This window comes from Tsukamurella sputi (assembly GCF_007858445.1).
GTDB lineage: Bacteria > Actinomycetota > Actinomycetes > Mycobacteriales > Mycobacteriaceae > Tsukamurella > Tsukamurella sputi.
Map to the genome: position 1 here is coordinate 1 of NZ_VIGV01000008.1, position 54,441 is coordinate 54,441.

Here is a 54,441-nt window from a genome sequence, read left to right on the forward strand (position 1 = left end):
CGGCGTGCTCGCCGTGGCTGAAATTCAGGCGCGCAACATCCATGCCCTCCTCCACGAGAGCAAGGACCTTCTCATCGGTTCCGACAGCAGGGCCCAGGGTGCAGACGATCTTGGTTCGACGAGTCACAGGACGCAACGTATGCACCCCGCCACGGCGTGACAACCATCACGCCCATATGGGCATCAGGCCCGATCGGCGGATTCCTCCGGCGCGACGCGCAGCAGCGAGATCGCGGTCTCCCGATCGGTGACGAGCGACGTCACCACCCCGCTGATCAGGCTCGCGCGAATGGCCTCGACCTTCTGGTGACCTCCGGCGATGGCGATCACCTCATCGACGGCGGCCAGCTCGCGGTAGGAGATCGCCAACGTGCGGCCGCTGTAGTTGGTGCGCACCGGCCGCCCTTCGGCATCGAACTGGATGGCGCACAGCTCGGCAGCCACGTTCAGCGAATCCAGTTCCGCCCGGCCCTGATCCGAGAGCATCGCGTACACCTGCGAGCCCGTCAGATCCAGGCTCCCCACGGCGACCACCGCCACCGTGATCCGCTTCCACAGGTCCATCGCGGCCGCGACGCCGGGCTGCCGCGCGAGCGCCGCCTTCATGCGCTGGTCCGACATGATCAGCGGCGCGTAGATCGGATACTGCGGCCCCCGCGAGACCGAGGTCAGCTGGCGCACGAGATCCACCGAGCTGGCCTGGACGTCGCCGACCACGCCCGACATCTGAACGATGGTGCAGGGCGGCAGGTCCCGGACGTGCTGCGCCATCGCATCGAGGGTGCGTCCCCATCCGACGCCGAGCACGTCCGTCTCGGTCAGGACTTCGCTGAGGAGGTCCGCGGCCACGCGCCCGAGCCCGTGCCGCAGTCCGTCGAAGTCGGTGAAGGAGCCGGTCGCGACCAGCGCCCGGCGCAGTCCGTAAGCGCGTCGCAGCCGCTCGGAGAGGTCCGCCTCGATCGCGGCGTCCGTGTTGATCTCGATGCGGACCAGCCCGGACTCGAGGCAGGCATCCAGGATCCGGGCCACCTTGTACCGGGAGAGCCCGTACTCGGCGCCGATCTCCATCTTCGACTTCCCGTCGAAGTAGAACCGCCGCGCGATCGCTGCGGCACGGACCACCTCGGCCGGCCCCATGGACCCCATCACTGCCTCCTCAGGGCGCCCAGGACGGCCGCCCGCCGCGTTCCAGCGTAGATCCTTCATGCCCGATTCGGCGCCCATATGGGCGCGGCCGTTGTCGAAACGTTCCGATCCCCGTGTGATGGGCGGGTACGACGGGGCCGAACGCCCTGTTCCTACCGCGAAGGGGATGAGGAATGCGTATCGGAGTGCTGACCGGTGGTGGTGATTGTCCGGGGTTGAACGCGGTGATTCGGGCGGTGGTGCGGACGAGTGATTCGCGGTACGGGTCGGCGGTGGTGGGTTTTCAGGATGGTTGGCGTGGGTTGTTGGAGGACCGGCGGGTGCAGTTGTCCAACGATGATCGCAATGATCGTTTGTTGACCAAGGGCGGGACGATGTTGGGGACGGCGCGGACGCATCCTGATGTGTTGCGGGCGGGTTTGGATCGGATCAGGCGGACTCTTGATGACAATGGGATCGATGTGCTCATTCCGATCGGTGGGGAGGGCACGTTGACGGCGGCGTCGTGGTTGGCGGAGGAGGGGGTGCCCGTCGTGGGGGTGCCGAAGACGATCGACAACGACATCGACTGCACGGATGTGACGTTCGGTTTCGATACGGCGTTGACGATCGCGACGGATGCGATCGACCGGTTGCATTCGACGGCGGAGTCGCACCAGCGGGTGATGATCGTGGAGGTGATGGGTCGGCACGCGGGGTGGATCGCGTTGAACTCGGGGTTGGCGTCGGGGGCGCACATGGTGCTGATTCCGGAGGTGCCCTTCGATGTGGAGGAGGTGTGCCGGTTGATCAAGCGGCGGTTCCAGCGGGGGCATTCGAGTTTCATCGTGGTCGTCGCGGAGGGCGCGAAGCCTGCGGAGGGGTCGATGGAGCTGCGTGTGGGTGGTACCGATGAGTTCGGGCATGAGCGGTTCACGGGTGTGGCGCATCAGTTGGGGGTGGAGATCGAGAAGCGGATCAACAAGGAGGTCCGTACGACGGTGCTCGGGCATGTGCAGCGTGGTGGTACTCCGACGCCGGCGGATCGGGTGCTCGCCACGCGCTACGGTGTCAACGCCGCTGATGCGGCGCATGCCGGCAAGGTCGGGCAGATGGTCTCGCTGCGTGGCACGCAGATCGGGTTGGTCCCGCTCGCGGATGCGGTCAAGCAGCTCAAACGGGTGCCCCGAGACCGCTACGACGACGCCGCCGAGTTCTTCAAGACGCCTGCGTCCTCACGCGACCGCTGACTCCCTCCACTGCATCGGGGGTTTCTCGGCTTCGGGCCATCGCGTGGCCGCGATCGCCGAGCGCTCGTCGTCGGCTCCTTGACTTAGAGCGCACTCGAAGGCTTAGCGTTGCTCACGTGGCCGCACTCACCGACGAAATCAACGCACTGCTGGCAGGACACGACCCGCTGCCCACACTGGACGAATTGCTCGCCGGCCCCGCACACGAGGGGCCGCTGACGGTGGCGGAGATGTCGGAACTCGTCGGCGTCTCGGGCCACACACTGCGGTACTACGAGCGGATCGGCCTGGTCACCGTCGACCGGGACGGCGCGGGGCACCGGCGTTACGGCCCGCGGGCCATCTCGCGGGTGATGTTCCTGACCAGGCTCCGCCTGTCCGGCATGCCGATCGCCGACATCACCGAGTACATCGCGATGGTCGAAGCGGGTCCCGGCACCGAGCCGGCCCGGCTCGCCCTACTGCAGGCGCATCGCTCGCGCGTCGCCGCACAGATCGAGGAGCTCAAGTACTCGCTCGCCGTCATCGACTACAAGATCACGACCTACGGCGGCGCGCTCGGCGACTGCGCCGGAGCCACGGCCACCGTCGAAAACCATGAACCCCAGGAGGACTGACATGCTTCCCATCCGCTCGCTCGGCGACCTGCAGGTCTCGGCCCTCGGCCTCGGCTGCATGGGCATGAGCCACGCCTATGGAACTCCCGACCTCGACGAGTCCCGCGCCACCCTCGAGGCGGCGCTCGACGCCGGTGTGACCCTCTTCGACACCGCCGACATGTACGGCAACGGCGCCAACGAGGAGTTCCTCGCGCCCTTCGTGCAGGCCCACCGCGACCGCATCGTGCTCGCCACCAAGTTCGGCTTCGTCAACGATGAGAATCAGCGGCCGATCGGCATCGACGGGCGGCCGGAGCGCGTGGCCGCGTGCGTCGACGCCTCGCTGCGCCGCCTCGGCGTCGACGTGATCGACCTCTACTACCTGCACCGTATCGACCCGCAGGTGCCCGTCGAGGAGACGGTGGGCGCGATGGCCGAGCAGGTCGCCGCGGGCAAGGTCCGCGCACTCGGCCTCTCGGAGGCGAGCGCCGAGGACATCCGCAAGGCCGCCTCCGTCCACCCCATCGCCGCGCTCCAATCGGAGTTCTCAATCTTCACCCGGGACGTCGAGGACGGTCCGCTGCAGGCCGCGCGCGAGGTCGGCGCGGGCCTGGTGCCGTTCAGCCCACTCGGACGCGGCCTCCTCACCGCGGACCGCGCTGCGATCGTCGCGGCCCTGCAGGGCGACGACTTCCGCACCACCATCCCCCGCTGGCAGGGCGAGAACCTCGAGGCGAACCTGCGGCTCGTGGACCGGATCGACGACCTCGCGGCGGAGCTCTCGTCCGATGGGGCGACGGTGACCGCCGCCCAGGTCGCGCTCGCGTGGGTGCTGGCGCAGGGTGACGACGTGGTGCCGATCCCCGGCACCACGCGCCGCAACCACCTCGCGGACAACCTCGGCGCCGCGGACGTCGTGCTCAGCGCGGCGCAGCTCGCCGGGCTGACCGAGCTCTCCGCCGTCGGCAGCCGCCTGCCGCAGCGCACGCTGCAGCAGCGCTGATCGGCGCTCGGACCAACCGCTCGGCAAGGGGATACCAAGGGGTCCGGTCGATCGTGGACGTCAGCGGGGAGGCGCCCCGCTGGAATCCGGGAGAGATCGATGCATCCACACCTGATGCAGGGGCAGACGCAGCGCGCGACGGGGCAGATCCGGCTCCACTGCCAGCGGGGTCGACGCGGGTTCTGGCAACGATTCAACCGCATGGATCGGATCGGCGAATTCCTCTGGAGCCGCAACCCGCTCGATCTCTTCGGGTGGCTGGAATTCGATGGCCCAGAGGTTTGGGCCACTGTGGACGGCTTGGTCAAGCAGTGGCCGCTGGCGACGATGTGGAGAACGAACACGCTGACGGTGGAGGCGGGCGATCGACTGCTGCGCGTCGCCTGCAACACGGACAATGCCACCTTCACTTGGCTGTACCTGCCCGTTCGTGTGCTCCCCGAGCAGACGGTGGACGTCTACTACACCGCGCCGCGCGCGAAAGGCGTGCCCGCCACGCTCGGCTTCACGCCGTCCTGACGGGCATCAGGCGGGAACGCGCGGACTCGCCCACCGCGCGACCGCGGCTAGCGCGGCGGCCGCCACGAGCACGCCGCCGGCGGTGAGGAAGGCCGCGTCGTAGCCGTCGCCGAGCATCGGCGCGACGACGAGCGGGCCCACGATCTGACCGACGCCGTACCCGGCGGTGAGCACCGCGGCCGAGCGCGGGATGCCGATCCGCGCGCCCGCCTCCATCGACAGCATCACCGCGCCGATGAAGGTGCCGCCGAAGAGCACCGCCGAGACCGCGGCCGCCGCCGGCCCCCGGACCAGGGCGGGCAGCACCGCCGAGATCACCTGCAGGAGCAGCGCGATCACCAGCAGGGTCTCCGCGGAACGGTACCGGCGCAGCCGCGCCCAGATCAGCGGCGAGACCGCGGCGGCCAGGCCGACGATCACCCACGCGGCCGGCCCCTCCCAGGGCCGGCCGCCCACGGCGACGGCGGCGACGAGGAAGGTGCCGAGCACGATGTACCCGAGCCCCTCCAAGAAGTAGCTGACCCCGAGCGCCCACCCGGCGACGCCGGGCCGGGGCGGGGCGGCACCGTCGGGCCGGGGGACGGCGGCGGTCGCACCGGGCGGGAGCCGCCACGCGAACGCCCCGAAGGCCGCGGTGGCGAGGGCCGCGACCCACCACAGGGCGCGCCAGCCGACGACCTCGCCGAGCCCGACGATGAGAAGTCCCGATGCGGCGATCCCCACGCCCACACCGCAGAAGGCGACGCCGGCGGCCGCGGTGCCGGCGACGGCTCCGGCGCAGTAGACGAAGACGACCGCGCTGGCGAGGCCCGCGATCAGCCGCACCCCGGACCACAGCGGCACGTTCACTGCGAGAACCATCGCGATCTCGCTGGCCACCAGCGCCAACAGCGAGGCCCGCAGCAACGCCGTGCTGCGGGCCAGGCGCGGCCAGATCGCCAGCGCAAGCGCGCCGAGGAAGTAGCCGAGGTAGTTGAACGTGGCGACGATCGCCGTGGAGCTCGGCGAGATACCCGCCTGCTCCTGCATGAGCGGGAGGATCGGCGTGTAGACGAACCGCCCCAGACCCATCGCGGCCGCGAGCCCGGCCAGGGCACCGAATCCGAGCTGCCGCGTATTCACTACGGCAGTCTAACGAGCGGACCGCTCCCCCTTCGCGGGGAGGAGCAGCGCGATCGCGAAAGCGGCCGCCACGAGCCCGGCGCTCACCATCAACGCCGCGCGGTACCCCGGCAGGACGGTGCCGCCGCCGTTCATCGCGGCCGCCACCGTCACCAGGATCGCGAGGCCGAGGGCGCCGCCGACCTGCCGGAAAGTGTTCAGCACTCCCGAGACCATCCCCGCGGCCGACGGAGCCACCGCCGAGGTCGCGATGTTCGGCAGGGGGAGGAAGACCATGCCGATGCCCACCGAGGTCACCAGCGACGGGATCAGGACCGCGGTGAGGAAGTCGCCGTCCGCGGGCAGCGGGGAGAAGAGCAGGAAGCCGACGGTCGCGAGCGCGGTGCCGATCGCCACCACGCGGCGCTCGCCGATCCTCGGCACCAGCCGGGTCGCGATCTGCACCGCCGCGACGATGCCGAACGAGAAGGGTAGGAACATCAGTCCGGTCTTGGTGGCCGAATACCCCAGGCCCATCTGGAGATAGAGGGAGACGAAGTAGAAGGCGCCGAACTGGCCGGCGACCACGAACGCGAAGACCAGGCACGGCACCAGCACCTCGCGCCGGCCGAGCACGCGGAAGTCGACCAGCGGCACCGTCGTGCGCCGCTCGACGATCACGAACGCCGCGAGCAGTACCGCCGCGACGACGAACCACCCCAGCGTGCTGGCGCTCCCCCACCCGTTGTCGGTGGCCGCGACGATGCCGTACGCCAGCGCCGTCAGCCCGATGGTCGCGAGGACACCTCCGGCCCAATCGGTTCGACGGTCCGCGCCCTCCACCGGCCCGGGCGCGGCGTGGGTCAGCGCCAGGCCGAGCACCGAGACGACGGCGCCACAGGCGATGACGGTGCGCCAACCGAAGGCGTCGGTGAGCACACCCGAGAGCACCACGCCGACCGCGCCACCGACCGAGGCGCCGATCGCGATGGCGGCGAAGCCTTTCGCGCGCTGCGCGGGCTCGCGGAAGGTGAGCGCGATCGAGGTGATCGCGGCCGGCGCGATCGCCGCGGCCCCGATGCCTTGCAGCGCCCGCACGACGATCACCTGCCACGGCTCCTGACACGGGTAGGCACCGAGCGAGGCGACCGTGAACAGCGCGAAACCGAACCTGAGCAGGGAGCGCGGGCCGAACCGGTCGGACAGTCGGCCGGCCAGGAGCAGCAGTCCGCCGAAGACGATGGCGTAGGCGTTGACGACCCACGACAGGCCCTGCGGACTGAAGTGGACGTCGTCGCGGATCGCCCGGAGCGCGACGTTGGTGACGGAGGCGTCGAAGGCGACGAGGAACTGCGACAGTGCCGCCAGGAGTAGCGCGGCTCCCGTCCGACTTTTTTGTGTATCGAGTAACATAAATAGCAAGGGTAGCCTCAGTCACGGGCGTCCACAAGACCGTTCGGCCAGAATGTGGGGATGCACCAGATCACGCCGCGCCGCGGGCGCCCGCCCAGCATCACGCGGGAGCAGATCGTCGAGCGGGCACTGCTCGTGCTCGACGAGGCCGGCGTCGACGGGCTGACGATGAAGTCGCTCGCCGGCGACCTGGGCGTGACGACCATGTCCCTCTACCGGCACGTGGACGACAAAGAGCATCTGCTCGCGCTCGCCCTCGACGCCATCGCGGAGCCCTTCGCGGCGATCGACTTCCCCACCGAACCGCGCGAATGCATCCGGCTGGCGATGACCACGCTCTACGAGGCGCTCACGGCGCATCCGTGGGTTCCCGAGGCGCTCATCCGGCCGCAGCGGATCGGCCGCGGGGCACTCCTGCTGACCGACGCCGTGATGGGCGCGGCGTACCGGCTCACCGGCGACCGCGCCGCCGCGCTCGCGGCCTACCGCGCGCTCTGGAGCCTCACGCTGGGGAGCGTGCTCTCCCACCTGCGGCAGCGCGCGGAGGGCACGCCGCTCACCCACGAGCGCATGGACGAGATCGTCGGGACGATGCCCGGCGATGCGGTGCCGAACCTGCGCGCGAGCGCCGAGCTCGACGCGGCACCGGCCACCGTCGACGATTTCGCCGCGAGCCTCGCGGCACTGATGACGGGCCTGTTCGGGCCCGAGCCCCCGAGCCCGAGCGCCTAGCCCGAGACGTCTAGAAGGGCTGGTTCGCAGGCTTGTTGGCGAGCACGTGCACGTAGTAGTCCTTCAGCCGGAGCTGCGACGCGGCGGCCTCGTCGATGACGACGGTGACATGCGGGTGGAACTGGAGCACCGAGGCGGGGTTGATCGCGGCGACGGGTCCCTCGACGGTGGCGGCGATCGCCTCGGCCTTGCCCTCGCCCGTGGCGAGCAGCAGCAGGTGCTCCGCCTCGGAGATGGTGCCCAGGCCCTGCGTGAGGACGTGGATGGGCACTTCGTCGATGGAGGAGAAGAACCGTGCGTTGTCCTCGCGGGTCTGCGTGGTGAGCGTCTTGATCCGGGTCCGCGAGGCGAGCGAGGAGACGGGCTCGTTGAATCCGATGTGGCCGTCGGTGCCGATGCCGAGCAGCTGCACGTCGACGCCGCCCGCGGCCTTGATCGCGTCCTCGTACCGCTGCGCCTCGGCCGCGATGTCCGTGGCGGTGCCGTCGGGACCCTCGACCTTGGCATCGGGGATGTCGACGTGCGAGGTGAACTCCTTGCGGATCACTTCGCGGTAACTCTCGGGGTGCCCCTTCGGCAGGCCGACGTACTCATCGAGGTTGAAGGAGACGCAGTCGGCGAAGCTCAGACCCTCGTCCCGGTGGCGACGGATGAGCTCCTGATAGGTGGCGAGCGGCGTGGATCCGGTGGCCAGCCCGAGGACCGCGGGACCCCGGCGCACGTGCTCGGCCACGATGTCGGCAGCGGTCACGGCGACGTCGGCGGGAGTCGGGCGGATCACGATTTCCATGCGGCCATCCTAGAGCGTGTTCGCCCCGAATACCCGCAGATCAGCGAAACTGGTCATAACCAGAATCACGCGGTGCGCGTGCGGCCGCGAAGACCACCGATGAGCAGCACCAGGCCCGGGCCGCCGATCAGCAGCGCGAAGCCGAACGCCCCGAAGATGCCGCCGAGCAGCCGCGTCATATCGGGCCGCTTGCCGAGAACGACCTCGGTGTAGCCCGGGGTCGGCACACAGGTCGCGGTGACGGCGCCCGCGCCCGTGTCGAACACCCGCAGTACCATCCGGTTCTCCACCGTGACACTCCCGGGCACCTCCCGCTGAGCGATCGGCGCACCGTCCGCCCCGGTCAGCACGCACGACGGCGCCCCCTCCGTCGTGCGCGTGGCGGCGAGGACGGCGTACTCCGCGCCGGCCGGCAGCTCGACGGCGTGCGGCGCACCGTCGAGCGGGATCGCCTGCGCATCGAGCCGGAACTGCGGCAGCGTGAACGCGAGGACCAGCAGGATCGGCACGACGATCGCCGCGAGGATCATCGCAGCGCCGGCGCGGAGCTTCGTCGTGGGGTTCACACCCCGAGACTAGGGGCGGAACGCCCGATTCACGACGATTCGCGGCCCCACATTGATGCACGTCACAGCGGGCGAGGTCGGCGTGATGCGCACCGCATCCGGTTGCTTGAGTTGTATTCTGCAACTACCGTCGGACGGCATGACAGACATGCTCCGCAGGACCCGCACCGGGGCCCCGTCGGACGGCCTCCTCATCGCCGTCCTCTGCCTCGGCGGACTCCTCGCCTCCCTGATGCAATCGCTGGTGGTGCCGCTCGTCGGCCAGCTGCCGCACCTCCTCGACACCACGGCCGACAACGCCTCGTGGGTCATCACCTCGACGTTGCTCGCCTCGTCGGTGGCCATGCCGATCGCCGGTCGCCTCGGCGACATGTACGGCAAGCGCTTGATCCTGCTCACGAGCCTGCTCTCGCTGATCGCGGGCTCGCTGATCTGCGCGCTCTCGCACACGCTGCTGCTCACCGTCGTGGGCCGCTCGTTCCAGGGCTTCGCGATGGGACTCGTCCCCGTGGGCATCTCGCTCATGCGCGACGAGTTGCACGCGCGCAAGATCCCCGGCGCCGTCGCACTCATGTCGGCCATGCTCGGCGTGGGCGGCGCGATCGGTATCCCGTTCGGCGCCTACATCTCCGAGCACTTCGACTACCACACGCTGTTCTGGTTCTCGCTGGCGCTCGGCGTGATCACGCTCGGCCTGGTGTACGTGGTGGTCCCCGAATCCCCGAACCTCAACCCCGGGAAGTTCGACGTGGTCGGCACCGTCGGCCTCAGCGCGGGCCTGGTCTCCGTCCTGCTTTCGATCACCAAGGGGCAGAGCTGGGGCTGGACGTCCGCGGCCACGATCGGCTGCGCCGTCGGTGGCGTCCTCGTCCTGCTGGCGTGGGGATGGTGGGAGCTGCGCACCCGGGAATCCCTGGTGGACCTGCGGATCTCGGCGCGCCGCCCGATCCTGCTGACCAACCTCGCCTCGATCATGGTCGGCTTCGCGATGTTCTCGCTCATGCTGACGATGCCGCAGTTGCTGCAGATCCCGGAGGCCACCGGTTACGGACTCGGCCTGACGATGCTGAACGCGGGCCTGTGGATGGTGCCGGGCGGCCTGGTGATGATGGCACTGTCCCCCGTCTCCGCGCTGCTGACCAAGCGGATCGGTGCACGCCTGACGCTCGCGATCGGCGCCACGATGTCGGCGGTCGGCTACTTCGCCCTACTCGGCCTGACCGACGCCACCTGGAAGATGTCGCTCGGCTCGATGATCGTCTTCGGCGGTGTGGGCGTGGCCTATTCGGCGATGCCCGCCCTCATCATGGGCAACGTTCCGGAGACGGAGTCCGCGGCCGCCAACGGCCTCAACTCGCTGATGCGCTCCATGGGCACCGCGGTCGCCTCCGCCGTGATGGCGACCGTGCTCACCCGCACGACGATCACCCTGGGCGCCGGCACCCCGCGCGCCGTCGAACTGCCCGCCGAATCGGCGTTCACCAGCTCGTTCGTGATCGCCGGAATCGTGGCAGCGGTGGCCGCCCTCGTGGCACTGGCGATTCCGCGCACGCGCCGCGCCGCGGACGAGGAGACCGGAACCGCTACTGCGGAAGGTCTTCCGGAAACTCCGGCAACAGGTGCTCGAAGGGCTTGAGGTTCCACAGCGGTTCGCCGCGAGAGACGCGCCAGTCGAACTCGCGGCGGATCGCCGTGGAGAAGCCCAGCTCCAGGAGGATGTTGAAGTCACCGTCGGCGGCCTCGAGCACCTGACCCAGGATCCGGTCCAACTCCTCCTCGGTCAGCTCGGCAAACCGGCCGGTGAGGTAGATGTCGCCCGCCTTGTCGATCGTGTACGCCACCCCGTACAGGCGCCGATTGCGCTGCAGCAGATAGCGGTACACGCCCTCGAAGTTCTCGTCGACGTGACGGCAGACGAAGGCCTCGACCCGCGCGCCGTGCGTCCCGAGGGTGAGCAGGGTCGTCGTCTTGAGCTTCTTCTCCCCCGGCAGCTCGATCACGAAGTGGGCGACGTCCTTGCCCGACTCCTCCTTGCGCGTGAACTCGAGCTCCCGCGCGGTGAGCGCCGCTTCGATCTGCTCGGGCGTCATGCTCACGGTCATATCCGCACTCCCGTTCTCCGCCGCCGGCGGCGGACCGTCTGCGCCGCGTGCCGGCGCGCCTCGATCGCCTGTCCGTAACTCTGCAGCAGGCCGTCGGCCGTACGCGCCCACGAGAACTGGCGGGCGTGGGCGGCGGCACCGTCGGAAAGCCTGTGCCGCAGTTCCGCGTCCGAGGTGAGCTCGTCGAGCACAGCGGTCCAGACCTGCGGCTCGTGGCCGTCGATGAGACGTCCGGAGACACCGTCGGCCACGGCGACCGGCAGGCCACCGACCTTCGCCGCCACGACGGGCGTGCCGCAGGCCTGCGCCTCGACCGCGACGAGCCCGAAGGATTCGGAATAGCTGGGGACGACGACCACGTCGGAGGCCCGGTAGACCTCGGCCAGCCCGGCGGGCGGCCGCGGCGGGCCGAAGGTCACGGAGCCCTCGATGCCGAGCTCGCGGGCCAGCGCGATCAGCGCGTCGGGCCGCTCCAGTCCCGTGCCCGACGGTCCGCCGACCACGAGCACCCGGATGCGGCGCTCGGGATGCGCGTGGATCAGCGGGGCCGCGGCGCGCAATAGCAGGTCGGGCGCCTTGTGCGGCTGGATCCGGCCGACGAAGGTGAGGACGATCTCGTCGTCGGCGATGCCGAGCTCACGACGGGCCGCGCTGCCGTCGCCGGGCGTGTAGGTGCTCAGATCGGCGCCCGGATAGACCACGTCGATGCGCTCCGGCGGAACACGGTGGATCGCCGCGAGCTGCCCCGCCTCGACCTCGGTGTTGACGATGAGACGATCGGCCTCGTCGGAGACCTGCTGCTCGCCGATGATGCGGGCCTGCGGCTCCGCGGTGTCTCCGACTGCGAGCGCGTTGTTCTTCACGGCGGCCAGGGTGTGCGCGGTGTGCACCAGCGGCACGCCCCAGCGATCGCGGGCCAGCCAGCCGACCTGACCGGACAACCAGTAGTGCGAATGGATGAGGTCGAAGTAGCCCGGTTCCTCGCGGGCCTCGGCACGCTGCACGCCGGCGGCGAAGGCGCACAGCTGGGCGGGGAGGTCCGTCTTGTCCAGGCCCTCGAACGGGCCGGCCACGATGTTGCGCACCCGGATGCCCGGTGCGGCCTCGACGATCGACCGATCCGCCGAGGCCGTCGCCCGCGTGAAGATCTCCACCTCGATGCCGCGTTTCGCCAGCTCGAGGGAGGTCTGCCAGATGTAGACGTTCATCCCGCCGGCATCGCCCGTGCCGGGCTGGGCCAGCGGTGACGTGTGCACCGACAGCACCGCGATCCGGCGCGGCGTGGCGACGGCCGCGGACTTCCCAGTAGGCACGCCGTCCAGCTTAACCCCGCAGCGCCAGGAGCTCCCCCGCGCTGCGGGCGGGGTCCACGACGAAGGGCGCGTGGCCGCCGCCGTCCCACCACGACAGCGTCGCGTTCGGGAGGATCCGCGCGTGATGTTCCGCGGTCGACGGTGCCACCACCTCGTCGTCCTTCCCGTGCTGGACCAGGACGGGGAAGGTCCAGGCCGCGAGGTCCGCGTCGTGGTCGACGGTGCGCCGGAACAGCCCGCCGCGCACGGCCGGGGGCGTGGAGAGCGCGATCCCGAACTGCTGCTGGGCGACGGGGCCGAGCGCCTCCTGATCGAAGCCGTGCGGCAGCATGCGCAGCTTCGCCAGCGCGGTGATCGCCTTCCCGGGGTGCGCGGACAGCGCGGCGGGAAGGGCGGCGTTCATGGATTCGCCGGTGACGCCCCCGGGGAACGGGCCGTTCTCCTTGGAGCCGCCGATGGAGGTGATGGCGCCGATGAGGCCGACGGCGCGCACACCGTCGGTGCCGTGCGTGGCGAGATGGTCCGCGATGACGAGGCCGCCGTAGGACCAGCCGACCAGGATCACCTCGTCGAGCCCCAGGAGCTCCCGCACGGCCTTGACGTCATCGGCGAAGTCCTGGGTGGTGAACGAGGCGGGGACCGAGCTGCGACCGTGCCCGCGGTTGTCGACGGCGACCACGCGGTGCCCCGCGGCGGTGAGCTCGCCGATGAACGGCGCGCCCCACGAGTCCGAGCTGGCCGACCAGCCGTGGATCAGCAAGAACGCCGGCTTCGCCGGGTCGGCTCCCTCCGCATGGTCGACGTAGAAGATCTCCGTACCGTCGGCCGAGACGGCCAATCCCACTGATCGAGTCACGACTTCGACAGTATCCGCCGGGCGGGCCGGCGCGCGCCCGGCCCGGCGACGCCCTGTGAGCGCGCTGTGGAGTCGCGGTGAGCACGATCCGCTCGACCGGCCGGAAACCCCACCGGGGTCCCGCTGGGCGAACAATTGAAACGTCAAACCATTTGCGGTAGCGGTGCGGATTCTCACCATTGCGCCGGACTTGTTCTCCGCAATCAGAACCGCGACGAAGACGCCCTTCACCCAGGCTCGGACAACGAGGTTGAGAACCGTTGCCGCACAACCTTGTTCGACATACGGATCCATTCCGGCAAACACCTTCTTGCAATCACATATTCCGCGGCTGAGCAGACCTTCTAACGGCATTCATTCGTGTGATGCACGTCACAGATACTTGGGTTGTTTACACAGCTGACATTCAGTTAGCGTGGCGATCAACTTCGCAAACCGTTAACAACATGAACCCTGGAGGCTGACCACCGCAGAACAATCACCCTCGTCATTCCGGCGTCCAATGAGTACAAATATGGACCGGGATTCGAGGTACATATTTGGACCACGCCAGCGATTCGATCAACGAATCCGCGACGTCGATTCGAGGCCCATTCATGCCTGAGGACCTCCTGCCATCGATCGACCGCGAGGCGATCTCCACATTGGCGATCCTCGCGCGACGATTCCTCGGATCCACCCCACCGGGATCGATCATGTCGATCGGCGACTACCTCCTCCTCGAGGAGACCAGGACCGCGAAATCCGCTGTCGTGCTCTCCGATCTGGCCACAGCTCTTGCGAAGTCACAGGCCACTGTTTCCCGCTCCATCCGCCCACTCGAAGTACGAGGATGGCTCGCACGCACCGAACGCCGGATCGGCTCGAAGAAATTCGTACTGGTCCACCCCACCCGGGAAGGCGTGCAAGCGGCGAACCATGAATACCTGGTCCGCGCGACCGCACTGGTCAATGCGACCTCCGTATTGAGCGAGTCACAACTGCTCGCGCTCCTCAGTTCTCTCGAGAAACTCCGCTAGCACTTTCCTTCCGCCCTTCGCGCGACGGCATTCAGCCGCCGCGCTGCCCCTCCATTCCCACGAAAGGGTTCATTCTCATGAACTTCACGAAGCCCGCGGCGACCGCCGCTCTGGTGAGCGCCCTCGTGCTCGCGGCCGTCTCCGTCGGCGGCCCGGCCGCAGCGCAGGTCACGCCGCAGAACCCGTCCGGCCCCGTCAAGGGCGCCACCCAGACACTGACCAGCCCCGAGGGGCTGCGCGTCCAGGTCTCGCTCGCCGACCTCAAGGCACGGATCTTCCCGCCGCTCGCTGGCGACAACAAGTCCCGCCTGGCCTACGTCGACGGGAACGCCACCGGGCGGATCCTCGCGACCGGCGGCAACGCCCTCGAGAGCGCGTCGATCGAGGTCGGTTACCTGGTGGCCTGCGGCGTTCACGACGGCGGCTTCGAGTCCTGGATCGGAACCAACCAGTCTGTGGGCGCCACCGTCGGCGGCGGTGCGGCCGGCGCGCTCGGCGGCCCGATCCCCGCCGGCGCCATCGGCGGCCTCGGGCTCGTCAACGGTCAGCTCGGTACCAGCCAGAACCAGGTCATCAAGACCGCGCCGGGCACCGTCACCCTCGTTTCCCAGGACGTCAAGGCCATCAAGGACCCGAAGGCGGAGTCCTTCGGCATCCGGTTCAAGGAGAAGCGGATCAGCGTCTCCGGCTGCATCGGCAGCGTCGACGCCGTCGCCTACGCCACCGTGAAGGTGTCGAGCCGGTCGTACGACGACGCCAAGACCGCCTACAGCGAGATCATCCGTCTCGCGTAGGACCGGGCGCCGTTCGGAGGCGGCCCCTCGAATCTCCCGCCTCCGAACGGTTCACCCGCCTGATGACCATGGATGAAGACAGACCCTTCGGCATCGGCGAACGGGTGTGGATCGACCACGGCACGGGACACGTCTTCGGAGCGGTCCTGCAGGACGACGGCTTCGACCACCTCCCCGTCCTGTTCGACGACGGATCGGCGGAGTTCGTCGCGCGCCACCGGGTCCGACGGCTGCGGCTCTCCTGACACCTGCGCGACCGAGACCGCTCTTCCCGAGAGGACACCGTGCACGACGAGGCCTTGTGGGACGTCTGGTTCCCCCAGGCGGTGGAAATCACCGCCGCCGGCGTCCGCGACTTCGCCCGCGCGGTCCGGTGCTGGCACGTGCCGCACGAATCTCCGCTGGTGCTGCCCGCTCAGGCGGGCACGGCGCCCGCTACGCTCGGCGCCTCCGCGTTGCTCAGCGCCGCGACCGTCGTCGTCGCCCGTGCCATCCCGGGACGGAACCTGGCGCGCGTCCTGCACGTCGAGCAGAGCTTCGCCTACGATCGGCACCCCCGCGTCGGCGACGTCCTCGACGTCGGCGCGAGACTGACGCGCCGAACCTCCCGGGGCGCCGTCGCGCTCCTCACCATCGATGCCGTCCTCGCCGCCGACGGACGGACCCGGGTGCGAAGCTCCTCCACGATCGCCTACGACGGCTCTGAACTCGGCACCGCGGACCTCGCTTTCGAGGACGTCGCCGAGAGCGTGATGCGCACCGGCAGCGGGCCCGGCGCAGCGACCGCCGCGAACTTCGGGAATTAATCGGACCACGGTCCGGTTAATGGTAGTGTCAACTCACCAGCCACTCCCCGAGGAGGACGACATGCCCGCCGTCACCGCAGACACCCTCACCCTGCCCCGCCTCACGGCGGCGGCACCGTCGGACACCGAACGCCCGGTCCGGAGGATCACGACAGGACCACGGGGCCACGAGGGCGAAGGATTCCCCGTCGTCCGTGCGTTCGCCGGGGTCCACCCGCGCGACCTGGACCCGTTCATCCACATGGACCAGATGGGCGAGGTCGAGTACGAGCCCGGCGAACCCAAGGGCACGAACTGGCACCCGCACCGCGGCTTCGAGACCGTGACCTACATGATCGACGGCCTGTTCCAGCACCAGGACAGCCACGGCGGCGGTGGCCTCATCACCGACGGCGCCACGCAGTGGATGACAGCCGGCTCCGGCATCCTGCACATCGAGACCCCGCCCGCCGAGCTGGTCGAATCCGGCGGCACCTTCCACGGCATCCAGCTGTGGGTGAATCTGCCCGCCGCGGAGAAGTTCACGACGCCCGCCTACCAGAACCTCGAGGGCGGCCAGACCACCCTCGTGACGACGCCGGACGGCGGCGCGCTGATCCGCATCGTCGCGGGCGAGGTCGACGGTCACGCCGGACCCGGCTCCACCCGGACGCCGATCAACTTCGTGCACGCGACCATCGCGCCCGGCGCCGAGGCCTCGGTGCCATGGAACCGCGACTTCAACGCACTGGTCTACGTGCTCAGCGGGCGCGGCACCGTCGGACCCGCGGGGCATCCGATCCACCAGGGACAGCTCGCACAGCTCGGACCGGGCGACCGGATCACCGTGACCGCCGACGAGTCGCAGGACTCGCACCGGCCCGCGATGGAGGTGCTGATCCTCGGCGGCAAGCCGATCCGCGAGACCGTCGCACAGTACGGCCCGTTCGTGATGAACACCAAGGCCGAGCTGATCCAGGCGTTGGAGGACTACAACGCAGGCAAGTTCGGCGTGATCCCGCCCGACGCGCTGATGCCGCACGTTGCGCACTGAAGACGAGGCCGGGTTGGTCGTCCTAGCGTCGCAGGATCGCGCCGACGACGATTGCGCAGGCTAGGAAGGCAACCACGGCGACGAGATAAGCGATGACTGCACCTATTCCGCCGACCATCGACGAGACGAGGGAGGCTGCGCCGAAGGCGACGAGTCCCACAGCCGCCAAACCGATCCAAGCGACTCGCTTCACACGGCTCCGTCGAACGGCCTCCGGGGTCTCGGTCCCGTTGAGGATGTCAAATAGGTCCCAGCGAAGGCGACTGTTTCGGCGTGCACGATCAACATTCATGATTCACTTTCGCACAGTCGATCAGATGCCTCCAGTAACGCCGCGAACGGACGCACTCAGGGATAGGGCAACGCCGTCGCGTTCCGCGCGGCGAGCTGCGCGAGCATCGTGGTGACCTCGTCGGACTGCTCCTTGACCATCGCCGTCGCGCGCTGGCGTACCGCCGGCGCGTCGCCGCGCTGCTGAGCGACGGCGGCCATGTCGACTCCGCCCTGGTGATGCCGGACCATCAACTGCAGGAACAGGATCTCCTGCTGCACGCCCGACGACGTGGCGAGCGTCGTGAGTTCCTCGCTCGTCGCCATTCCCGGCATGGGGTGCTGCATCGCAGCCGAGCTCGGCGAAGCGGTCGTCGACGGGGTGGAGGCCGACGGAGACGCGGCCGACGGCATCGGCATCGCGTGGCCGCCGTGACCGCCCGCGCCCACCGACGTGCCGGCACTTGCGGGGGCCGCGGAGGCTGTCATCCATGCCATCGGGTTCGCGTTCTGCAGTGGCTGCCCGAGTACCTCGAGCCAGCCCATGAGCACGCCGATCTCCCGGCTCTGCGACATCTGGATCTGCGTGGCGGCGCCGCGCACGTCCGCGCTGAGGTCCGGCCGCAGCAGCTCGACCATCTGGATCGCCTGCTGGTGATGAGCCATCATGTCCTGCCCGAAGCCGATGTCGGCGGCGCTGAACCGCTGCGGTTCGCCGAGGTCCTCCGCCGACGAATCGGTCCGTGTCCCCTTGCCGATCAGGACACCGATGATCACCGCGAGCGCCAGCGCCAGCACCGCGGCGGCCACGCGCACGGATCGACGCCCCGTGAACTCCGTCATCGCTGCGGGTACACCTTCGGATCGATGCGCAGGCGCATGAAGCCGTTGTCCATGCAGCTGACCATGAGCTCGTTGCCGCGGAACTCGGGAGGCGACATGCACCAGTCGGCGGACAGATCCGTTCCGAGCAGCCGGCTCTGGTCGTTGAGGAGGCCGTTGACGGGCGCCTGGCCCTGGAGGATCGACCACGCGATCGACAGCGTGCCCGTGATCGGAGGCGAGATGATGGAGCCGATCATCGCGTGCGTCGAGTTCGGCAGTTGCAGGTTCTTGCCCGTCTGCGCCGGTGGGTTGAAGTAGGCGATCTCCCGGATCCGGTCGGGGTCACGGATGTCGAAGACGCGGATGCCGGACTGGATCCAGCCGCACGCCATGGCCGTCGGCTGCTCCTGCCGGTCGACGGAGCAGTAGTGCGCGTCGTACCCGAAGACGCCGTTCGAGGTGGCGCTCGACGCCCACTTGGTGGCGTTCTTCGGCAAGTTGATCTCGAGCTTGATCTGGTTGCGCAGCTTGAGGTTCGAGACATCGCTGAGACTGAGCAGCTTCACCCCGCCGGACCCCGCCTCGTCGACGACGTAGACGTAGGGCTTACCGTCGTAGGTGACGTAGATGCTGTGCTGCGTGAAGAGCCCGTCGAGCCACAGCTTGCGGCCGATGTGCGGCACCGGCGCGGTGACGACGGTGCGGGGCTTGCGGTCCTGGATCGCGGAGACGTCGATGACGGTGATGCCCGCGAGCGTGGAGGCGTAGAGCCGGCGACCGTCGGGCGAGAAACCGACGCCGTGCCCCTCGATTCCCGTGATGCCCGACCAGACGACCATCGGATTCGCCGGGTCGGTGATGTCGACGGCGCTGAGATGCCCCGCGATCGGCCCGGACGCCCAGTACGTCCTGCCATCGGGCGAGAAGTCGCCCTCGTGGGTGGTGATCGGGATCGGCATCGCCAGGTTGCTGCCCGGACCGGGGTTGAGCAGGCGCGGGTGGGCGCAGTCCGTCGCGATGTCGTAGACGCCCATGTAGCCGAAACCCTCGCCGAGAGGAACCGAGGTCCCGACCAGCAGCCCGCGCTTCGCGTTGACCTTCAAGGACTCCCACGTCCCGGTCACCATGCCGAGCTCGTTGAGGACCGCCGTCTGCTTCGGGTTCTTCGGGTCCGAGTTGTCGATCACCCGCACGCCCGGGCCGCGGCCGCCCGCGAAGTTCGTCGGGAAGGTGGTGGAGATGTACGCGCAGTTCTTGTAGCTCGGGCTGACGATGCCCGCACCGTCGCCCTGGTACTGGCCGACGAGATCGATGTTGCAGTTGTAGCCCTTGGTGCTGCGCCGGTTCTTACGGTCCTCGAGCGGGACGTCGCCCTGGATCCCCGTCTCGACGCGGTCGCCGTCGCGGCAGTCCGCGCGAGCCACCGCCTTCTCCCAGCGTTCGGTCGATGGAAGGTACGACGGGTCAGCGAGAGCGGTGCCGGGCGCGCCCGGCACCCCCACCACGACGAGCACCCCGACGACCAGACAGCGCACCAGGGTCGACGCCCCCGAACCGACGGTCTTCATGCATCCTCCCCACCCGAGGCCCGGCCGATCCGGAACCTGGGGTGTCGGTTGTTGACCGTAACGACCAGAACGTCCCCCAGCCCCCGAATGGGGAATTTCGACTAACTTCCTGCGGTTCTTCGAGCGTCGAGCACCGGCAGGGCGAGGTCGCACCACTCGACGTTCTCCCGCTCGAAGCGCAGGCCACGCAGCAGCGTCAGATACGGCCCGCCCAGGTGCCGGTCGGCGAGGAGCTCGTCGCGCGCGCGCCCGCCGAGCCAGGAGCGCTCGATCCGTTCGTAGTAGGCGAGCTTGGCGGCAGAGGTCGCGCGATGAGCACGTACGGCCTCGCACACCGCCGCCGGATCCCCGACCTCGACGGCCTGCACCATCACCATCAGCTCGTCGCGGATCGCCGTCGCTCGCGGGGTCGACGCGGTGAACGCGGCGAGCTCGGCGCACCCGGCGTCGGTCAGGCGGAAGACACGCTTGTTCGGCCGCTTCTCCTGTTCGACGGTGCGCGCGGCGACCGCGCCGTCGGATTCCATCCGGCCCAGCTCGCGGTAGAGCTGCTGGGGTGTCGCGACCCAGAAGTTGGCGCGGGCACCGTCGAACTCCTTGGAGAGGTCGTACCCCGAGGCCTCCCCGAGCACGAGGAGCGTCGATTCGATCGCATGCCGCAGCGCCATGTCTTCCATTCTAGTCAATTAGTTGCTTATACTCGCGCATGCATACTCAACAAATTTACTAGGAGATGTCATGCGTGAGTTCCGTGCCGCCGTCGAAGCCCGCAACGCCGACGCCTTCGACGGCCTGCTCGCCGACGACGTGACCTTCACCAGTCCCGTCGCCTTCAAGCCCTACGAGGGCCGGCACATCACCGCGGCCATCCTGCGCGGCGTCATGCGGGTCTTCGAGGACTTCCACTACATCCGCGAGATCAACGACGGCGACGACCATGCTCTGGTCTTCGAGGCCGTCGTCGACGGCAAGAAGATCACCGGCTGCGACTTCATCCACGTGAACACCGAGGGAAAGATCGACGACTTCATGGTCATGGTCCGGCCGCTGTCCGCCGCTCAGGCGCTCTCCGCGGCCATGGGCGCCCAGTTCGGCACCATCGCCGAGGAGGCCGCCGCGGCCGCGCAGGCCGAGGCCGCCGAGGCCTGACACGACTGACACGGCCGAATGCGCCGATACATGCGCATTCACCTATTCGACAGTGGCACGACGGCGCCGCTACTCTAAATGACAACGATTCCCATTGCTGTCGTCAGGAGTTCGCCCGTGCGCCACCCCCATCGTCTCGCCCGGGTCGTCGGCGCCGTCACCGTCGCGGCCCTCGCCCTCACCGCGTGCGGGCCGTCGTCGTCGGACTCGGGTGACGGCAGGCCCGCCGTCGTGGCGTCCACCGACGTCTACGGCGCGATCGCGAAGGCCGTCGCCGGCGCCGACGCCGACGTGACCGCACTGTTCACGAACCCCACCGGCGACCCGCACGAGTTCGAGCCCTCCGCGCAGGACACCCTCAAGGTCAAGAAGGCCGCGGTGCTCGTCTACAACGGCGGCCACTACGACGCCTACATGGAGAAGGCCGCCGACGGCGCCTCCGCGGCCAAGGTCGACGCCGTCGCTCAGCAGGAACCCAAGGGCGAGAACGAGCACGTCTTCTACGACCTGCCCACCATGCAGAAGGTCGCGACCGCGGTCGCGAAGGCGCTGTCGGAGAAGGACGGCGCGCATCGCGACGGCTACGAGAACCGGGCCAAGGAGTTCGGGACGAAGCTCGACGTCGTGATCGCGCAGGCGCGTGCCATCGGCCACGCGAACCCGGGCGCGAAGATCGCCGCCACCGAGCCCGTCGCCGGCTACCTGCTGTCGCTCGCAGGCCTCAGTGACATCGCACCCGCCCGCTACACCGCGGCCATCGAGTCGGGGACCGATCCGGCACCGGCCGACATCGCCGCCGCGAACGCACTGGTCAGCGGCAAGCAGGTGCGCGCCGTCGTGCTCAACGCGCAGACCGAGAGCCCCGTGACCTCCGCGCTGGCGAAGACGGCCGAGACCGCCGGCGTGCCCGTCGTGAAGGTCACCGAGTCGCTGCCCGCGGGCGTCGACGACTACGTCGCGTGGCAGGCCGCCAACGTCAAGGCACTGTCCGACGCGCTCGCGCCGCGCCCGTGAGCGCACTGTCGGACCCGGTGATCCGCCTGCGGGACGCCGGGCTGAGCTACGGCGACCGCACCCTCTGGGACGGGCTCGACCTGGACATCGCGCCGGGCGAGTTCGTCGCCGTCCTCGGCCCCAACGGCGCCGGTAAGACCTCGCTGCTGCGCATCCTGCTCGGCCAGAGCCACCTCACCGCGGGAACCGTGCAGGTGAACGGGCGGATCGGGTACATCCCGCAGCAGCGCGCGCTCGACGGTGCCGTTCCCCTGCGCGGGCGCGACCTCGTGGGTCTCGGTTTCGACGGGGCCGCCTGGGGCCTCGGCCTGCGCAACCGCAGTGCCCGACGGTCCGCCGTCGACGCCGCGCTGCAGCAGGTCGACGCGGAGGCCTTCGCCGACGCCCCCATCGGCTCCCTCTCCGGCGGCGAACAACAGCGGCTGCGCGTGGCCCAGGCCCTCGCCTCGGACCCGACGATCCTGCTCTGCGATGAGCCGCTGCTCTCCCTGGACCCCGGTAACCAGCAGCTCGCCGTCTCGCTGATCGAGCGCCGGCGCCGCGAGCACGACACCGCCGTGCTGTTCGTGACGCACGAGATCAACCCCGTGCTGCCCTACTGCGACCGCGTGCTCTACCTGGTGGACGGGCGGTTCGAAGTGGGACCGACCGCCGAGGTCATGACCTCGGAGCGGCTGACCCGGCTGTACCGCACCCCCGTCGACGTGCTGCACGTCCGCGACCGGCTCGTCGTGGTGGGAGGCGAATGATGGACCGGCTCGCGAACCTGACGAACTTCTCCCTCACCTGGGAGCTGCTGCAGCAGCCCTTCGTGCAGCAGGCGCTGCTCGCCGCAGCGCTGCTCGGTGTACTGGCCGGAGTGATGGGGCCGCTCATCGTCTCGCGGCAGATGGCCTTCAGCGTGCACGGCACCTCCGAGCTCTCGCTCACCGGCGCCGCCTTCGCCCTGCTCATGGGGTGGAGCGTGGGCTCGGGCGCGCTGCTCGGGGCGCTGGTCGCGGGCCTGCTCTTCGGCCTGCTCGGCGTCTACGCCCGCGAACGCGACTCGGTGATCGGCGTCATCATGGCCTTCGGCCTCGGACTGTCGGTGCTCTTCCTGGCGCTGCACGACGGGCGGCAGGGCACTGCGTTCGCGCTGCTCACGGGACAGATCGTGGCCGTCGGGATGAGCGGCGTGACGCTCATGGCGATCACCACCGTCGTGGTGCTGCTGATCCTGGCCTTCATCTACCGCCCGCTGTTGTTCCTCTCCACCGATCCCGACGTCGCGGCCGCGCACGGCGTACCCGTGAAAACGCTGTCGGTGGTCTTCGCGATGCTCGTGGGCGCCGCGGCCGCGCAGGGCGTGCAGATCGTCGGGGCGCTACTGGTGATGTCGCTGCTGATCACGCCCGCGGCCGCCGCCGCCCGGGTGACCAGCTCGCCCGGCAGGGCGACGTTGCTGTCGCTGATCTTCGCGCTCACCTCGGCCGTGGGCGGCATCATCCTCTCGCTCGCCCCCGCACTGCCGGTCTCCGTCTTCGTCACGTCGATCTCGTTCCTCATCTACATGGTCTGCCGCCTACTCGGGCAGCGCGGGCGCCGCGGCACCGTCGCGCCGGTCGAGGAGGCCCACGACTGCCGGCACGCGCTACCGTCGAGGTCGTGAGAATCGACCTCAACGCGGACTGCGGCGAGTCCTACGGCGCCTGGCGCCTCGGCGACGATGCGGCGCTACTCGACGTGGTGACCTCGGCGAACGTGGCCTGCGGCTTCCACGCCGGCGACCCGACCACGCTGCGCGAGACCTGCGCGGCAGCCGTGACCCGCGGTGTCGCGATCGGTGCGCAGGTCGGGTACGCGGACCTGCGCGGCTTCGGCCGGCGCTCGATCGACCTGCCGTCGGCGGACCTCACCGCCGACGTGATCTACCAGATCGGCGCGCTGCAGGCGATCGCGCGGAGCGTCGGCGGCACCGTCGACTACGTGAAGCCGCACGGCGCTCTCTACAACCGGATCGTCACCGATTCCGCGCAGGCCGAGGCCGTCGTGGAGGGCGTGCTCGCCGCCGCGCCGGACCTGCCGGTTCTCGGCCTCCCCGGCTCGGCGTTCCTCCGCCTCGCCGCCGAGCGCGGGCTGCGGGTGGTACGCGAGGCCTTCGCCGACCGCGCCTACCTGCCCGACGGTGCGCTCGTCCCCCGCTCGCGCGCGGGCTCGGTGCTGCACGATCCCGACGAGATCGCCGCGCGGGTGCTGCGCATGGTCGGCGACGGCACCGTCGAGGCGATCGACGCCACCGAGGTGCGGCTCGCACCGGAATCGGTGTGCGTGCACGGCGACAACCCCGCCGCCGTCGCAGTGGCGCGACGGTTGCGCACCGTGCTCGACGGTGCCGGCGTCACGATCGCGCGGTTCGCCTGACGGCCGCTAATCCGTGAACCGGGTGGGCGCGGTCGCGACCAGGCGGACGCAATGGTCCACCAGCTCCTCGCGCGTCACGTCGAGCCGACCCGAGAGATGTTCGGTGAACAGCGAGGTCAGCGCACCGACCAGGCCGATCGAGACGAGCCGGCGCGTGGTCTCGTCGACCTGGCTCGGGAGGGCGCCGGCGACGACGGCGAAGAAGTCCGGCATGCGGCCCAGGCCGCGTTCGGACAGCGCCGCCTCGCGGTAGGGAGCGAGCAGCAGAACGCGGCCCGTATCAGGGTGGTCGATGACGAGCTCCACGAACGCGGCCACCGCGGCCGTCGACATCTCGACGGGGTCCGCGGCACCGCGGACGGCACCCACCAGGGCCTCCTGCGCACGATCGCTGACATCATCGAAGACCGCCTGCGCGAAGCCGTCCCGAGTGCCGAAGGCCTCGTAGAAGTAGCGCTCCGTGATCCCCGTCGAACGACAGACGGCCCGCACCCCCAGAGCGCCCGCCTCCGGACCACCGAGGAGCGCGATACCGACGTCGAGCATCTGCCGGCGCCGATTCTCCTGCCGTTCCTCGAGGGAGGTCATCGGTTCAGAGTAACGCAGACGACCTTTACTGACGGCGCTGTCGCGCGAACTCCGCCAGGACGACGCCCGCGGCGACCGACGCGTTGAGCGACTCCACCGACGAGGCGATCGGGATCGACAGGATCGAGTCGCAGTTCTCGCGGACCAGCCGCGACAGTCCCTTGCCCTCGGACCCGACGACCACGACCACGCCGGTGTCGGCGCGGTAGTCGTCCAACGTCACGTCGCCGCCCGCGTCCAGGCCCACGACCTGCAGGCCCGCGGCCGCGTAATCGGCCAGCGTGCGGTTGAGGTTCGGCGCCTGCGCGACCGGCAGGCGTGCCGCCGCACCCGCCGACGTGCGCCAGGTGACGGCGGTGACCGCGGCGGACCGTCGACCCGGGATGACCACGCCGTGACCACCGAACGCGGCCGTCGAGCGGATCACCGCGCCGAGGTTGCGGGGATCGGTGATGTTGTCGAGAGCGACGATGAGCGGCGCCTCGCCGCGGTCCTGCGCGCGGGCGAGGAGATCCTCGGGGTGCGCGTACTGGTACGGCGGGATCTGCAGGGCGATGCCCTGGTGCAGCCCGTTGTCGCTCATCCGGTCCAGCTCGCCGCGCTGCACCTCGAGGATCGCGATGCCCTTGTCGGCCGCGATCTGCACCGATTCGGTGAGCCGCTCGTCGTTCTGCGCGCCGAGCGCCACGTAGAGGGCCGTCGCGGGGACGCCCGCCCGCAGGCACTCGACGACCGGATTGCGGCCGAGGACGTACTCGGGCCCGTCGTCGGCGGGGCGGCCGGCGATCTTCGTCGGGCGACGCTGCGGATTCGCGGCCGCCTTCGCCGCGGCCCGTGCCTTCTTGTGCGCGGGGTGGTACGGGCGGTCCTTCGCGGCCGGAGTCGCACCGCGCCCCTCCAGGCCGCGCCGACGGACGCCGCCCGAGCCCTGGACCTGCCCCTTCTTGGTGCCCGCCTTGCGGACAGCGCCGCGGCGCTGCGAATTGCCTGCCATCAGTTGCCCGCCTTCTTCTTGAGTGTCCATGCGGAACCGTCGGCACCGTCGGTGACCTCGATGCCCGCGGCCTGCAGCCGATCGCGCGAGGCGTCGGCCTCCGCCCAGTTCTTCTCCGCCCGCGCGGCCGCGCGCCGCTCGAGCTCGGCCTGCACCAGCACGCCGAGGGCGTCCATGGCCTGACCGTCGCCGGCGTTCTCCGTGACCCAGTGCGGGTCCAGCGGATCGACGCCGAGGATCGCCGTCATGGCGCGCACCGCGCCCGCCAGGCGCCGCGCCTCGTCGAGATCGCCCGACTCGAGCGCCGCGTTCCCGGCGCGCACGGCACCGTGCACCTCCGCCAACGCCGACGGTACGCCGAGATCGTCGTCCAGCGCAGCGGCGAAGCCCTCAGTCCACTCCCCGAGCCGCACCTCCCCCGCCCGTTCGACGGTGCGCTGCACGAACGCCTCGATCCGGCCGTACGCCGTGACCGCCTCCTGCAGCGCTCCCGCCGAGTACTCCTGCATCGAGCGGTAGTGCGCCGAGCCGAGGTAGTACCGCAGTTCCACCGCGCGGACCTGGGTGAGCAGGTTCGGGATCGAGACCACGTTGCCGAGGGACTTGCTCATCTTCTCGCCCGACATGGTGACCCAGCCGTTGTGCAGCCAGTAGTTCGCGAAGGCGTCGCCCGCGCCGTGCGCCTGGGCGATCTCGTTCTCGTGATGCGGGAAGACGAGATCCATACCGCCGCAGTGGATGTCGAACTGCGCACCGAGGTAGCTCGTCGCCATCGCGGAGCACTCCAGGTGCCAGCCCGGGCGGCCGTCGCCCCACGGCGACGGCCAGCTCGGCTCGCCCGGCTTCGCCGCCTTCCACAGCGTGAAGTCCAGCGGATCCCGCTTGCCCTCGGCCAGGGTCTCGCCCTGCTGCACGTCGTCGACCTTCTGGCGGCTGAGCTCGCCGTAGGTCGGCAGGGAGCGCACGGAGAAGTAGACGTCGCCGGCCGCCGCGTAGGCGTGGCCGCGCTCGATCATCCGCTCCATGTACGTGACCATCTGGGTGATGAAGCCGGTCGCGCGCGGCTCCGCCGACGGGGGCAGCACCCCCAGCGCGTCGTAGGCGCGGGTGAACTCGCGCTCGTGGGTCGCGGCCCACTCCCACCAGGGACGGCCCGCCTCGGCGGCCTTGCGCAGGATCTTGTCGTCGATATCCGTCACGTTGCGCACGAAGGCCACGTCGAGACCCTTCGCGAGGAGCCAGCGCCGCAGCACGTCGAAGGCCACGCCGCTGCGGATGTGCCCGATGTGCGGGACGCCCTGCACCGTCGCGCCACAGAGATAGATGCCCGCCTTGCCGTCCACGAGGGGCACGAAGTCACGGACCTCGCGGGTCAGGGAGTCGTAAAGGCGCAGCGTCACGACGACTGATTCTACGGGTCGCGGTGCGAGCACTTCGCAGGTCAACCCGCTTCGCCCTCAGCGCCGGGAAAAGTAGGATCATCGGGTGCCTGAACGCCACGTCTCCGAGGTCAGCCGCGGCACTGCGATGGGCATCGCCGCGTACCTGCTCTGGGGCCTGTTCCCGCTCTACTTCGACGCGCTCAAGCCCACCGGGCCGTGGGAGATCCTCGCCCACCGCATCCTGTGGAGCCTGCTGCTGTGCGTGGTGGTCCTCGCGGTGCTACGCGACTTCCGCTGGCTGCGCGATCTGCGCGGGCAGTACCGGCTGCTCGCAGGTGTCACGATCGCGGCACTCCTCATCGCGACCAACTGGGTGGTCTACATCGCCGCCGTCACGTCGGGTCACACCTCCGACGCCGCGCTCGGCTACTTCCTCAATCCGCTGGTGACGGTCGCGCTCGGGGTCGTCGTGCTGGGCGAGAAACTGCGGCCGCTGCAATGGGCCGCCGTCGGGGTCGGGGTGTTCGCCGGTGTCTTCCTCACCATCGCGGGCGGCCGGTTCCCCTGGACCTCGCTGGCCCTCGCCTTCTCCTTCGGCCTGTACGGCCTGGTCAAGAACAAAGTGGGAGCGCACCTGAGCGCGCTGCACGGCTTCACGCTGGAGACCGCGATCCTCGCGCCGCTCGCGGCGATCGCGCTCGGCCTGATCGCTGTCTGGGGCGGCGGACTCGACTTCGGCCGCCACGGCGCCGTGCATACGACGCTGCTCGCGCTGGCGGGCGTCGCTACGGCCGTCCCACTGCTCCTGTTCGCCGCGGCCGCGCGCCGCATCCCCCTGGTGACCGTCGGACTCATCCAGTTCGCGACGCCGATCATGCAGCTGCTGTGCGCCGTACTGTTCCTCGGCGAGCACGTCTCCACGGCCCGGTGGATCGGCTTCGGCATCGTCTGGATCGCGCTGATCCTGCTCACGCTCGACAGTGTGCGGGCACTGCGTCGGGCCCGCGCGGGTCAGCTCGCCGCGTAGACCAGCGCCGTGGCCATCGCGGCCACGCCCTCGCCGCGGCCGGTCAGTCCCAGACCGTCGGTCGTGGTGGCGGACACGGAGACCGGGGCACCGAGCAGCGCGCTCAACACGTCCTGCGCCTCGGCCCTGCGCGGCCCGACCTTGGGCCGGTTGCCGATCAGTTGCACCGCCGCGTTCCCGACGGTGAAGCCCGCATCGTCGAGCAGCCCGCGCACGTGGGTGAGCATCTCGGCCCCCGTGATGCCGACGTTGTCCGAGCGGCCCACACCGAAAACGGTGCCCAGATCGCCGAGGCCGCCGGCCGAGAGCAGCGCGTCGCACAGGGCGTGCACCGCGACGTCACCGTCGGAGTGGCCGGAGCAGCCGTCACCGTCGAACTGCAGGCCGAGCATCCAGCAGGGGCGTCCGGCCTCGAAGGGATGGACGTCGGTCCCGATGCCGACGCGGGGGACGATCATGCTGACTCCTCGACGAGGACCTGCGCGATGCGCAGGTCGAAGGCGGTGGTGATCTTCATGGCGAGCGGATCGCCGGCAACGGTGGCGACGGTGCCGCCGGCCCGTTCCACGAGCCCGGCGTCGTCGGTGGCGAGAGCGCCGGGGGCGGCGGCGTAGGCCGCGTGCAGTGCCTCGGCGGTGAAACCCTGCGGCGTCTGCACGGCGCGCAGGTCCGCCCGGTCGACGGTGGCGAGCACGGCACCGTCGGCGTCGACGCGCTTGACGGTGTCGGCGACGGGCAGGACGGGGATCACGGCCGACGCCCCGGCCCGCAGGGCGTCGACGACCCGCACGATCATCGGCGCCGGCGTCAGCGGCCGCGCGGCGTCGTGCACCAGGACGTGGTCGTGGCCGGGCGCAGCGGCGAGGCCGGCCCGCACCGAATCCGTGCGCTCGGCGCCGCCCACGACGACGCGGGCCCGCGGGACGAGCTCGCGAGCGCGCTCGATCATGTCCGCCGGCACCATGACGACGACCTCGTCGACGGCCCCGGACGTGAAAAGACCGTCCACTGCCCTTTCGAGCAGCGAACGGTCCTTCAGAGTCACGAAGGCCTTGGGGATGTTCAGCCCCAGGCGCGTCCCCTGCCCGGCGGCGGGGACCAGCGCGACGACGGTCAGGACGCCGCCGCCAGCACCTCGTCGAGCATCGACTCGGCCTTCTGATCGTTGGTGGACTCGGCCAGCGCGAGCTCACCCACGAGGATCTGGCGGGCCTTCGTCAGCATGCGCTTCTCGCCCGCCGACAGGCCGCGGTCCTGCTCCCGACGCCACAGGTCGCGGACGACCTCGGCCACCTTGTTCACATCGCCCGATGCGAGCTTCTCGAGGTTCGCCTTGTACCGGCGCGACCAGTTCGTGGGCTCCTCGGTGTGCGGCGCGCGCAGCACCTGGAAGACCTTGTCCAGGCCCTCCTGGCCGACCACGTCACGAACGCCCACGACCTCGGCGTTCTCAGCGGGAACCTTGACCGTCAGATCACCCTGTGCGACCTTGAGGACGAGGTACTCGCGCTCACGGCCACCGATGGTCTTGATCTCGATAGCTTCGATCAGTGCGGCACCGTGATGGGGGTAGACAACGGTGTCTCCGACCTTGAAAATCATCTGATCCTTGCCCCTTTCGATATGACCAGGATAACACGGGGCCGAATCGGGCTGCTCGGCAACGTCGCAGGTCAGGACTCGTCCACAGCTTGACAAACGAAGCCCTGGCTGTTCTCCCCAGGTTCTGGCGATCGGCGGTCTCCACGATGTCGCGTAGTAGACGACACGGCGTCGCGCAGTAGTTGACGCCCGGCGGCACGGGCCGGCCCGCCTTCTACTACGCTGCGTGGTGACATACTCAGCACCGTCCGCACGCGGGTGTCGCCGCGCACGGGGAGGAAACTGGAGGAACCGTGTCCGCACGCACCGTCTCGACCCGCCGCACCGCCACCACCGTCGCGGGCGCCCTGCTCGCCGCCGGCGCCCTGCTCTCGGTGTCCGCCTGCGGCGCGGGCCAGATCTCGCAGACCGCCAATCAGGTGGCCGCGATCAACGGCGCCAACCAGACCTTCGTCGATCAGAAGATCACGCTCACCGACGTGCACGTGCTGGCCCCGGTGTCCGGCAGCCAGGGCAAGCTCGCCTTCGTGGTGACCAACCTCAACGCCCACCAGGGCGACAGGCTCAAGGCCATCTCGGACGAGAAGGGCCGCTTCGCCACGATCAGCGGCGACACCACCCTCACGCCCAACGGCTCGCTGTACGGCACCGCGCCCGCGGGCAGCGACACCAAGGCCTCCGGCGTCACCCGCCTCACCGTCTCGGTGCCGGTCGACGCCTCCTGGCGCCCGGGCCTGACGAACAAGCTCTGGTTCCACCTCGAGAAGGCCGGCTCGCTCCCCATCGACGTCCCGATCGACGCCGGCGCTTCGCCGGCCTCCGCCGCGGGCATCACCGTCACGGGCGGCGAGCACGGTGCCGGTGAGGGCACCGGCGGCCACTAGGCCTTTCGGCTCTTCATGGCACGAGCCAAGGTGCAGTACACCTGCACCGAGTGCGGCCACACCGTGGCCAAGTGGGTCGGCCGCTGCCCGTCGTGCGGCGCGTGGTCCACGATGGAGGAGGGCGCGCCGGTCCGCGCAGCCGGCTCCGGTGCGGCCGCGAACGTCGGGCTGACGCTCCCGAAGACCCCCGCGGTCCCGATCACGAGGATCGACCCGAACTCGACGCGCGCGCTGCCCGTGGGCATCGGCGAGCTCGATCGGGTGCTGGGCGGCGGCATCGTCCCCGGTTCGGTGATCCTGCTGGCCGGCGAGCCGGGCGTCGGCAAGTCCACGCTGCTGCTCGAGGTCGTGCACCGCTGGGCCACGACGGGACGCGGGAAGTCCCTGTACGTCACGGGCGAGGAGTCCGCGGGCCAGGTCCGGCTGCGGGCCGAGCGCACCGGCGCCCTCTCCGATCAGCTCTACCTCGCCGCCGAATCCGATCTCGGGACGGTGCTCGGCCACGTCGATCAGGTGTCGCCGACCCTGATGGTGGTCGACTCGGTGCAGACGCTCTCGGCGTCGGGCGTCGACGGGGTGCACGGCGGCGTCACGCAGGTCCGGGCCATCACCACCACCCTCACCTCACTCGCCAAGGCCACCGGCATCGCCGTGGTCCTCGTCGGTCATGTCACCAAGGACGGCGCCGTCGCGGGGCCCCGCTCCCTGGAGCACCTCGTCGACGTGGTGCTCAGCTTCGAGGGCGACAAGCACTCCACGCTGCGCATGGTGCGTGGCATCAAGAACCGGTTCGGCGCCTCCGACGAGGTGGGCTGCTTCGAGCAGCGCGAGTCCGGCATCGTCGAGGTCACGGACCCGTCGGGCCTGTTCCTGCACCACCGCGACCAGGCCGCGGCCGGCACCGCGGTCACCGTCGGGCTGGACGGCAAGCGGCCCATGCTCGGCGAACTCCAGGCCCTCGTGACGCCCACTCCCCTGCCCGCGCCCCGACGGGCCGTCTCGGGCCTGGACTCGGCGCGCGTGGCGATGATCCTGGCCGTGCTGAGCAAGCACGGAGGCGTCGAGAACCTGGCGCAGAAGGACGTCTACGCGGCGACGGTCGGCGGGATGAAGATCACCGAGCCCGCTGCGGATCTGGCGCTGGCGCTGGCCGTGGCGTCCGGCGCGGTCGAGAAGGCGCTGCGCCCGAACACCGTCGTGCTGGGCGAGGTGGGCCTGGCCGGCGAAGTGCGGCGCGTGACCGGACTCGAGCGGCGGCTCGCGGAGGCGGCCCGCCTCGGCTTCACCCACGCCATCGTCCCGCCCTCGCCCGACGGACAGAAGGTGAAGGTCGACGGCATCCACATCGGCGAGGCGGCCACTCTCGCCGACGCCCTGCGTCTGGGCTCCCTCGCGCCCACCCGGAAGAAGTGAGCGCTAACCTACCGCTATGAACCTCGAAGACGCGTTCGTCGGGAACGCGCCACTGCGCGACACCGTGGTCCGGGTGGCTCCCGGTACCGGCCTGCGCGACGGGATCGAGCGGATCCTCCGCGGGCGCACCGGCGCCCTCATCGTGCTCGGCTACGACGAGGCGGTCGAGAAGATCTGCGACGGCGGCTTCCACCTCGACGTGGAGTTCGCGCCCACGCGCCTGCGCGAGCTCGCGAAGATGGACGGCGCCGTGGTGCTCTCCACCGACGGCACGCGGATCGTGCGGGCGAACGTGCAGCTCGTGCCCGATCCTGCGATCCCCACCCAGGAGTCCGGTACGCGGCACCGCTCGGCCGAGCGCGCGGCGATCCAGACCGGCTATCCGGTGATCTCGGTGAGCGCGTCGATGGCCATCGTCCACGCCTACGTCGGCGGGGTGCGGCATCTCGTCGACGACGCGGCGCCCATCCTCTCTCGCGCCAACCTCGCGATCGCGACGCTGGAGCGCTACGCCCACCGGCTCGACGAGGTGCTCTCGCAGCTCTCCCGCGCGGAGATCGAGGACGTGGTGACGGTCCGCGAGGTCGCGCACGTGGTGCAGCGGCTGGAGCTGGTGCGCCGGCTGGCCGTCGAGATCGAGCAGCACGTGCTGGAGCTCGGCACGTCGGGCCGGCAGATCGCGCTGCAGCTCGAGGACCTGCTGGGCGACTCGATCTCGCTGCGCGAGCCGGTTCTCCGCGACTACCTGAGCGACGTCGACTCGGTGCCCGCCGCGGTCGCCCGGATCGACGCGCTCAGCGACGCCGAACTCCTCGCGGCGACCACGATCGCTGCCGCCCTGGGCTTCTCGGGCACCGTCGAGGCACAGGACGAGCCCGTCTCCCCGCGCGGCTACCGCCTGCTCGGCTCGGTGCCGCGCCTGCGCACGTCGCAGGTGGAGGCGCTGGTCGCCGCCTTCGGCTCCCTGCAGACGCTGCTCGCCGCCTCCGCTGCGGATCTGCAGGCCGTCCCGGGCATCGGGTCCGACGGTGCGCGGCAGGCCCGCGAGGGCCTCTCCCGCCTCGCCGAGGCCTCGGTCGAGCGGTTCTGAGCTACCCGATCAGTCAGAGACTGTTCCCGGGTCGAGGAGGCCGTCACGCCCATCCGCATCTGCCGACACCTGCGACCCACTCCTCCTGATGCCTGTACGTCGCGCCTCGGCGAGCGCGCTGACGATCGCCAGAACCGCGGTGAGGCCACAGGAAATCAGGATGTAGTCGACGGTTGCGGATCGGTCGGCGAACCACCCGGCAGCTGCAGAGCTGAGTCCGAAACCGACGCAGCTGGCGGAGTACAGGAGGGAGTTCCCAAGCGACAGATATCTTTCGGGCAGGGATTCGTGGAGCGAGAGGTTTCGTGCCGTTACCAGGCACGATTGCATGAAGCCTGCGGCGGCGAACGGAACAAGGATCCCGGCGATCCCGAATGGTCCGTCGGTGAGTGTGACGCCGGCGGTGAACACACAGGTCAGCAGCAAGAAGACCAGGCACTGAAGTCGGTACGCGCCCGACCATTTCTTGACGCCGTAGGCGAGACCACCTACGACCGCGGCGATGGAGAACCCGCTGAGGGCCACGCCGGCCCATTGGATGTCGTATCCGCTCTGCTCGAACAGTGGGGACGCCGATACCTCGATCGACCCCGACAGGAACATGGCGGCAGCACTGGTGAGGTAGATCGGCCATACGCTCATGACGACCTGCCGGCGATGCCTACTCGTGTCGGCGACGAGTTCGTCGGCAACGCCGGTCGCCGGGGCCTCCGAGATCCCGGGGACGCGACCGAGCCAGATCAGGGCGAACACGCAGCCGACTGCGGAGAGGAGTAGGGGGACGCGTCCGTCGATGGACAGTGCGAGCGTGGTGACGAGCAGTGGCGACACGGCGAACGTGAGGTTGGTGATCACTGAGTCCCAGCTCAGTCCGACATGGATCTCGTCCTCCGCGAGCATCCGGGTGAGTAGGACGCGCAGGCTGCCGATCAGGCCGGAGATGGCGCCGCCTGTCAGACCGGCGAGCGCGATGAGCACGAATGATGGCAAAGAATCGATTCCAACTGACAGCGCGACGAGCGCCGCGGCAGATACCGCTAGCGAGATGCGCGCATCTGTGGCGACGGGATACCGATCGGCTCGGGCACCGAGAACCGGCGCGGCTATGCACTCGGTGAGAACGCAGGCGGCTGCCATCCACGCGCCCGTGCTGTAGTGCCCCAGTTCGGTGCGCGTGAGCATGACGAACATGATCGGTGCGGCCGCTGCGGGAAACCGAGTGGCGAGGCGGACGAGCGACCACGCGAGAACTCCTCGGCGGCACAGGAGGGTCCGGTACTGCTTCATGTTTCTCTCGACAGGGAGCCACCGGTGCCATGTGCCATGCGCTGAGTATTTGCGGGTTTAGTGGTGTACAGCAAGATACGACAGCAAGCCTTGAAGGTTTCTGTCGATGTCAGGAAACCCGCAGGTAGCGGACGTTGCGATCCAGTGCGATCCGAATCGAGTCGTTATGATCGGTAGGTTTCCTGGAAATCCGATCCAGCCTCAGGTCGAATAAGGGGGTGGCGGCCATGCACGCCGGCAGCGCTTTGAACGTCAGCCACCTGCAGGCGCTTCGCGCGGTGGCCGACCACGGGTCCGTCAGCGCAGCGGCTGCGGAACTGTATCTCACCCCGTCAGCGGTATCCCAGCAGCTGCAAACCCTCGCCGTCAATTGTGGATTCGACGTCGTCGAGCGACACGGCCGGACTGTGCGCCTGCCCCGCAGAGGACGAGCACTCGTCGCGCTGGGCGACGAGGTTGTCGCACGCTGGACTCATGGCCTGCGATCCTTGGCCAAGTGCGAAACCGATGCCAGGGGCGTGAAGACGACGTTCCGCGTGGGTGCCCTCACATCCGCGTACCGCGCGTGGCTCAGTCCGGCGGTAGCTCGGATTCGCGCAACCACGGGCCTCGATCTCGAACTGGTCGAAGTCGCCCCGGACGAGGCCTGCGAACGCCTGATGGACAACGCGCTCGATGTCGCTGTGTCAGTTCGAATTCCCCGCGAGCTGCCGGCGAACCTGCACAGGATTCCGCTCTACAACGACACCTTCATACCCGTGAGCGCTCCCACCGTGCCCTCGCCTCAGAGCAGCCTCTCAGATTGGAGCAAGGCCTGCTGGGTTCTCCCCGAAGCGGGTACCTACTGCCACGAGATCATCGCCGCCCATTGCTCGGCAGTAGGTTTCGCACCGCACGCCGTCGCGCGTAGCAACGACTGGGACGTCATCCAGAGAATGGCCGTCTGTCTTGACGCGGTCGCGCTGGTGCCCGCGAGCAGTCTCGTCGCTACTCTCGGCGTCGCCGTGCATCACCTGGCCGCGGATCAGCTACCTGAGTGGCCGATCGAACTGATCACTCGGGCGGATCTGAGCTATCGCCCTGAATTCGCAGCACTTCACCGGATCATCGCCGAACTCGCTCCCCGGTGAGGGCCGGTGAGCATCTGTACCACTCGTGTTCTCCGACGGGGTTCCTCTCTCGGAATCAGTTCTCCCCGGTGCCCGTCGCGGGCGGGGGTGCCGCGCGCACGATGTTGAAGGTCACCGGGGCGCTGCGCTTCGCGCCGAGCTGCGCGACGATCTGGTACGCGCCGGGCGCGACGGGGACGCGCTGCGCCTGGCAGCCGGGCGCCGAGGTGGTGCCGGCCCACTGCAGCTTGTAGCGCAGCTGCTGGCCGGGCTGCAGCACCTCGTTCTTGATCTCGGGCTGGAAGGTGCAGTCGAAGTTCGACCACAGCTGCTTGGAGCCGTCGAGGGTGAGCACGATCAGCTGCTGCTGGCCGGTTCCGATGTCGCGCGAGCACGGCACCGAGCCGGCGTTGGTCACCGTCGCCTCGAAGACCGGCTGCTCGCCGAGGGTGTACGTGGCCTTGTCCGCACCGACGACGACGGAGACGTTCGCATCGGGGCAGGGGCCGCCGGCGACGACCGCACCCGGGGTCGGGACGCCGCCGCCGGAGGAACTGGCGGAGGCCGATGCCGAGCCGGACGCGGCCGCACCCGACTGCGGCGCACCCGAACCGCCCGCACCGCCACTGGCTCCGCCGTTGTTGGCGGCGGAGGGATCGGTCCCTCCGGCCTGCGACGGGGGCAGGTCGGTCGTGGTGGCGGACGCGCTCGACGAGGTCGCGGCGGCGTTCTGCGACGAGTCCTTACCGCCGCCGACGAAGACGATCAGGAGCACCACGACGAGCACCGCGAACAGCGCCAGGCCGGCGGCGAGCACGCGTCGGCGCCAGTAGATCTCGGGCGGCAGGGGTCCATGGGGCTCAAGCACGCTTCAACGGTAGCGTTTCCCCGGCCTCACGCCGCTGACCTGCGGCGGCGTGTCACGAATCGGTACGGATCACTCCGGACGGACGGCCTGGAAGGGCGACGTGGCGGCCTCGCCGATGTCGCCCACGGAACCGCGCAGATGCACCTTGCCCTCGGCCAGCTCGTAGGTCAGGCCGACGATCGCGACGCGGCCCTCCTCGACGCCCTTGGCGATGATCCGCGAGCGCTCGATCAGGAGCCAGCTGGTCTCCATGACGTGCTGCGCGGTGATGTCGTTGACGTCCGTGAGCCCCTCTCGGCGGCCCGCGAGGACCGACGGGGTGAGCCGCTCGACGATGTCGCGGATGTAGCCGGGCGGCATGGTGCCGGTGTCGATCGAGTTCACGGTGGCGGCGACGGCGCCGCAGCTGTCGTGACCGAGGATCGCGATCAGAGGCACCTTGAGCACCTCGATGGCGTACTCGATCGAGCCGAGGACGGCCGCGTCGATGATGTGGCCGGCGGTGCGGACCACGAACATGTCGCCGAGGCCCTGGTCGAAGATCACCTCGGCGGCGACGCGGGAGTCGCCGCAGCCGAAGAGCACCGCGGTCGGCTGCTGACCGGCCGTCAGTTCCGCGACGCGGCTGGCACCCTGATTCGGGTGCGCCGGTGCGCCTTCGACGAAGCGCCGGTTACCGTCACGGAGGGCGCGCCAGGCGCCGGGGGGAGTCGAAGTGGGCATGGGTCCATAATGCACGTCGTGCATGCGACGCGAGACACCAGCGGCGATTCCGTCCCGGATTTCACACCGGTCCTCGCCTGGTTCGACGCCGCGGAGCGCGATCTCCCGTGGCGCGCGCCGGACGTCGGCGCGTGGGCGATCCTGGTCAGCGAGGTGATGCTGCAGCAGACGCCGGTGGTCCGGGTGGAGCCGGTCTGGCGCGCGTGGATGGAGCGCTGGCCGACCCCGGCGGATCTCGCCGCGGCGACCGGTGCCGACGCCGTGCGCGCCTGGGGCAAGCTCGGCTATCCGCGCCGGGCGATGCGGCTGCACGCCTGCGCGCAGGCTCTCGTCGAGCGGTTCGACGGTGTCGTCCCGTCGGACGTGGACGAACTCCTGTCGCTGCCCGGGGTGGGCGACTACACGGCGCGGGCGGTGGCCTGCTTCGCCTTCGGGCAGGACGTGCCCGTCGTCGACATCAACGTGCGACGAGTCCTGGCCCGCGCGGCGGACGGGGAGTCCGACGCGGCGGCACCGTCGGCGAAACGCGATCTGGCGGCGGCCGTCTCGGCCCTGAGTACCGTTCCCGCAGGCCGTCGTACGCGCCTGTCCGCGGGCCTGATGGAACTCGGCGCGCTGGTCTGCACGGCGCGGTCGCCGCGATGCGGCGAGTGCCCGATCCATGCCGACTGCGCGTGGCTGGCGGCCGGCGCTCCGTCGGGCACAGTGGCGCCGAAGAAGGTGCAGAAGTACGAGGGCACGGACCGGCAGGCGCGGGGCCGCCTCCTCGACGTCCTCCGCGGTTCCGACGGTGCCGTCTCCCGCGCCGCGCTCGACCTGGCGTGGGAGCGCGATCCGGCGCAGCGGGACCGCGCGCTGGATTCCCTGCTGGTCGACGGCCTGATCGAGCAGACGAACGACGGCCGGTTCGCGCTGGCGGGCGAGGCCTGACGAAGTTTTTATTCACAGATGTAGGAATTGGTGATAGATTCGGGCCATGATGCTCTCAGATGGCCCTCTGCGCGTCACGGACCAGGGATTCTTCGGTTTCGGCTCGCCCACGTGGAAGGTGTGGGCCTCGCCCACCGCCCTCATCGGATTCCAGCGCTCCGTGGTGCTGGAACACTTCGACCCCGATCTCACCGCCGCGGTCGCGGATTCAGCGGGGATCTACACCGATCCCTTCGGCCGGCTCGACCGGACGCTGGCCTACTTCCTGCTCGTCGCCACGGCGGATTCGCGCACCGCGATCCAGGCGTCCGAGCACCTGATGGACGTGCACCGCAAGGCCACCGGCATCGAGCCCGTCACCGGCAAGCGGTACAGCGCCAACAATCCCGCCTCGCAGCTGTGGATCCACGTCACGGGATGGCACTCGGTGCTCAAGTGCTACGAGATGTTCGGTCCCGGGCCGCTCTCCCCCGCCGAGGAAGCGCAGTACTGGCGCGACTGCGTCGCCGCCGCCGAGCTGCAGACCTGCGATCCGGCGGATGTCCCCGCCTCACGCGACGAGGTCCGCGACTACTTCGACCGCGTCCGGCCGACGCTCGCGCTCACCGAACGGGCCCGCACCGGCATGCACTACCTGCTCCGCACCCGCGACCGGGGCCTGAAGCTGCGTCTGGGCAGCTCGCTCATCGCACCGGCCACCGTCGCGACCCTGCCGGCGTGGATGCGTGAGATGGGCGGCTTCGACCAGCCCGGCCTGTTCGACGCGGCCTACCCGCTCGCGGTGCGCCTGGCGGTGCGCGCCGCGACGGCGCAGCACGCCGCAGGCACCGTCCGGCTGGGCGGCCTCGTCGCGCCGACGACGGGCGGCATCCTGCGTCGCCACTTCGCGCAGACCGACGAGCCCGCGGGCGTCGTCACGCCCGCGGAGGCCCGCGAGCGGTACGGCCGCGGGGCGCGGTCCGTCACGGCCTCGTAGGCTGGGCCGCATGACCACCTATGTAGTGACCGGCGCGAACGGCGGCCTCGGCGAGGTCGTGACGCGCCGCCTCGCCGCCACCGGCGGCCGTGTCGTGATGGCGTGCCGCGACGTAGCGGGCGCACAGCGCATCGCCGACGGGATCGACGGCGACGTGACCGTCGACCAGCTGGACCTCGCCGACCTGGATTCGGTGCGGGCGTTCGCCGACCGCACGGGCGAGGTCGACGTGCTCGTCAACAACGCGGGCCTGATGAACATCCCGCTGCGCCGCACGAAGCAGGGTTTCGAGATGCAGTTCGGCGTGAACCACCTGGGGCACTTCGCACTGACCGGCCTGCTGCTGGACCGGCTGACGGACCGCGTGGTCGCGGTCTCGTCGGTCGCGCACCGGCAGAACTACCGCTGGCGCATGGACGACCCGAACTACGAGAACCGCAAGTACCTGCGGACCGAGGCGTACGGGCAGAGCAAGCTCGCGAACATGATGTTCGCGCGCGAGTTGCAGCGCCGGTTCGAGGCGGCGGGTTCTGCGAAGAAGGCGTACTACGTGCATCCGGGCGTCTCCGCCACCGGCCTGTTCGCGCGCACGGATACGCCGCTCGACCTCGTCATGAAGCCCGCGGTCGCGCTGTTGAACAACCCGCCGGAGCAGGCCGCGCGCTCGCTCGTCCTCGCGGCCACCGAGCGCGACCTCGATCCGCACCCGTGGTGGGGCCCGACGCAGCTCTTCCAGTCCCGCGGCCCGGTGGGCAAGTGCTCCACCACCGCGGTCTCGAAGGATCGGGCGAAGTGGGCCGAGCTGTGGGCCGTCTCCGAGAAGCTGACAGGCGTCACCTACCCGCTCTGAGGGGAATCGCCGGACGTCCGCGCGCGTTGCACCCACCATGCGCGTGGACGTCTGGACCGATATCAACTGCCCCTTCTGCTACATCGGGAAGGCCCGTTTCGAGGAGGCGCTGGCCGCGTTCCCGCAGCGCGATGAGGTCGAGGTGATCCACCGTTCGTTCGAGCTGGATCCCACGGCCGGCGATTCGGAGCCGGTGGTGCCGCGGATCGCGGCGAAGTACGGCATCAGCGAGGCGCAGGCCGCCGCCAATGAGCGCGGCCTCGGCGCGCAGGCGCAGCAGCTCGGCCTGCCCTACCAGGTCGAGGGACGCGACAGCGGCAACAGCTTCGACATGCACCGCCTACTGCACTGGGCCCTCGAACTCGGCCGCCAGGAGGCTCTGCTCGATGCGCTCTACGCGGCGAACTTCGCCGAGGCCGCGCCGGCGTTCGGCAGCCGCGACCGGCTCGTCGCGATCGCCGAGTCGGCGGGGTTCGACGGTGCCGCGGCCCGCGCGGTGCTCGACGATCCGTCCGCCTACGCGAATGCTGTCCGCGCCGACGAGGAGGCCGCGCAGCGGATCGGCATCGGCGGCGTCCCGTTCTTCGTCTTCGACGGCAAGTACGCCGTCTCCGGCGCGCAGCCGCCCGAGGTCTTCACCGAGGCACTGACCAAGGCCCGGGGCGAGCAGCCGCTCACGGTGCTCGGTGCCGACGATGCCGAATCCTGCGGCCCCGACGGCTGCGAGCTCCCCGAGCGCTGAGTCACCCCTGGCAGCGGGGGCACCACCAGATCGCGCGGTCGTACTCCTCGGCGCCGCCGAGGGTTCCGGCGGCGACCACCGTGCCACACCGAAGGCAGGAGCGCCGCGCGCGGCCGTAGACGAACACCCGCAGGCCGTCCCGGTCGACGCCCGTCGTCACCCTGCGCGTCCGGCCGAGGTTCGCGCGCAGCAGCCGCTCGGCCTCGTCGACCCATGCTCGCGGGTCGCCGCACTCCCCGACCGGCGTCGCGGGATGGACGCCGCGCAGGAAGCAGAGCTCGTTGCGGTAGACGTTGCCCACCCCGGCCAGCACTCGCTGGTCCAGCAGCGCCAGGCCGACGGAGCGGTCTGGCTCGGCCGCGAGGTTCGCCGCGGCGCGGTCCGCGTCCCAGTCCTGGCCGAGCGGGTCGGGCCCCAGGTGGGCGAGGGCACCGTCGGCCTCGGCGGGCGTGAGGATCTCGAGCGTGCCCAGCGAGAACCCCACCACCTGTGCACCGTCGACGCCGAGCACCGCGCGGGCCGTGTGCCCGGGCCTGCGCCAGCGCTCGCCAGGGCGGTAGACGTGCCACTCGCCCTCCATCTTGAGGTGGCTGTGGATCACTGCGCCGCCTACTCCGACGAGCAGGTGCTTGCCGCGGGCGGTCACCGATTCGACCTCGCGGCCGGTCAGGTCGACGGTGGCGTACCGCGGGACCCGGATGTCGCAGGCGGTCAGGATCTTTCCGGCGAGAACCGGCCTGAGCCGATTCGCCAGGTTGTGCACGGTGTCCCCCCTCGGGCACCGTCAGTCCAGTCCGGAGAGGAAGGCCTCGACGGCGCCGCGGTACACCCCGGGAGCGTCGTCGTGGACGAGGTGGCCGGCACCGTCGACCTTGAGGTACCGCAAGTCGGGACCCGTGTAGGAGCGCACCATCCGCTCGCCCACGCCGGTGGGCACCACGGTGAACTCTGCCTCGATGAGGAGGGTGGGCACGCCGACGGAGCGCCACTGCGCCCAGTGGTCGCGCGGGCCCCAGTGATCGGCGATGGCGCGGAAGACGTCGAGCTCGCCGTGCAGGGCGCCGTCGTCGAAGGCCTCGTAGAAGTACCGCCCGGCGATCGGACCGAACAGCGCCTCGCACTCCGCTTGGTCGGCGAAACGTTCCGGCCAGCTGGCGAACCACGGTGCCCAGGTGTCGGTGGACTGCCCGGTGAACTCGGGGGACATGTCCTCGACCACGAGTGCGCGCACCAGTTCGGGATAGTCGGCGGCGGCGCACCAGGCGTGCAGGCCACCCATGGAATGGCCGATCAGGACGGCCGGCCCCTGGTCGATGTAGGTCAGGATCTCGGCGACGTCGGCGACGAAGCGCTCGGTGGAGATGTCGTCGGGCGGCACGGGAAAGCCCGCGCCGCGGTGGAACTCGGCGTCGAAGGTGAAGACCCGGCCGTAGCGGCGCAGCCACGGGATCTGCCGGCGCCACGTGCGGCCACGGCCCATCAGCCCGTGCAGCAGGACGATCGGAGCCGCCCCGTCGCGGCCGCCCCAATCTCTCAGGCCCACACACTCATCCACGCGGCCCAACCTACCCGGTCGGGCGACGGTATCGTCGGGTCATGTCGGTAGTGAAGATCAACGCCATCCACGTCCCCGAGGGCGCGGGCCCGGAGCTCGAGAAGCGGTTCGCGCAGCGCGCGCACGCCGTGGAGAACTCGCCCGGCTTCCTCGGCTTCCAGCTCCTGCGCCCGGTGAAGGGCGACGACCGCTACTTCGTGGTCACGCAGTGGGAGTCCGAGGAGGCCTTCGCCACCTGGCGCGACGGCCCGGCGCGTGAGGCGCATGCGGGACAGCGCGATCCCAACGGCGGCGAAGGGCGCAAGCCGGTCGCCAGCGGCGCCGACCTGCTCGAGTTCGAGGTCGTCCTCGACGTCGCTGCGAAGGCCGCGCAGTAGTTCCGCAGGACTCGCACGAGATCGCGTCGCGGCGCCGCAACCTGCCGGCGCCGCCGCACGTCGTGTGCCAGGACCTCGCCACACCGGCTCCGCGCGCCGTCCGGCACTGGCTGCGCCTGGCGGACGACGAGGTCGCCCCGACTGTGCTCGCGGTGGAGACACCGTCGCGGGTGGAGTGGTCCTCGCTGTGGTCGGACCGCCCCGATCTACGCGTCGTCTTCACCCTCGCGCCGGGAGGAGGCGGCACGGACCTGCAGTGGACTCTGCTCGCTGCGGAGCCCCTTCCCGGTCCCGACTACACCCGTCACATCGCGCGACGGGTCAGCACGCTCGTCTTCGCCGACCTGCGGTATACCTACGGACAGTAGGGCCGTACAGCTCAGGCCCGGAGCCGTCAGAGCCAGGCGCCGGAGTCCCAGGTGAGGAACGATTCGAGGCTCGACGCGGGGTGCTGCTGCGGGTGGTTCGTCGACAGGTAGGCGCCGCGGTAGAACAGCAGCGGCTTCGCATCGTCGACGTCGCCCAGGTGGTGCACCCGGCCGATCGCGATGTGGTGATCGCCCCCGTCGAGCACGTTCTCGAGGGTGCAGTCCATCCACGTCAGCGAGCCGTCGATCGTCGGGTTGCCGAGCGGCGACGGGGTCCACCGCAGACCGTCGAACTTGTCGTCCACCGAGCGCCCGAAGGCGGCGCTCACCGACTCCTGCTCCTGCCCCAGCACGGAGACGGCGAACTTCCCCGACGCCTCGATGTGCTTCCACGTGCGGGAGGTCTTCATCGGGCAGAACAGCACGAGCGGCGGATCCAACGACAACGCGGCGAAGGACTGGCACGCGAAGCCGACGGGCTTCTCCTGCGCATCCGACGTGGCGATGATCGTGACGCCGGTGCAGAACTGCCCCATCACATGTCGGAACGTGCGCTGGTCGAATCCGGCCTCGGTCATGCTGCCAACCTACTCCCGCCATCGCCGACGGTACGCGGCCGACCACCGTCCGGCACCCCTGCCGGACGCGCCCACCGAGCCTGCGCACGGCCGACGGCGCGCGCCAGTGATCCGCTCGACCTGATCGTTATCCGCGACATCCCAGCACGATCGCCCGCGCGACCGGCGTGAACTCGTCGGCCGGCGCGGGGAGGCACAGCGCCGGGAACGCGAGGAGCCGCCACCCCACAGGGTGACGGCTCCTCGATCCGACGGTTGCCGGGCGAACGCTAAGCGGTGTCGCCGGACGCCTTCTCGCCCGCGAGAGCGGGCAGCGCCTCGTCGGACTTCTCCGACTCGACCGCCGGCTTGGGCTTGCCCACGAAGGTGAACTTCGCGTCCTCGCCCTTGCCCTCGCCGTCCCAGCCCTCGACGTCGACCTCGACGATCTGGCCGGCACCCACCTCACCGAACAGGATCTTCTCGGACAGTGCGTCCTCGATCTCCCGCTGGATGGTGCGACGCAGCGGTCGCGCGCCGAGCACCGGGTCGAAGCCGCGCTTGGCGAGCAGCGACTTGGCGCGGTCGGTGACCTCGAGCTCCATGTCCTTGTTCTTCAGCGCGGTGCCCACCCGGTTCAGCATGAGGTCGACCATCTCGATGATCTGGTCCTGCGTGAGCTGGTGGAAGACGACGATGTCGTCGATGCGGTTGAGGAACTCGGGACGGAAGTGCTTCTTGAGCTCGTCGTTGACCTTCTGCTTCATCCGGTCGTAGTTGGCGCCGTCGGTGTCGCCGGACGTGAAGCCCAGGCCGACGGCCTTGCTGATGTCACCCGTACCGAGGTTCGAGGTGAAGATCAGCACCGTGTTCTTGAAGTCGACCGTGCGGCCCTGGCCGTCGGTCAGGCGGCCGTCCTCGAGGACCTGCAGCAGCGTGTTGTAGATCTCGCTGTGCGCCTTCTCGATCTCGTCGAACAGCACCACGGAGAAGGGCTTGCGGCGCACCTTCTCGGTGAGCTGGCCGCCCTCCTCGTAGCCCACGTACCCGGGAGGAGCACCGAACAGGCGCGAGGCGGTGAAGCGGTCGTGGAACTCGCCCATGTCGATCTGGATGAGCGCATCGTCCTCGCCGAACAGGAAGTTGGCGAGAGCCTTCGACAGCTCCGTCTTACCCACGCCGGACGGGCCGGCGAAGATGAACGAGCCCGACGGGCGCTTCGGGTCCTTCAGGCCGGCACGCGTACGACGGATCGCCTTCGAGACCGCCTTGACGGCGTCCTCCTGGCCGATGATCCGCTTGTGCAGCTCATCCTCCATGCGGAGCAGACGGGTGGTCTCCTCCTCGGTGAGCTTGAAGACGGGGATGCCGGTCCAGTTACCCAGGACCTCGGCGATCTGCTCCTCGTCGACCTCGGCCACCACGTCGAGATCACCGGCGCGCCACTGCTTCTCGCGCTCGGCACGCTCGGCGATGAGCTGCTTCTCCTTGTCGCGCAGCGCCGCGGCCTTCTCGAAGTCCTGCTCGTCGATCGCCGATTCCTTCTCGCGGCGGGCGTCGGCGATCTTGTCGTCGAAGGCGCGCAGGTCCGGCGGCGCGGTCATCCGGCGGATACGCATGCGCGCGCCCGCCTCGTCGATGAGGTCGATCGCCTTGTCCGGCAGGAAGCGGTCGTTGATGTACCGGTCCGCCAGGGTGGCGGCGGCGACCAGCGCGCTGTCCGTGATGGAGATGCGGTGGTGCGCCTCGTACCGGTCGCGCAGGCCCTTGAGGATCTCGATGGCGTGCTCGACGCTCGGCTCGCCCACCTGGACGGGCTGGAAGCGGCGCTCCAGGGCGGCATCCTTCTCGATGTACTTGCGGTACTCGTCGAGGGTGGTCGCGCCGATGGTCTGCAGCTCGCCACGGGCCAGCTTCGGCTTGAGGATCGACGCGGCGTCGATCGCGCCCTCGGCAGCACCCGCACCGACGAGCGTGTGCAGCTCGTCGATGAACAGGATGATGTCGCCGCGGGTGTCGATCTCCTTGAGCACCTTGCGCAGGCGCTCCTCGAAGTCACCGCGGTAGCGGCTACCGGCCACCAGGGAGCCCAGGTCCAGCGTGTAGAGCTGCTTGTCCTTGAGCGTCTCCGGGACGTTGCCGTTGACGATGGCCTGCGCCAGGCCCTCGACCACGGCCGTCTTGCCCACGCCGGGCTCGCCGATCAGCACCGGGTTGTTCTTGGTGCGCCGCGAGAGCACCTGCATGATGCGCTCGATCTCCTTGGACCGGCCGATCACCGGGTCCAGCTTGCCCTGCGCCGCGGCGGCGGTCAGGTTCCGGCCGAACTGGTCCAGGACCAGGGAGGTCGACGGGGTGCCCGCCTCGCCGCCGCCGCTCGTCCGGGCCCCGGCGCCGGCCGGCTCGCCGCCGCCCTCCTTGCCCTGGTAGCCGGACAGCAGCTGGATGACCTGCTGGCGCACGCGGTTGAGATCGGCGCCCAGCTTCACCAGGACCTGGGCGGCCACGCCCTCGCCCTCGCGGATCAGGCCGAGCAGGATGTGCTCGGTGCCGATGTAGTTGTGGCCGAGCTGCAGCGCCTCGCGCAGCGAGAGCTCCAGGACCTTCTTGGCGCGCGGCGTGAAGGGGATGTGACCCGACGGGGCCTGCTGGCCCTGCCCGATGATCTCCTCGACCTGGCTGCGCACACCCTCCAGCGAGATGCCCAGCGACTCGAGCGCCTTGGCCGCGACGCCCTCACCCTCGTGGATCAGGCCCAGGAGGATGTGCTCGGTGCCGATGTAATTGTGATTGAGCATCCTGGCTTCTTCTTGCGCCAGGACGACGACGCGACGAGCGCGGTCGGTGAACCTCTCGAACATGGCCATTTTCCTCACATCCCGGTTACTTCGAGGACCGGCCGAGGCCGGACCCGCAGATAGCCGTCTGCAATCAACGTCTTCTCACTGTAGTTCGGACCGGTCAACGATGGTGTCGGCAGTGCCCCGCCGACGGAGCCCGAGAGCCCCTCCGGCCACCATCTCGATCCTGATACACCAGGTCAAACGCGCCGTCAGCGAGTTTTGATCCCCGTTCCGCCGTGAGCGAAACGGCCCCGGAGACGACGGCACCCCGGCGCCGCGGCGCCGGGGTGCCGGGGTGCGGTCGAAGGTGGGGTCAGTTCGCCTCGTTGTAGGCGTCGATGACGTCCTGGCTGATGCGGCCGCGGTCGTTGACCTTCATGCCGGACTTGCGGGCCCAGTCGCGGATCGCCGCGCTCTGCGAGCGATCGATCGGGGTGCGGCCACGCGGCGCGGCGAGAGCACGGGTACCGCGCTTGCGTCCACCGGCACGGCGGGCGTTGGCGACCCATTCCTCGAGGGATCCGCGCAACTTGGCGGCGTTCTTGGACGAGAGATCGATCTCGTACGTGACCCCGTCCAGCCCGAATTCCACGGTCTCGTCAGCGGTCTGCGTATCGTCCACGTCGTCGACCAGCGTAACGGTGACCTTGCGCGCCATAGTTTTGGCCCCTTCTCGAAGTAATCGTCCTAATAAGTCGTGCGGAATCGAGTGTATACACGCGATTGCGATTACTTCGATCCGAACGCGCGGAATTCGGTCGCGATCGGGTAACGATCCCGTTCCGAAGCGGGCGTTTTCCGGCGAATCACCGGTCGAATGACGAGCAATTCACCGAATCGGTACTAGTCGGAGCGCACAAGTGAACGGACGCGGTCGGCACCGATCGCGAGAAGCAGAGTGGGCAACCGCGGGCCGGTATCACTTCCCACCAACAACTGGTAGAGCAGGACGAAGAATGCGCGCTGCGCGGCGGCGAGTTCCTTATCGCCCTTGACGATCTGATCCGCACCGAGTCCGCGCTGCACTTTCGCGACGCCGTACACCTGGTGCGTGATACCCGCGAGGGACCAATCGTCCTCGAGGCGGCCGAGACCGGCCGGTGCGGGCGTTCCGGAGCCCTCCAGCAGCAGCCGCAGCGCCGCGCGCTGCTCGTCGGTGAGCGAGGCCAGGAGCGCCTCGTCCGGCGAGGTCCGCACGACGGTGCGCTCCCCCGCCGGCATCTGCTCGGCCACCCACACGGTGGCGCGATCCAGCCGCGGACGCAGGGGCGCGAGGTCCGTCAGGGGCTGATCGGGCTCGAGCGCCGCGAGGATGCGCAGCGTCTGCTCGTCGTCACCGGTCGTGATGTCGACCACCGAGGCCAGCGTCTTGTAGGGCATCGGGCGCGGCGTCAGCGGCAGCTGCCGCACCTGCCCCGACGCCGTGTCCAGCACGGATGCGGCGCGGGCGTGGGCGGCGATGTCGCCGGGCTGGGCCTTGTCCCCCGCCGTCTTGCGCACGAGCGCGTCCCACTCGTCGTAGGTCCGGGGCAGTTCGCCGTCGAGCGCCACGTCGAAGGACTGGTTCGGCTTCTTGCGGCCGTACAGCCAGCGCAGCAATGGCGGCTCCAGGTAACGCAGCGCGATCGCGGCCGTCGGGACACCGCCCTTCGACGACGACATCTTCGCCATTCCGCGAATGCCGACGAAGGCGTACATGGGACCGAGCGGGCGCTTCCATCCGAAGATCGGCGCGACGTCCTTGCCGACGGCGAAGGAGGATCCGGGCGATTGATGATCGACGCCGGAGGGCTCGAAAGTGATCTTCTCGAAAGCCCAGCGCATGGGCCAATCGACCTTCCACACGAGCTTTCCATCGGTGTGCTCACGAAGAACCACCGTCTCCCTGTGCCCGCACCGGCACTCGTAGGTGAGGTCGGTCGATTCGTCGTCGTACGCCGTTACCGTGGTGAAATCCGTGCCGCACACCGAGCAGTAGGGCTTGTACGGGTAGTAACCGGAATCACCCGATCCGTCCGCGTCGTCCGCGGCGCCCGATGCCGCCTCCGCCGCGTCGGCGTCCGATTCTTCCGCATTTTCCTGTGCCGGCGTCGAATCGCCCCGATCGAGCGTCCGATAACGCTCCAGGATGGAATCGATGCGGCCCCGCTGCGCCATCGCGTGCAGAACCTGATCGATGTACGCACCGGAGGTGTACATCTGCGTCTGGCTGATACCCCGGTACTCGACACCGAGTTCTTCGAGAGCGCTCTGCAATTCACGCCGGAAATGCTCGGCCCAGTTCTCGGCGTCCGAACCGTGGGGCGCCGGGACGCGTGTCAGTGGCTTACCGATGTGCTCCGCCCACGTCTCGTCGACGCCGGGCACGTTCGGGACCTTGCGGAACCGGTCGAAATCGTCCCAGGAGATGATGTGCTCGACCTGCAGGCCGCGGCGGCGCAGTTCGTCGGCCACCAGGTGCGGCACCATAACCTCGCGCAGGTTGCCCAGGTGGATCGGTCCCGACGGGGAGATGCCGGACGCCACCTTCACCGGCGTCCCGTTCCGCTCGGCGAAGGCCACCGCCTCGTCGGCGAGGCGGGAGACCCAGTCGTCCAGGGGTGCAGTCACGGGCGCAGCATTCACGGGTGGTGATCCTACCGGCGCGGACGGCCCGGCCCCCGAGCACGGGTGCGGTGCGGGTCAGGCCTCGTGCGCGGCGAACTGCGCCAGAGCGCGCTCGTACGCCTGGGACGAGGCGAAGCGGCCGGCGCCGGGCGTGATCCCCAGGGCGAGCGCGCGGAAGCCACCGTCGACCGACGAGGCCTGCACGCCGCGGTCGCGCAGGCGGGTGGCGATCGCCGCGGCGGTGACGCCGTTGCCGCTGACCAGCAGCCACTGGGCGTCGGGGCCCGCGGCGGCGAGGCTGGTCGGCAGGCCCGGCACGAGCCGGGCGGAGACGGCGGCAGCATCGAGCGCGACGGCGCCCGGCAGGATGCCGTCGCGGTTGCGCTCGGACTGGTCACGGACGTCGACGACGATCTGGCCGGCGGCGGGGGTGAAGTGCACGGGGTGCATCGAGGTTCTCCAGGCGGGAGGCGGAGCGCCGTTGCGGCGCATCCGGGCAGCGGAAGGGGGTCGGGTTCCTAACGGACCCGACAACACTCCATGCAGCTGCGCACCTGGCTCATGACAGCGAAATTAGCACCCCGTGCACCGCCCGGCAAGAGTTCGAATCACGGGTGAGAGGAATCCCGCACGCGCCGCTGCCGCTGGGCCCGGTTGGCACTCTCCCGCAGGTGGACGGCCCGCAGGCCCTGCAGCGTGAGGTCGGCGCGGTGGTCGGTCACCGTCGAGCACTCCGCAGCGACGGCCGAGACCTCGCCTCCGGGGCCGCCCGCGTCGACCCCGCCGGTCGCCACGACCCGTGCCCCCGGCACGACGTCGAGGGCGCGGCTCACGAGCGCGTCGACCATGCCCGCGAAGCCGTAGATGATCCCCGACTGCAGCGCCTCCACGGTGTTCTTCCCGACCACCGACCGCGGCGGCACGAGCTCCACGCGGCGCAGCGCGACGGTCCGCTCGGCGAGCGCGTCCAGCGCGCTCCCCACGCCCGCGGCGATCGCGCCGCCGAGGAACTCGCCCTTGGCGCTCACCACGTCGACCCGCGTCGACGTGCCGAAGTCCACGACGATGCACGGGGTTCCGGCCGCACGGCCGATCATCTCGAAGGCGCCTGCGGCGTTGGCGACGCGGTCGGTACCCACCTCGCGCGGGTTGTCGACGAGCAGCGGCACGCCCGTCTTCACGCCCGGCTCGAGGATCACGTGCTCGGCCGCCGGGTAGTAGCGGGGCATCACCGCGCGCAGCGAGCGCAGCAGCTCCGGCACCGTCGACAGCACGCTGACGCCGGTCACCGCCGTGGGGTCCACGCCCGCGCCCGTGAGGAAGCCGTTCAGGATGAGCGCCAGCTCGTCCGAGGTCATCCGCGGGTCGCTGCGCAGCCGCCAGGTGCCCAGCAGGTCCTCGCCGTCCGCCGCCGCGAACAAGCCGACGGTGACCGAGGTGTTGCCGGCGTCGATCGCCAGCAGCACTAGACGCGCCCCGTGACCAGGCCGTAGCCGTCCGGCACGTGCGCCGCGTCGGCGGTCAGCTCGACCGGCCTGTTCTCGGAGTCGACGAAGACTACGCTCGGCGCGTAGGTCTTCAGCTCCTCCTCGTTCAACTGGCCGTAGGCGATGAGGATGACGATGTCGCCGGGGTTGACCAGATGCGCGGCGGCACCGTTGATCCCGATCACGCCACTGCCCCGCTCCCCCGCGATCGTGTAGGTCTCGAGGCGGGCGCCGTTGGTCACATCGACGATGGCGACCTGCTCGCCCTCGAGGAGGTTCGCGGCGTCCAGCAGGTCGGCGTCGACGGTGACCGATCCGACGTAGTGCAGGTTCGCCTCGGTGACGGTGGCGCGGTGGATCTTCGAGGTCATCATCGTGCGCAGCATTACTCCGCCTCCTCCAGGAACCCGGTCCCGATCGCGATGCCCACGTTGTCGAGCAGCCGGGTGGTGCCGAGCTTCGCGGCCACCAGCAGCCGGCCGTCGCCCTTGTCGGGCGCGACGCCCAGGTCGGGCGCGCGCAGCTCCAGGTACTGCACCTCGATCTCGGGCCGCGAGGCGAGCACCTCGTTCGCGGCGGCGAGGATGGCGGGCTCACCGCCCTGCGCGGCGTAGGCACCGGCCAGCAGGGCCGCCGAGAGCGCGGTCGCGGCTTCCCGCTCGGCCTCGGAGAGATAGACGTTGCGCGAGCTCATCGCCAGGCCGTCGGCCTCGCGGACCGTCGGGACGCCGACGATCTTGACGTCCATGTTCAGGTCCGTGACCATCTGCCGCACCAGCACGAGCTGCTGGTAGTCCTTCTCGCCGAAGTAGGCGGTGTGCGGCCGCACGATGTTGAGCAGCTTGTTCACCACGGTGAGCATGCCCGCGAAGTGCGTCGGACGGCTGTCGGCCTCCAGTCCGAGTCCGGCGAAGCCGGGCTGGATCGTGGTGCGCGGGCCGTTCGGGTACATCTCGGCGGCCGACGGCGCGAAGACCAGCTCGACGCCCGCGGCGCGCAGCTTCTCGACGTCCGCGTCCAGGGTGCGCGGGTAGGCGTCCAGGTCCTCGTTCGCGCCGAACTGCAAGGGGTTGACGAAGATCGAGACCACCACGACGGCGCCGTTCAGCTTGGCGGCGTGCACCAGCTCCAAGTGGCCCGCGTGCAGCGCGCCCATGGTCGGGACGAAGGCGATCTGCCGCCCCGTCGACTTGAGGGCCGTGGTGACCTTCGTCAGCTGTGCCGGGTCGTGGTGCACCGTGAGCTGACCGGGGGTGTACGGACGGGTGGGTGCGCTCATCGCTTGTCCTTCTCGAGGGCCGGGTCGATCATTGCTGAAGTTCCGGATTGGGCTGCCGCACGCCGGGATTGGGCACGGTAGGCGTCTGCTATCAGGGGTCCGTCCAGGGGGTCGACGGTGTCGAGCGCCGCCAGGTGCCGGATCACGGCCGCGGCATCTCCGCGCGCCGCCGGGCCGGTCAGCGCGGACGGGCCGCGGACCAGCGCGTTCTCCAGGGCCGCGCGGGCCAGGGGCGCGAGCACGCGCTCGGCGAGACCCTCCGCCGGTCCGCCGACGGTGTCGGCACCGATGCCGCCGGCGAGCGCGGCACGCAGGGCGAGCACGGCATCGTCGACCAGCGCGACCAGGTGGTTCGCGCCGTGGGCGAGTGCCGCGTGGTACAGCGGCCGAGCCGACTCGGGCACCCGCACGGGTTCGGCGCCCAGTTCCAGCGCGAGCGCCTGGCCGACGGCGTGCCCGATCTCGTCGGCGGCGGTGATGCCGATGCAGCAGTCCGCGAGCCGCGCCGTGTCCTCGGGATCGTCGATGAAGGTCATCGCGGGATGGAAGGCGATGGTGGTGCAGCCGAGACGCGCCAGCGGTGCGAGCACCCCCACGCCGAGCGCACCCGAGGTGTGCAGCACGATCGCGGACGGGTTGACGCGAGCGGCGAGGTCGTCGACGAGGCCGGGGAGTTCGGTGTCCGGCACCGCGAGGATCAGCAGCTCGGCCTTCTCCGCGATCACGGCGGGACGCTCGAGGAGAGCCTCGGGTAGGCGGAGCGCGGCGCGCTCACGCGAGGAGGTCGACGGTGCGGACGCCGCGGTGACGATGTGGCCGGCCCGCTCGAGAGCCGCGCCGAGGGCTGTGCCGACACGACCGGCGGAGATCACGCCCACGGACAGTCGCGCGGGGGTGGGGGGATTGGGGATGCCCGCCAGCTGATCCACAGCATCAGGCGAGTCCGAGAACTCGGGCATGGGCGTGCGCCTCCAAGGGGGTCGTTCCAGTCCCGCGTCGCAGGTACCAGACGGTCACTCGAAAGGCTATGCCCGCGCAGGTCCCCGGGCAACGGCGTGTGAGCTAGATCATCACTCCTGCTTGCGGCGACGGCCGCCCGAGCGCTCGGTGTCCGCGTTCATCCGGGCGATCAGATCGGCCACGGTGTTACCGGAGGTGTGCTGCCCGGCGTGGCCCGGCTGCTCGACCTGCTGCTCCTGCCGGTCCTCGGGAGCCTGCTGCGGCGGTGTCCGCTGCTCCTGCCCCCACTGGTACTGCGGCGCCTGCGGCGGAGCCGACTGGAACGGCGAGTAGGGCGCGGACGCCGGGGGTGCCGCCGGCGGCACGTCCGGCGTGTACGGACGAGGCGGCAGCGGCGAGCGGTAGCCGGACTGCGGCGCCAACGGCACGAACGGCTCGTCCGCCGCGAGGTCGACGTGCTCGACGTGCTCCACGTCGACGGGCTGCGCGTCCGGCCCGGACGCCGCCGCGGCGGGAGCCGCGGTCTCCGGCGCGGCCGCCTCGTCGGTGACCACGTGGAAGACGGTGGTCGGCGACTCCTCCTGCGGCGCAGCGGGGCCGGGCGGGACGGGCGCGGCGGGGACGTCGGTCACCGTGGCCTCGGCGATCGGCTCCTCCTGCGCGGCGACCGACGCGGCGGAGGCGGCGCCGTAGTAGTCGTCGACGGCGGGATCGGGTGCGGGCACGCCCGCGAAGTCCTGCTGCGCGCGGAACCGGTCGTCGTCCTCGAAGACCGACTTGGCGCGCTGAGCGTCGATCGCGCGCTGCTCGGCGGCGGCGTAGAGCTCGCTGTACGACGGGCCCAGGTCGCGCCCCAGCAGCTCCTCGAGGTTCGCGCGCAGCGCCAGCACCTCGGCCTTGAGCGCGGTGAGCTCCTCGTTCGCCTCGCCCTTGAGCTCGGCCCGGATATCGCGTTCCACCTGCAGTTCGTACTCGCGGCGCGCGCTGATCTCCCGCTCGAGCTGCAGCCCGTAGACGGTCTTGAGACCGCTCTCCTTCGCCTCGGCGGCGCGCAGGTCGCGGGAGTAGCGCGCGATCAGGAAAGCGGCGATGACCAGCCCCCAGACCAGCAGGATCAGGGCGACCAGACCCCACCGGCGATCCTCGGAGAACACCCACATGCCGGTGCCCACGACCGCCAACAGGATCACCACACCGAGCATCCACTGGCCCGCTCCCGAGGAACGTCGCGGGACGCGCTTTCGTGAACTCGGGATCGGTGGTTGCGTCATATCCGCGACCTTACCTTTTACCTGAGGTCGTGTTCCTCAGGCTGGCGATGTGTCGGCAGGCTGGTCGTCGGGATCGTCGGGTGTGCGACAGCAACGTTCGAGCCACAGCGCGGCGGCGAGGAGCAGCAGCGCGCCCACGGCGCCGATCCAGGCCCCCGGGCGGTCGGCGTGAGTGGCGGTCAGGCCCGCTCCCTCGGTGAGGAGGAAGACGAGCATGCCGCCGAAGAAGCCGAGCGCGACGGCGCCCAGGTACGCCGAGGCCTTCGCGAGCGCCACGGCCCGCGCCACGGCGATGGGATGGATCCTTCCGGGGCCCCAGCCGACCCGGCCGTGCGCGAGGCGCGAGCGCACCAGCTGCGCGATGTACAGGTCGGCGGCGGCGACGCCGTACAGCAGCGCCCCGGCCCACACCGGGACCACCGGCA

61 protein-coding genes (1 of these 61 only partly in view) are annotated in these 54,441 nt (G+C 70.0%); 27 read left to right on the plus strand and 34 right to left on the minus strand.

What is annotated here, in order from left to right; translation table 11 throughout:
• The coding region (locus FK268_RS18680; protein ID WP_146436822.1) for a pyruvate kinase at positions 1-127 on the minus strand (127 nt) is incomplete at its 3' end.
• Positions 128-183: 56 nt separating this feature from the next.
• The gene (locus tag FK268_RS18685; RefSeq protein ID WP_158636155.1) at positions 184-1,146 is read right to left on the minus strand and encodes a sugar-binding transcriptional regulator; all 963 of its coding nucleotides are present in this window, start codon (positions 1,144-1,146) and stop codon (positions 184-186) included.
• A gap of 173 nt (positions 1,147-1,319) precedes the next feature.
• Here FK268_RS18685 and FK268_RS18690 point away from each other — a divergent pair, with 173 nt between their 5' ends.
• The 4 genes from FK268_RS18690 (at position 1,320) to FK268_RS18705 (ending at position 4,496) form a co-directional block, all read left to right on the plus strand.
• On the plus strand, positions 1,320-2,375 hold the full coding sequence (locus FK268_RS18690) for an ATP-dependent 6-phosphofructokinase (RefSeq protein WP_146436826.1): 1,056 nt from the start codon (positions 1,320-1,322) through the stop codon (positions 2,373-2,375).
• 116 nt (positions 2,376-2,491) lie between these two features.
• Entirely contained in the window at positions 2,492-2,992 is a 501-nt protein-coding gene (locus FK268_RS18695; protein ID WP_146436828.1) for a MerR family transcriptional regulator, read from the plus strand.
• 1 nt (position 2,993) lies between these two features.
• Entirely contained in the window at positions 2,994-3,977 is a 984-nt protein-coding gene (locus FK268_RS18700) for an aldo/keto reductase (protein WP_146436830.1), read from the plus strand.
• Between the two features lie 201 nt (positions 3,978-4,178).
• Positions 4,179-4,496, plus strand: a complete 318-nt coding sequence (locus FK268_RS18705; protein ID WP_146436832.1) for a hypothetical protein — start codon at positions 4,179-4,181, stop codon at positions 4,494-4,496.
• Between the two features lie 6 nt (positions 4,497-4,502).
• Here FK268_RS18705 and FK268_RS18710 read toward each other — a convergent pair whose 3' ends face one another.
• On the minus strand, positions 4,503-5,618 hold the full coding sequence (locus tag FK268_RS18710; RefSeq protein WP_146436834.1) for a YbfB/YjiJ family MFS transporter: 1,116 nt from the start codon (positions 5,616-5,618) through the stop codon (positions 4,503-4,505).
• Positions 5,619-5,627: 9 nt separating this feature from the next.
• Complete coding sequence (locus FK268_RS18715; RefSeq protein WP_146436836.1) at positions 5,628-7,010, minus strand: MFS transporter; 1,383 nt, start codon at positions 7,008-7,010, stop codon at positions 5,628-5,630.
• A gap of 60 nt (positions 7,011-7,070) precedes the next feature.
• Here FK268_RS18715 and FK268_RS18720 point away from each other — a divergent pair, with 60 nt between their 5' ends.
• On the plus strand, positions 7,071-7,742 hold the full coding sequence (locus FK268_RS18720; protein ID WP_146436838.1) for a TetR/AcrR family transcriptional regulator: 672 nt from the start codon (positions 7,071-7,073) through the stop codon (positions 7,740-7,742).
• Positions 7,743-7,752: 10 nt separating this feature from the next.
• On the opposite strand, the gene nagB is transcribed toward FK268_RS18720, so the two are convergent.
• Together nagB and FK268_RS18730 are read right to left on the minus strand one after the other, a co-directional pair.
• The gene (nagB, locus tag FK268_RS18725; RefSeq protein WP_146436840.1) at positions 7,753-8,532 is read right to left on the minus strand and encodes a glucosamine-6-phosphate deaminase; all 780 of its coding nucleotides are present in this window, start codon (positions 8,530-8,532) and stop codon (positions 7,753-7,755) included.
• A 65-nt stretch (positions 8,533-8,597) separates the two neighbouring features.
• A complete protein-coding gene (locus FK268_RS18730; RefSeq protein WP_146436842.1) occupies positions 8,598-9,098 on the minus strand; it encodes a hypothetical protein in 501 nt (166 codons plus the stop codon).
• Between the two features lie 139 nt (positions 9,099-9,237).
• Here FK268_RS18730 and FK268_RS18735 point away from each other — a divergent pair, with 139 nt between their 5' ends.
• Positions 9,238-10,734 carry an MFS transporter gene (locus tag FK268_RS18735; protein ID WP_146436844.1) on the plus strand — a complete coding sequence of 499 codons (1,497 nt, stop codon included), beginning with the start codon at positions 9,238-9,240 and terminating at the stop codon, positions 10,732-10,734.
• Here the strand turns inward: FK268_RS18735 and FK268_RS18740 are convergent.
• From FK268_RS18740 to FK268_RS18750, 3 genes are read right to left on the minus strand one after another with little or no spacing between them, the layout of a single operon-like run.
• Entirely contained in the window at positions 10,682-11,188 is a 507-nt protein-coding gene (locus FK268_RS18740) for a type III secretion system chaperone family protein (protein WP_438696006.1), read from the minus strand. The genes FK268_RS18735 and FK268_RS18740 overlap by 53 nt on opposite strands.
• Before the next feature lie 8 nt (positions 11,189-11,196).
• Entirely contained in the window at positions 11,197-12,513 is a 1,317-nt protein-coding gene (mshA, locus tag FK268_RS18745) for a D-inositol-3-phosphate glycosyltransferase (protein ID WP_146436848.1), read from the minus strand.
• A 10-nt stretch (positions 12,514-12,523) separates the two neighbouring features.
• Positions 12,524-13,369, minus strand: a complete 846-nt coding sequence (locus tag FK268_RS18750) for an alpha/beta fold hydrolase (protein WP_158636156.1) — start codon at positions 13,367-13,369, stop codon at positions 12,524-12,526.
• Between the two features lie 539 nt (positions 13,370-13,908).
• Between FK268_RS18750 and FK268_RS18755 the strand changes: the two genes are divergently transcribed.
• The 5 genes from FK268_RS18755 (at position 13,909) to FK268_RS18770 (ending at position 17,021) form a co-directional block, all read left to right on the plus strand.
• Positions 13,909-14,388: a helix-turn-helix domain-containing protein gene (locus FK268_RS18755; RefSeq protein ID WP_146436852.1), complete on the plus strand. Its 480-nt coding sequence runs from the start codon at positions 13,909-13,911 to the stop codon at positions 14,386-14,388.
• Positions 14,389-14,465: 77 nt separating this feature from the next.
• Positions 14,466-15,182, plus strand: a complete 717-nt coding sequence (locus FK268_RS18760) for an MspA family porin (protein WP_146436854.1) — start codon at positions 14,466-14,468, stop codon at positions 15,180-15,182.
• 68 nt (positions 15,183-15,250) lie between these two features.
• A complete protein-coding gene (locus tag FK268_RS24290) occupies positions 15,251-15,427 on the plus strand; it encodes a hypothetical protein (protein ID WP_158636157.1) in 177 nt (58 codons plus the stop codon).
• 39 nt (positions 15,428-15,466) lie between these two features.
• Positions 15,467-15,988, plus strand: a complete 522-nt coding sequence (locus tag FK268_RS18765) for an FAS1-like dehydratase domain-containing protein (protein ID WP_158636158.1) — start codon at positions 15,467-15,469, stop codon at positions 15,986-15,988.
• 61 nt (positions 15,989-16,049) lie between these two features.
• The gene (locus tag FK268_RS18770; protein ID WP_146436858.1) at positions 16,050-17,021 is read left to right on the plus strand and encodes a pirin family protein; all 972 of its coding nucleotides are present in this window, start codon (positions 16,050-16,052) and stop codon (positions 17,019-17,021) included.
• A 348-nt stretch (positions 17,022-17,369) separates the two neighbouring features.
• Here the strand turns inward: FK268_RS18770 and FK268_RS18775 are convergent, their stop codons facing one another.
• The 3 genes from FK268_RS18775 to FK268_RS18785 form a co-directional block, all read right to left on the minus strand.
• Positions 17,370-18,134, minus strand: a complete 765-nt coding sequence (locus tag FK268_RS18775) for a DUF305 domain-containing protein (RefSeq protein WP_146436859.1) — start codon at positions 18,132-18,134, stop codon at positions 17,370-17,372.
• A complete protein-coding gene (locus FK268_RS18780) occupies positions 18,131-19,684 on the minus strand; it encodes an LVIVD repeat-containing protein (protein ID WP_146436861.1) in 1,554 nt (517 codons plus the stop codon). Before FK268_RS18780 ends, FK268_RS18775 begins: the two co-directional genes overlap by 4 nt.
• Before the next feature lie 101 nt (positions 19,685-19,785).
• Positions 19,786-20,352: a PadR family transcriptional regulator gene (locus FK268_RS18785; protein WP_146436862.1), complete on the minus strand. Its 567-nt coding sequence runs from the start codon at positions 20,350-20,352 to the stop codon at positions 19,786-19,788.
• 70 nt (positions 20,353-20,422) lie between these two features.
• On the opposite strand from FK268_RS18785, the gene FK268_RS18790 reads away from it, so the two are divergent.
• The 5 genes from FK268_RS18790 (at position 20,423) to FK268_RS18810 (ending at position 24,247) form a co-directional block, all read left to right on the plus strand.
• Positions 20,423-20,833 (plus strand): nuclear transport factor 2 family protein, encoded by a 411-nt coding sequence (locus tag FK268_RS18790; RefSeq protein WP_146436864.1) that lies wholly within the window; start codon positions 20,423-20,425, stop codon positions 20,831-20,833.
• A 117-nt stretch (positions 20,834-20,950) separates the two neighbouring features.
• On the plus strand, positions 20,951-21,847 hold the full coding sequence (locus tag FK268_RS18795; RefSeq protein WP_231707154.1) for a metal ABC transporter solute-binding protein, Zn/Mn family: 897 nt from the start codon (positions 20,951-20,953) through the stop codon (positions 21,845-21,847).
• Positions 21,844-22,596, plus strand: a complete 753-nt coding sequence (locus FK268_RS18800; RefSeq protein WP_438696004.1) for a metal ABC transporter ATP-binding protein — start codon at positions 21,844-21,846, stop codon at positions 22,594-22,596. Before FK268_RS18795 ends, FK268_RS18800 begins: the two co-directional genes overlap by 4 nt.
• Positions 22,596-23,495 carry a metal ABC transporter permease gene (locus tag FK268_RS18805; RefSeq protein WP_146436867.1) on the plus strand — a complete coding sequence of 300 codons (900 nt, stop codon included), beginning with the start codon at positions 22,596-22,598 and terminating at the stop codon, positions 23,493-23,495. Before FK268_RS18800 ends, FK268_RS18805 begins: the two co-directional genes overlap by 1 nt.
• Positions 23,492-24,247 carry a LamB/YcsF family protein gene (locus tag FK268_RS18810; RefSeq protein ID WP_146436869.1) on the plus strand — a complete coding sequence of 252 codons (756 nt, stop codon included), beginning with the start codon at positions 23,492-23,494 and terminating at the stop codon, positions 24,245-24,247. Before FK268_RS18805 ends, FK268_RS18810 begins: the two co-directional genes overlap by 4 nt.
• A gap of 6 nt (positions 24,248-24,253) precedes the next feature.
• Here the strand turns inward: FK268_RS18810 and FK268_RS18815 are convergent, their stop codons facing one another.
• Genes FK268_RS18815 through cysS form a run of 3 tightly spaced genes read right to left on the minus strand, consistent with a single transcriptional unit; the run spans position 24,254 to position 27,229 of the window.
• Positions 24,254-24,835 carry a TetR/AcrR family transcriptional regulator gene (locus FK268_RS18815; protein WP_146436870.1) on the minus strand — a complete coding sequence of 194 codons (582 nt, stop codon included), beginning with the start codon at positions 24,833-24,835 and terminating at the stop codon, positions 24,254-24,256.
• A 25-nt stretch (positions 24,836-24,860) separates the two neighbouring features.
• The gene (gene rlmB / locus FK268_RS18820; RefSeq protein WP_146436871.1) at positions 24,861-25,829 is read right to left on the minus strand and encodes a 23S rRNA (guanosine(2251)-2'-O)-methyltransferase RlmB; all 969 of its coding nucleotides are present in this window, start codon (positions 25,827-25,829) and stop codon (positions 24,861-24,863) included.
• Positions 25,829-27,229, minus strand: coding sequence for a cysteine--tRNA ligase (gene cysS / locus FK268_RS18825; protein WP_146436872.1), 1,401 nt, complete (start codon positions 27,227-27,229; stop codon positions 25,829-25,831). The genes rlmB and cysS overlap by 1 nt, the downstream gene beginning before the upstream one ends.
• An 85-nt stretch (positions 27,230-27,314) precedes the next feature.
• On the opposite strand from cysS, the gene rarD reads away from it, so the two are divergent.
• Positions 27,315-28,238: an EamA family transporter RarD gene (gene rarD, locus FK268_RS18830; RefSeq protein WP_231707155.1), complete on the plus strand. Its 924-nt coding sequence runs from the start codon at positions 27,315-27,317 to the stop codon at positions 28,236-28,238.
• Here the strand turns inward: rarD and ispF are convergent.
• The 3 genes from ispF to FK268_RS18845 are packed head-to-tail and all read right to left on the minus strand — an operon-like array spanning position 28,223 to position 29,840.
• On the minus strand, positions 28,223-28,696 hold the full coding sequence (gene ispF / locus FK268_RS18835; protein WP_146436873.1) for a 2-C-methyl-D-erythritol 2,4-cyclodiphosphate synthase: 474 nt from the start codon (positions 28,694-28,696) through the stop codon (positions 28,223-28,225). The two genes, rarD and ispF, sit on opposite strands and share 16 nt — an antisense overlap.
• On the minus strand, positions 28,693-29,355 hold the full coding sequence (gene ispD / locus FK268_RS18840; RefSeq protein WP_146436874.1) for a 2-C-methyl-D-erythritol 4-phosphate cytidylyltransferase: 663 nt from the start codon (positions 29,353-29,355) through the stop codon (positions 28,693-28,695). The genes ispF and ispD overlap by 4 nt, the downstream gene beginning before the upstream one ends.
• Positions 29,352-29,840 carry a CarD family transcriptional regulator gene (locus FK268_RS18845; RefSeq protein WP_146436875.1) on the minus strand — a complete coding sequence of 163 codons (489 nt, stop codon included), beginning with the start codon at positions 29,838-29,840 and terminating at the stop codon, positions 29,352-29,354. The genes ispD and FK268_RS18845 overlap by 4 nt, the downstream gene beginning before the upstream one ends.
• A 293-nt stretch (positions 29,841-30,133) precedes the next feature.
• On the opposite strand from FK268_RS18845, the gene FK268_RS18850 reads away from it, so the two are divergent.
• Genes FK268_RS18850 through disA form a run of 3 tightly spaced genes read left to right on the plus strand, consistent with a single transcriptional unit; the run spans position 30,134 to position 33,227 of the window.
• Positions 30,134-30,724: a copper chaperone PCu(A)C domain-containing protein gene (locus FK268_RS18850; protein ID WP_146436876.1), complete on the plus strand. Its 591-nt coding sequence runs from the start codon at positions 30,134-30,136 to the stop codon at positions 30,722-30,724.
• Between the two features lie 15 nt (positions 30,725-30,739).
• Complete coding sequence (gene radA, locus FK268_RS18855; protein ID WP_146436877.1) at positions 30,740-32,137, plus strand: DNA repair protein RadA; 1,398 nt, start codon at positions 30,740-30,742, stop codon at positions 32,135-32,137.
• A gap of 16 nt (positions 32,138-32,153) precedes the next feature.
• Complete coding sequence (gene disA, locus FK268_RS18860) at positions 32,154-33,227, plus strand: DNA integrity scanning diadenylate cyclase DisA (protein ID WP_146436879.1); 1,074 nt, start codon at positions 32,154-32,156, stop codon at positions 33,225-33,227.
• 9 nt (positions 33,228-33,236) lie between these two features.
• On the opposite strand, the gene FK268_RS18865 is transcribed toward disA, so the two are convergent.
• Entirely contained in the window at positions 33,237-34,514 is a 1,278-nt protein-coding gene (locus tag FK268_RS18865; protein ID WP_146436880.1) for an MFS transporter, read from the minus strand.
• A gap of 227 nt (positions 34,515-34,741) precedes the next feature.
• On the opposite strand from FK268_RS18865, the gene FK268_RS18870 reads away from it, so the two are divergent.
• Entirely contained in the window at positions 34,742-35,644 is a 903-nt protein-coding gene (locus FK268_RS18870; RefSeq protein WP_231707163.1) for a LysR family transcriptional regulator, read from the plus strand.
• A 55-nt stretch (positions 35,645-35,699) separates the two neighbouring features.
• Here the strand turns inward: FK268_RS18870 and FK268_RS18875 are convergent, their stop codons facing one another.
• Positions 35,700-36,491: a BsuPI-related putative proteinase inhibitor gene (locus FK268_RS18875; RefSeq protein WP_146436883.1), complete on the minus strand. Its 792-nt coding sequence runs from the start codon at positions 36,489-36,491 to the stop codon at positions 35,700-35,702.
• Between the two features lie 69 nt (positions 36,492-36,560).
• Positions 36,561-37,214, minus strand: a complete 654-nt coding sequence (locus tag FK268_RS18880) for a carbonic anhydrase (RefSeq protein WP_146436885.1) — start codon at positions 37,212-37,214, stop codon at positions 36,561-36,563.
• A 9-nt stretch (positions 37,215-37,223) separates the two neighbouring features.
• Between FK268_RS18880 and FK268_RS18885 the strand changes: the two genes are divergently transcribed.
• Genes FK268_RS18885 through FK268_RS18900 form a run of 4 tightly spaced genes read left to right on the plus strand, consistent with a single transcriptional unit; the run spans position 37,224 to position 40,712 of the window.
• Positions 37,224-38,144 carry an iron-sulfur binding domain-containing protein gene (locus tag FK268_RS18885; protein WP_146436886.1) on the plus strand — a complete coding sequence of 307 codons (921 nt, stop codon included), beginning with the start codon at positions 37,224-37,226 and terminating at the stop codon, positions 38,142-38,144.
• Between the two features lie 46 nt (positions 38,145-38,190).
• Positions 38,191-39,120, plus strand: coding sequence for an oxygenase MpaB family protein (locus FK268_RS18890; RefSeq protein ID WP_146436888.1), 930 nt, complete (start codon positions 38,191-38,193; stop codon positions 39,118-39,120).
• A gap of 10 nt (positions 39,121-39,130) precedes the next feature.
• Positions 39,131-39,970, plus strand: a complete 840-nt coding sequence (locus tag FK268_RS18895) for an SDR family NAD(P)-dependent oxidoreductase (RefSeq protein ID WP_146436890.1) — start codon at positions 39,131-39,133, stop codon at positions 39,968-39,970.
• Positions 39,971-40,007: 37 nt separating this feature from the next.
• Positions 40,008-40,712: a DsbA family oxidoreductase gene (locus FK268_RS18900; protein ID WP_146436891.1), complete on the plus strand. Its 705-nt coding sequence runs from the start codon at positions 40,008-40,010 to the stop codon at positions 40,710-40,712.
• Between the two features lies 1 nt (position 40,713).
• Here the strand turns inward: FK268_RS18900 and FK268_RS18905 are convergent, their stop codons facing one another.
• Together FK268_RS18905 and FK268_RS18910 are read right to left on the minus strand one after the other, a co-directional pair.
• On the minus strand, positions 40,714-41,475 hold the full coding sequence (locus tag FK268_RS18905; RefSeq protein WP_146436893.1) for a DNA-formamidopyrimidine glycosylase family protein: 762 nt from the start codon (positions 41,473-41,475) through the stop codon (positions 40,714-40,716).
• A gap of 21 nt (positions 41,476-41,496) precedes the next feature.
• The gene (locus FK268_RS18910) at positions 41,497-42,255 is read right to left on the minus strand and encodes an alpha/beta fold hydrolase (protein ID WP_231707157.1); all 759 of its coding nucleotides are present in this window, start codon (positions 42,253-42,255) and stop codon (positions 41,497-41,499) included.
• Between the two features lie 53 nt (positions 42,256-42,308).
• Here FK268_RS18910 and FK268_RS18915 point away from each other — a divergent pair, with 53 nt between their 5' ends.
• Together FK268_RS18915 and FK268_RS18920 are read left to right on the plus strand one after the other, a co-directional pair.
• Complete coding sequence (locus tag FK268_RS18915) at positions 42,309-42,644, plus strand: antibiotic biosynthesis monooxygenase family protein (protein ID WP_146436896.1); 336 nt, start codon at positions 42,309-42,311, stop codon at positions 42,642-42,644.
• A gap of 62 nt (positions 42,645-42,706) precedes the next feature.
• Positions 42,707-43,012 carry a hypothetical protein gene (locus FK268_RS18920; protein ID WP_231707158.1) on the plus strand — a complete coding sequence of 102 codons (306 nt, stop codon included), beginning with the start codon at positions 42,707-42,709 and terminating at the stop codon, positions 43,010-43,012.
• Positions 43,013-43,038: 26 nt separating this feature from the next.
• Here the strand turns inward: FK268_RS18920 and hsaB are convergent, their stop codons facing one another.
• From hsaB to FK268_RS18975, 11 genes are all read right to left on the minus strand, one after another.
• Positions 43,039-43,590 carry a 3-hydroxy-9,10-secoandrosta-1,3,5(10)-triene-9,17-dione monooxygenase reductase subunit gene (hsaB, locus tag FK268_RS18925; protein WP_146436899.1) on the minus strand — a complete coding sequence of 184 codons (552 nt, stop codon included), beginning with the start codon at positions 43,588-43,590 and terminating at the stop codon, positions 43,039-43,041.
• 269 nt (positions 43,591-43,859) lie between these two features.
• Positions 43,860-46,430 carry an ATP-dependent Clp protease ATP-binding subunit gene (locus FK268_RS18930; protein ID WP_146436901.1) on the minus strand — a complete coding sequence of 857 codons (2,571 nt, stop codon included), beginning with the start codon at positions 46,428-46,430 and terminating at the stop codon, positions 43,860-43,862.
• A 295-nt stretch (positions 46,431-46,725) separates the two neighbouring features.
• Positions 46,726-47,070, minus strand: a complete 345-nt coding sequence (locus FK268_RS18935) for a histone-like nucleoid-structuring protein Lsr2 (RefSeq protein WP_146436902.1) — start codon at positions 47,068-47,070, stop codon at positions 46,726-46,728.
• 185 nt (positions 47,071-47,255) lie between these two features.
• Positions 47,256-49,022 carry a lysine--tRNA ligase gene (lysS, locus tag FK268_RS18940; RefSeq protein WP_231707159.1) on the minus strand — a complete coding sequence of 589 codons (1,767 nt, stop codon included), beginning with the start codon at positions 49,020-49,022 and terminating at the stop codon, positions 47,256-47,258.
• Between the two features lie 72 nt (positions 49,023-49,094).
• Entirely contained in the window at positions 49,095-49,469 is a 375-nt protein-coding gene (locus FK268_RS18945; protein ID WP_146436905.1) for a rhodanese-like domain-containing protein, read from the minus strand.
• A 158-nt stretch (positions 49,470-49,627) separates the two neighbouring features.
• Positions 49,628-50,485: a type III pantothenate kinase gene (locus tag FK268_RS18950; protein ID WP_146436907.1), complete on the minus strand. Its 858-nt coding sequence runs from the start codon at positions 50,483-50,485 to the stop codon at positions 49,628-49,630.
• Entirely contained in the window at positions 50,485-50,892 is a 408-nt protein-coding gene (gene panD / locus FK268_RS18955; RefSeq protein WP_146436908.1) for an aspartate 1-decarboxylase, read from the minus strand. The genes FK268_RS18950 and panD overlap by 1 nt, the downstream gene beginning before the upstream one ends.
• Positions 50,892-51,785, minus strand: a complete 894-nt coding sequence (gene panC, locus FK268_RS18960; protein ID WP_146436910.1) for a pantoate--beta-alanine ligase — start codon at positions 51,783-51,785, stop codon at positions 50,892-50,894. The genes panD and panC overlap by 1 nt, the downstream gene beginning before the upstream one ends.
• Positions 51,782-52,744: a Rossmann-like and DUF2520 domain-containing protein gene (locus FK268_RS18965; RefSeq protein WP_146436911.1), complete on the minus strand. Its 963-nt coding sequence runs from the start codon at positions 52,742-52,744 to the stop codon at positions 51,782-51,784. Before FK268_RS18965 ends, panC begins: the two co-directional genes overlap by 4 nt.
• Before the next feature lie 111 nt (positions 52,745-52,855).
• On the minus strand, positions 52,856-54,016 hold the full coding sequence (locus FK268_RS18970; RefSeq protein ID WP_146436913.1) for a DUF6779 domain-containing protein: 1,161 nt from the start codon (positions 54,014-54,016) through the stop codon (positions 52,856-52,858).
• Between the two features lie 36 nt (positions 54,017-54,052).
• A protein-coding gene (locus FK268_RS18975) for a DUF3180 domain-containing protein (protein ID WP_146436915.1) crosses the window boundary here: on the minus strand, positions 54,053-54,441 show its 3' portion. 139 nt of this gene lie beyond the right edge of the window; 389 of the gene's 528 nt are visible here — the last part of the coding sequence; its start codon lies beyond the right edge, outside the window; its stop codon occupies positions 54,053-54,055.

Excerpts from the sequence above, each read along its gene's own strand:
- FK268_RS18775 (WP_146436859.1), bottom strand. The coding sequence starts at position 18,134 with ATGACGGAGTTCACGGGGCGTCGATCCGTGCGCGTGGCCGCCGCGGTG.
- FK268_RS18845 (WP_146436875.1), bottom strand. The coding sequence starts at position 29,840 with ATGATTTTCAAGGTCGGAGACACCGTTGTCTACCCCCATCACGGTGCC.
- FK268_RS18880 (WP_146436885.1), bottom strand. The coding sequence starts at position 37,214 with ATGCCCACTTCGACTCCCCCCGGCGCCTGGCGCGCCCTCCGTGACGGT.
- FK268_RS18915 (WP_146436896.1), top strand. The coding sequence starts at position 42,309 with ATGTCGGTAGTGAAGATCAACGCCATCCACGTCCCCGAGGGCGCGGGC.
- nagB (WP_146436840.1), bottom strand. The coding sequence starts at position 8,532 with ATGGAAATCGTGATCCGCCCGACTCCCGCCGACGTCGCCGTGACCGCT.
- FK268_RS18930 (WP_146436901.1), bottom strand. The coding sequence starts at position 46,430 with ATGTTCGAGAGGTTCACCGACCGCGCTCGTCGCGTCGTCGTCCTGGCG.
- ispF (WP_146436873.1), bottom strand. The coding sequence starts at position 28,696 with ATGATCGTCCCCCGCGTCGGCATCGGGACCGACGTCCATCCCTTCGAG.
- FK268_RS18740 (WP_438696006.1), bottom strand. The coding sequence starts at position 11,188 with ATGACGCCCGAGCAGATCGAAGCGGCGCTCACCGCGCGGGAGCTCGAG.
- FK268_RS18690 (WP_146436826.1), top strand. The coding sequence starts at position 1,320 with ATGCGTATCGGAGTGCTGACCGGTGGTGGTGATTGTCCGGGGTTGAAC.
- FK268_RS18935 (WP_146436902.1), bottom strand. The coding sequence starts at position 47,070 with ATGGCGCGCAAGGTCACCGTTACGCTGGTCGACGACGTGGACGATACG.
- FK268_RS18770 (WP_146436858.1), top strand. The coding sequence starts at position 16,050 with ATGCCCGCCGTCACCGCAGACACCCTCACCCTGCCCCGCCTCACGGCG.
- FK268_RS18945 (WP_146436905.1), bottom strand. The coding sequence starts at position 49,469 with ATGCACCCCGTGCACTTCACCCCCGCCGCCGGCCAGATCGTCGTCGAC.
- FK268_RS18715 (WP_146436836.1), bottom strand. The coding sequence starts at position 7,010 with ATGTTACTCGATACACAAAAAAGTCGGACGGGAGCCGCGCTACTCCTG.
- FK268_RS18700 (WP_146436830.1), top strand. The coding sequence starts at position 2,994 with ATGCTTCCCATCCGCTCGCTCGGCGACCTGCAGGTCTCGGCCCTCGGC.
- hsaB (WP_146436899.1), bottom strand. The coding sequence starts at position 43,590 with ATGACCGAGGCCGGATTCGACCAGCGCACGTTCCGACATGTGATGGGG.
- disA (WP_146436879.1), top strand. The coding sequence starts at position 32,154 with ATGAACCTCGAAGACGCGTTCGTCGGGAACGCGCCACTGCGCGACACC.
- FK268_RS18785 (WP_146436862.1), bottom strand. The coding sequence starts at position 20,352 with ATGGCGCTGCGGCATGCGATCGAATCGACGCTCCTCGTGCTCGGGGAG.
- FK268_RS18780 (WP_146436861.1), bottom strand. The coding sequence starts at position 19,684 with ATGAAGACCGTCGGTTCGGGGGCGTCGACCCTGGTGCGCTGTCTGGTC.
- FK268_RS18900 (WP_146436891.1), top strand. The coding sequence starts at position 40,008 with ATGCGCGTGGACGTCTGGACCGATATCAACTGCCCCTTCTGCTACATC.
- FK268_RS18895 (WP_146436890.1), top strand. The coding sequence starts at position 39,131 with ATGACCACCTATGTAGTGACCGGCGCGAACGGCGGCCTCGGCGAGGTC.
- FK268_RS18790 (WP_146436864.1), top strand. The coding sequence starts at position 20,423 with ATGCGTGAGTTCCGTGCCGCCGTCGAAGCCCGCAACGCCGACGCCTTC.
- panD (WP_146436908.1), bottom strand. The coding sequence starts at position 50,892 with ATGCTGCGCACGATGATGACCTCGAAGATCCACCGCGCCACCGTCACC.
- FK268_RS18885 (WP_146436886.1), top strand. The coding sequence starts at position 37,224 with ATGCACGTCGTGCATGCGACGCGAGACACCAGCGGCGATTCCGTCCCG.
- FK268_RS18685 (WP_158636155.1), bottom strand. The coding sequence starts at position 1,146 with ATGGGGTCCATGGGGCCGGCCGAGGTGGTCCGTGCCGCAGCGATCGCG.
- radA (WP_146436877.1), top strand. The coding sequence starts at position 30,740 with ATGGCACGAGCCAAGGTGCAGTACACCTGCACCGAGTGCGGCCACACC.
- FK268_RS18760 (WP_146436854.1), top strand. The coding sequence starts at position 14,466 with ATGAACTTCACGAAGCCCGCGGCGACCGCCGCTCTGGTGAGCGCCCTC.
- FK268_RS18970 (WP_146436913.1), bottom strand. The coding sequence starts at position 54,016 with ATGACGCAACCACCGATCCCGAGTTCACGAAAGCGCGTCCCGCGACGT.
- FK268_RS18720 (WP_146436838.1), top strand. The coding sequence starts at position 7,071 with ATGCACCAGATCACGCCGCGCCGCGGGCGCCCGCCCAGCATCACGCGG.
- FK268_RS18865 (WP_146436880.1), bottom strand. The coding sequence starts at position 34,514 with ATGAAGCAGTACCGGACCCTCCTGTGCCGCCGAGGAGTTCTCGCGTGG.
- FK268_RS18890 (WP_146436888.1), top strand. The coding sequence starts at position 38,191 with ATGATGCTCTCAGATGGCCCTCTGCGCGTCACGGACCAGGGATTCTTC.
- panC (WP_146436910.1), bottom strand. The coding sequence starts at position 51,785 with ATGAGCGCACCCACCCGTCCGTACACCCCCGGTCAGCTCACGGTGCAC.
- FK268_RS18735 (WP_146436844.1), top strand. The coding sequence starts at position 9,238 with ATGACAGACATGCTCCGCAGGACCCGCACCGGGGCCCCGTCGGACGGC.
- FK268_RS18705 (WP_146436832.1), top strand. The coding sequence starts at position 4,179 with ATGGATCGGATCGGCGAATTCCTCTGGAGCCGCAACCCGCTCGATCTC.
- FK268_RS24290 (WP_158636157.1), top strand. The coding sequence starts at position 15,251 with ATGGATGAAGACAGACCCTTCGGCATCGGCGAACGGGTGTGGATCGAC.
- rlmB (WP_146436871.1), bottom strand. The coding sequence starts at position 25,829 with ATGGCAGGCAATTCGCAGCGCCGCGGCGCTGTCCGCAAGGCGGGCACC.
- FK268_RS18815 (WP_146436870.1), bottom strand. The coding sequence starts at position 24,835 with ATGACCTCCCTCGAGGAACGGCAGGAGAATCGGCGCCGGCAGATGCTC.
- FK268_RS18805 (WP_146436867.1), top strand. The coding sequence starts at position 22,596 with ATGGACCGGCTCGCGAACCTGACGAACTTCTCCCTCACCTGGGAGCTG.
- FK268_RS18965 (WP_146436911.1), bottom strand. The coding sequence starts at position 52,744 with ATGCCCGAGTTCTCGGACTCGCCTGATGCTGTGGATCAGCTGGCGGGC.
- FK268_RS18870 (WP_231707163.1), top strand. The coding sequence starts at position 34,742 with ATGCACGCCGGCAGCGCTTTGAACGTCAGCCACCTGCAGGCGCTTCGC.